The organism is Shewanella sp. (assembly GCF_013214165.1).
Lineage (GTDB): Bacteria > Pseudomonadota > Gammaproteobacteria > Enterobacterales > Shewanellaceae > Shewanella.
The window spans coordinates 1-53,290 of sequence record NZ_JABSSM010000032.1; the positions used below are offsets into that span (position 1 = coordinate 1).

Annotated in this window: 44 protein-coding genes and 2 pseudogenes; 18 read left to right on the top strand and 28 right to left on the bottom strand. The window is 47.4% G+C overall.

Going from position 1 to position 53,290, the window contains the following annotated elements:
* The first annotated feature begins 284 nt into the window (after positions 1 to 284).
* From pyrC to HRU42_RS11135, 3 genes and pseudogenes are all read left to right on the top strand, one after another.
* Positions 285 to 1,319 carry a dihydroorotase gene (gene pyrC, locus HRU42_RS11125; RefSeq protein WP_295031134.1) on the top strand — a complete coding sequence of 345 codons (1,035 nt, stop codon included), beginning with the start codon at positions 285 to 287 and terminating at the stop codon, positions 1,317 to 1,319.
* A 142-nt stretch (positions 1,320 to 1,461) separates the two neighbouring features.
* Positions 1,462 to 1,740, top strand: coding sequence for a peptidylprolyl isomerase PpiC (gene ppiC, locus HRU42_RS11130; protein ID WP_295031136.1), 279 nt, complete (start codon positions 1,462 to 1,464; stop codon positions 1,738 to 1,740).
* Positions 1,741 to 1,759: 19 nt separating this feature from the next.
* Positions 1,760 to 1,882: pseudogene (locus HRU42_RS11135) on the top strand (peptidyl-prolyl cis-trans isomerase); the annotation flags it as partial.
* A gap of 225 nt (positions 1,883 to 2,107) precedes the next feature.
* Here the strand turns inward: HRU42_RS11135 and HRU42_RS11140 are convergent.
* Both HRU42_RS11140 and HRU42_RS11145 read right to left on the bottom strand, forming a co-directional pair.
* The gene (locus tag HRU42_RS11140) at positions 2,108 to 3,595 is read right to left on the bottom strand and encodes a carbon starvation protein A (RefSeq protein ID WP_295031138.1); all 1,488 of its coding nucleotides are present in this window, start codon (positions 3,593 to 3,595) and stop codon (positions 2,108 to 2,110) included.
* A 1,046-nt stretch (positions 3,596 to 4,641) separates the two neighbouring features.
* Positions 4,642 to 5,145 (bottom strand): VF530 family DNA-binding protein, encoded by a 504-nt coding sequence (locus tag HRU42_RS11145; RefSeq protein ID WP_295031140.1) that lies wholly within the window; start codon positions 5,143 to 5,145, stop codon positions 4,642 to 4,644.
* A gap of 261 nt (positions 5,146 to 5,406) precedes the next feature.
* On the opposite strand from HRU42_RS11145, the gene HRU42_RS11150 reads away from it, so the two are divergent.
* Together HRU42_RS11150 and yghU are read left to right on the top strand one after the other, a co-directional pair.
* Positions 5,407 to 7,479, top strand: a complete 2,073-nt coding sequence (locus HRU42_RS11150) for a M13 family metallopeptidase (RefSeq protein WP_295031141.1) — start codon at positions 5,407 to 5,409, stop codon at positions 7,477 to 7,479.
* 210 nt (positions 7,480 to 7,689) lie between these two features.
* Positions 7,690 to 8,547: a glutathione-dependent disulfide-bond oxidoreductase gene (yghU, locus tag HRU42_RS11155; RefSeq protein WP_295031142.1), complete on the top strand. Its 858-nt coding sequence runs from the start codon at positions 7,690 to 7,692 to the stop codon at positions 8,545 to 8,547.
* Positions 8,548 to 8,835: 288 nt separating this feature from the next.
* Here yghU and HRU42_RS11160 read toward each other — a convergent pair whose 3' ends face one another.
* A complete protein-coding gene (locus HRU42_RS11160; RefSeq protein ID WP_295031213.1) occupies positions 8,836 to 9,783 on the bottom strand; it encodes a phospholipase A in 948 nt (315 codons plus the stop codon).
* Positions 9,784 to 10,131: 348 nt separating this feature from the next.
* Between HRU42_RS11160 and HRU42_RS11165 the strand changes: the two genes are divergently transcribed.
* Positions 10,132 to 11,475, top strand: a complete 1,344-nt coding sequence (locus HRU42_RS11165; protein WP_295031143.1) for an aspartate aminotransferase family protein — start codon at positions 10,132 to 10,134, stop codon at positions 11,473 to 11,475.
* A 264-nt stretch (positions 11,476 to 11,739) separates the two neighbouring features.
* Here the strand turns inward: HRU42_RS11165 and HRU42_RS11170 are convergent, their stop codons facing one another.
* The 6 genes from HRU42_RS11170 to HRU42_RS11195 all read right to left on the bottom strand — a co-directional run bounded on the left by HRU42_RS11170 (position 11,740) and on the right by HRU42_RS11195 (position 18,074).
* Positions 11,740 to 12,678, bottom strand: coding sequence for a Dyp-type peroxidase (locus tag HRU42_RS11170; protein WP_295031145.1), 939 nt, complete (start codon positions 12,676 to 12,678; stop codon positions 11,740 to 11,742).
* Between the two features lie 134 nt (positions 12,679 to 12,812).
* Complete coding sequence (locus HRU42_RS11175; protein ID WP_295031147.1) at positions 12,813 to 13,841, bottom strand: ABC transporter ATP-binding protein; 1,029 nt, start codon at positions 13,839 to 13,841, stop codon at positions 12,813 to 12,815.
* A gap of 65 nt (positions 13,842 to 13,906) precedes the next feature.
* Positions 13,907 to 15,538, bottom strand: coding sequence for an iron ABC transporter permease (locus tag HRU42_RS11180; RefSeq protein ID WP_295031148.1), 1,632 nt, complete (start codon positions 15,536 to 15,538; stop codon positions 13,907 to 13,909).
* A gap of 152 nt (positions 15,539 to 15,690) precedes the next feature.
* On the bottom strand, positions 15,691 to 16,698 hold the full coding sequence (locus HRU42_RS11185) for an extracellular solute-binding protein (RefSeq protein ID WP_295031150.1): 1,008 nt from the start codon (positions 16,696 to 16,698) through the stop codon (positions 15,691 to 15,693).
* Positions 16,699 to 17,062: 364 nt separating this feature from the next.
* Positions 17,063 to 17,812: a ferredoxin--NADP reductase gene (locus tag HRU42_RS11190; protein ID WP_295031151.1), complete on the bottom strand. Its 750-nt coding sequence runs from the start codon at positions 17,810 to 17,812 to the stop codon at positions 17,063 to 17,065.
* Between the two features lie 58 nt (positions 17,813 to 17,870).
* Positions 17,871 to 18,074, bottom strand: coding sequence for a hypothetical protein (locus HRU42_RS11195; RefSeq protein WP_295031153.1), 204 nt, complete (start codon positions 18,072 to 18,074; stop codon positions 17,871 to 17,873).
* Between the two features lie 163 nt (positions 18,075 to 18,237).
* On the opposite strand from HRU42_RS11195, the gene HRU42_RS11200 reads away from it, so the two are divergent.
* The gene (locus tag HRU42_RS11200) at positions 18,238 to 18,768 is read left to right on the top strand and encodes a histidine phosphatase family protein (protein WP_295031155.1); all 531 of its coding nucleotides are present in this window, start codon (positions 18,238 to 18,240) and stop codon (positions 18,766 to 18,768) included.
* Between the two features lie 172 nt (positions 18,769 to 18,940).
* Complete coding sequence (locus HRU42_RS11205; RefSeq protein WP_295031157.1) at positions 18,941 to 19,144, top strand: hypothetical protein; 204 nt, start codon at positions 18,941 to 18,943, stop codon at positions 19,142 to 19,144.
* A 49-nt stretch (positions 19,145 to 19,193) separates the two neighbouring features.
* On the opposite strand, the gene HRU42_RS11210 is transcribed toward HRU42_RS11205, so the two are convergent.
* Both HRU42_RS11210 and HRU42_RS11215 read right to left on the bottom strand, forming a co-directional pair.
* On the bottom strand, positions 19,194 to 19,457 hold the full coding sequence (locus HRU42_RS11210) for a hypothetical protein (protein ID WP_295031158.1): 264 nt from the start codon (positions 19,455 to 19,457) through the stop codon (positions 19,194 to 19,196).
* A gap of 174 nt (positions 19,458 to 19,631) precedes the next feature.
* Positions 19,632 to 21,401, bottom strand: coding sequence for an ABC transporter ATP-binding protein/permease (locus HRU42_RS11215; protein ID WP_295031160.1), 1,770 nt, complete (start codon positions 21,399 to 21,401; stop codon positions 19,632 to 19,634).
* A gap of 414 nt (positions 21,402 to 21,815) precedes the next feature.
* Between HRU42_RS11215 and HRU42_RS11220 the strand changes: the two genes are divergently transcribed.
* Complete coding sequence (locus HRU42_RS11220; RefSeq protein ID WP_295031161.1) at positions 21,816 to 21,992, top strand: hypothetical protein; 177 nt, start codon at positions 21,816 to 21,818, stop codon at positions 21,990 to 21,992.
* 144 nt (positions 21,993 to 22,136) lie between these two features.
* Here HRU42_RS11220 and aroG read toward each other — a convergent pair whose 3' ends face one another.
* Complete coding sequence (gene aroG / locus HRU42_RS11225; protein WP_295031163.1) at positions 22,137 to 23,195, bottom strand: 3-deoxy-7-phosphoheptulonate synthase AroG; 1,059 nt, start codon at positions 23,193 to 23,195, stop codon at positions 22,137 to 22,139.
* A 624-nt stretch (positions 23,196 to 23,819) separates the two neighbouring features.
* Here aroG and HRU42_RS11230 point away from each other — a divergent pair.
* Complete coding sequence (locus tag HRU42_RS11230) at positions 23,820 to 24,692, top strand: hypothetical protein (protein ID WP_295031164.1); 873 nt, start codon at positions 23,820 to 23,822, stop codon at positions 24,690 to 24,692.
* 9 nt (positions 24,693 to 24,701) lie between these two features.
* Positions 24,702 to 25,994, top strand: coding sequence for a DUF4785 domain-containing protein (locus tag HRU42_RS11235; RefSeq protein WP_295031166.1), 1,293 nt, complete (start codon positions 24,702 to 24,704; stop codon positions 25,992 to 25,994).
* Between the two features lie 85 nt (positions 25,995 to 26,079).
* Here HRU42_RS11235 and HRU42_RS11240 read toward each other — a convergent pair.
* The 6 genes and pseudogenes from HRU42_RS11240 to lptF all read right to left on the bottom strand — a co-directional run.
* Positions 26,080 to 26,279: pseudogene (locus HRU42_RS11240) on the bottom strand (hypothetical protein); the annotation flags it as partial.
* Positions 26,280 to 26,434: 155 nt separating this feature from the next.
* Complete coding sequence (locus HRU42_RS11245) at positions 26,435 to 26,791, bottom strand: hypothetical protein (protein WP_295031167.1); 357 nt, start codon at positions 26,789 to 26,791, stop codon at positions 26,435 to 26,437.
* 117 nt (positions 26,792 to 26,908) lie between these two features.
* Entirely contained in the window at positions 26,909 to 28,159 is a 1,251-nt protein-coding gene (locus tag HRU42_RS11250) for an ammonium transporter (protein ID WP_295031169.1), read from the bottom strand.
* Between the two features lie 13 nt (positions 28,160 to 28,172).
* Positions 28,173 to 28,511, bottom strand: a complete 339-nt coding sequence (gene glnK / locus HRU42_RS11255) for a P-II family nitrogen regulator (protein ID WP_295031172.1) — start codon at positions 28,509 to 28,511, stop codon at positions 28,173 to 28,175.
* 429 nt (positions 28,512 to 28,940) lie between these two features.
* On the bottom strand, positions 28,941 to 29,999 hold the full coding sequence (gene lptG / locus HRU42_RS11260; protein WP_295031174.1) for an LPS export ABC transporter permease LptG: 1,059 nt from the start codon (positions 29,997 to 29,999) through the stop codon (positions 28,941 to 28,943).
* Positions 29,996 to 31,108 (bottom strand): LPS export ABC transporter permease LptF, encoded by a 1,113-nt coding sequence (lptF, locus tag HRU42_RS11265; protein ID WP_295031176.1) that lies wholly within the window; start codon positions 31,106 to 31,108, stop codon positions 29,996 to 29,998. Before lptF ends, lptG begins: the two co-directional genes overlap by 4 nt.
* Positions 31,109 to 31,329: 221 nt before the next feature.
* On the opposite strand from lptF, the gene pepA reads away from it, so the two are divergent.
* Positions 31,330 to 32,838 (top strand): leucyl aminopeptidase, encoded by a 1,509-nt coding sequence (gene pepA, locus HRU42_RS11270; RefSeq protein WP_295031178.1) that lies wholly within the window; start codon positions 31,330 to 31,332, stop codon positions 32,836 to 32,838.
* A gap of 155 nt (positions 32,839 to 32,993) precedes the next feature.
* Complete coding sequence (locus HRU42_RS11275; RefSeq protein WP_295031180.1) at positions 32,994 to 33,638, top strand: LysE family translocator; 645 nt, start codon at positions 32,994 to 32,996, stop codon at positions 33,636 to 33,638.
* A gap of 26 nt (positions 33,639 to 33,664) precedes the next feature.
* Here the strand turns inward: HRU42_RS11275 and HRU42_RS11280 are convergent, their stop codons facing one another.
* Both HRU42_RS11280 and HRU42_RS11285 read right to left on the bottom strand, forming a co-directional pair.
* The gene (locus HRU42_RS11280) at positions 33,665 to 34,192 is read right to left on the bottom strand and encodes a VOC family protein (protein WP_295031182.1); all 528 of its coding nucleotides are present in this window, start codon (positions 34,190 to 34,192) and stop codon (positions 33,665 to 33,667) included.
* Positions 34,193 to 34,411: 219 nt separating this feature from the next.
* Entirely contained in the window at positions 34,412 to 34,801 is a 390-nt protein-coding gene (locus HRU42_RS11285) for a DCC1-like thiol-disulfide oxidoreductase family protein (protein WP_295031184.1), read from the bottom strand.
* 133 nt (positions 34,802 to 34,934) lie between these two features.
* Between HRU42_RS11285 and HRU42_RS11290 the strand changes: the two genes are divergently transcribed.
* Complete coding sequence (locus tag HRU42_RS11290; RefSeq protein WP_295031186.1) at positions 34,935 to 37,061, top strand: winged helix-turn-helix domain-containing protein; 2,127 nt, start codon at positions 34,935 to 34,937, stop codon at positions 37,059 to 37,061.
* Here HRU42_RS11290 and HRU42_RS11295 read toward each other — a convergent pair.
* Complete coding sequence (locus tag HRU42_RS11295; protein ID WP_295031188.1) at positions 37,058 to 37,639, bottom strand: beta galactosidase jelly roll domain-containing protein; 582 nt, start codon at positions 37,637 to 37,639, stop codon at positions 37,058 to 37,060. The two genes, HRU42_RS11290 and HRU42_RS11295, sit on opposite strands and share 4 nt — an antisense overlap.
* A 352-nt stretch (positions 37,640 to 37,991) precedes the next feature.
* On the opposite strand from HRU42_RS11295, the gene HRU42_RS11300 reads away from it, so the two are divergent.
* Positions 37,992 to 40,550, top strand: a complete 2,559-nt coding sequence (locus tag HRU42_RS11300; protein ID WP_295031190.1) for a PKD domain-containing protein — start codon at positions 37,992 to 37,994, stop codon at positions 40,548 to 40,550.
* A 116-nt stretch (positions 40,551 to 40,666) separates the two neighbouring features.
* Here the strand turns inward: HRU42_RS11300 and HRU42_RS11305 are convergent, their stop codons facing one another.
* The 6 genes from HRU42_RS11305 to HRU42_RS11330 form a co-directional block, all read right to left on the bottom strand.
* Entirely contained in the window at positions 40,667 to 41,986 is a 1,320-nt protein-coding gene (locus HRU42_RS11305) for a short-chain fatty acid transporter (protein ID WP_295031193.1), read from the bottom strand.
* Between the two features lie 179 nt (positions 41,987 to 42,165).
* Positions 42,166 to 42,879 carry a TorF family putative porin gene (locus tag HRU42_RS11310; protein ID WP_295031195.1) on the bottom strand — a complete coding sequence of 238 codons (714 nt, stop codon included), beginning with the start codon at positions 42,877 to 42,879 and terminating at the stop codon, positions 42,166 to 42,168.
* 61 nt (positions 42,880 to 42,940) lie between these two features.
* Positions 42,941 to 44,629 (bottom strand): choline dehydrogenase, encoded by a 1,689-nt coding sequence (betA, locus tag HRU42_RS11315; RefSeq protein WP_295031197.1) that lies wholly within the window; start codon positions 44,627 to 44,629, stop codon positions 42,941 to 42,943.
* A 4-nt stretch (positions 44,630 to 44,633) separates the two neighbouring features.
* Positions 44,634 to 46,127: a cytosine permease gene (locus HRU42_RS11320; RefSeq protein ID WP_295031199.1), complete on the bottom strand. Its 1,494-nt coding sequence runs from the start codon at positions 46,125 to 46,127 to the stop codon at positions 44,634 to 44,636.
* Positions 46,128 to 46,129: 2 nt separating this feature from the next.
* Positions 46,130 to 46,303 (bottom strand): hypothetical protein, encoded by a 174-nt coding sequence (locus tag HRU42_RS11325; RefSeq protein ID WP_295031201.1) that lies wholly within the window; start codon positions 46,301 to 46,303, stop codon positions 46,130 to 46,132.
* A 124-nt stretch (positions 46,304 to 46,427) separates the two neighbouring features.
* Complete coding sequence (locus HRU42_RS11330) at positions 46,428 to 47,951, bottom strand: aldehyde dehydrogenase family protein (RefSeq protein ID WP_295031203.1); 1,524 nt, start codon at positions 47,949 to 47,951, stop codon at positions 46,428 to 46,430.
* A 228-nt stretch (positions 47,952 to 48,179) separates the two neighbouring features.
* On the opposite strand from HRU42_RS11330, the gene HRU42_RS11335 reads away from it, so the two are divergent.
* Positions 48,180 to 49,097: a LysR family transcriptional regulator gene (locus HRU42_RS11335; protein ID WP_295031205.1), complete on the top strand. Its 918-nt coding sequence runs from the start codon at positions 48,180 to 48,182 to the stop codon at positions 49,095 to 49,097.
* A gap of 51 nt (positions 49,098 to 49,148) precedes the next feature.
* Here the strand turns inward: HRU42_RS11335 and HRU42_RS11340 are convergent, their stop codons facing one another.
* Positions 49,149 to 50,570, bottom strand: a complete 1,422-nt coding sequence (locus HRU42_RS11340; RefSeq protein WP_295031207.1) for a PLP-dependent aminotransferase family protein — start codon at positions 50,568 to 50,570, stop codon at positions 49,149 to 49,151.
* Positions 50,571 to 50,793: 223 nt separating this feature from the next.
* Here HRU42_RS11340 and speB point away from each other — a divergent pair, with 223 nt between their 5' ends.
* Complete coding sequence (gene speB, locus HRU42_RS11345) at positions 50,794 to 51,774, top strand: agmatinase (protein WP_295031209.1); 981 nt, start codon at positions 50,794 to 50,796, stop codon at positions 51,772 to 51,774.
* 423 nt (positions 51,775 to 52,197) lie between these two features.
* Positions 52,198 to 52,401: a hypothetical protein gene (locus HRU42_RS11350; RefSeq protein WP_295031211.1), complete on the top strand. Its 204-nt coding sequence runs from the start codon at positions 52,198 to 52,200 to the stop codon at positions 52,399 to 52,401.
* The last annotated feature ends 889 nt before the right edge of the window (positions 52,402 to 53,290 follow it).

Here is a 53,290-nt window from a genome sequence, read left to right on the forward strand (position 1 = left end):
GCCGATAAACACTTCGTCAGTTTCTGCTCCGGACTCGTCGGTAAGGCTAGAGCCGATTCCTAAACACACTCATTACAGCTTCTAGTTACAGGTCAGCTCATCGACCTTTGATGGGCATCTAAATTTACGGCCATGACCATAGGGCTAGTCATCATGGTAAAGGTTGGAAAAATTGCCGATAAACACTGCGTCAGTTTCTGCTCCGGACTCAACTGTAAATAACGGTCAAAATATGACATAATATTGCGCAGAAAATGCTTGTCGTAACGCTTAGGAACCCCATAATGACGCAGATCACCCTACTTACTCCCGATGATTGGCACCTTCACTTCCGTGACGGTGATATGTTGCAAGAAACTGTCCCGGCTACAGCCAGACTTTTCCAACGTGCCATCGTCATGCCAAACCTGCTACCGCCGGTAACAGATGCCAAGATGGTCAATGCCTACCGTGAACGCATCTTGGCGGCGCGCCCACAAGGTTCAAGTTTCGAGCCCTTGATGACGCTTTTCCTGACTAACGACACCACGAAGCAAGACATCATAGATGCAAAGTCGGCTGGCGTTGTGGCGGCTAAGTTATACCCAGCAGGTGCTACCACTAACTCAGATGCAGCGGTAAAGGCACTCGATAGCCTCTTCCCTATCTTCGAGGAAATGGCTGAAATAGGCATGTTACTGCTGGTTCACGGTGAAGTGACCGAGTCCCATATCGATATCTTCGACCGTGAGGCGATATTTATCGAGCGCAACCTGACTCGCATCGTCGACGCTTTCCCAAGTCTTAAAGTGGTATTCGAGCATATCACCACTAAAGAAGCCGCCGAGTTTGTCGCAAGCACCTCTGACAATGTAGCCGCAACCATCACCCCGCAGCACTTACTGCTAAACCGTAACGACCTGCTAGTCGGCGGCATACGTCCACACAATTTCTGTCTGCCCGTGCTTAAACGCAACATTCATCAAGCAGCCTTACGCGCAGCGGTTGCTACTGGTTCTAATAAATTTTTCTTGGGCACTGACTCTGCGCCACACGAGAAACATCGCAAAGAATCGGCTTGTGGTTGCGCCGGCTGTTACAGCGCCTGGAGTGCACTCGAACTGTACGCTCAGGTCTTTGATGACTTAGGTGTTATCGACAAGCTTGAAGGTTTCGCCAGCACTCACGGCCCGGATTTTTACGGCCTACCGAGAAACACCAGCACAGTGACACTCGTGAAAGAGACCTGGACGGTACCGAGCGAGATAATCCTACCAAATGGCAACCCAATCGTGCCTTTCTTCGCCGGTGAAGAAGTGAATTGGAAGGTTAAGGGGTAAACGTCCCCGAGCCAGTGCAAGCAAGCCCCACGAGAATAAGTAATATCGGCTCAGACTTAGGTCGGTGCCGATATTCACGATATAATCCCTGCTAAAGTTAATATCCAGCTTAATCAATACATACCTTTTGAGAGTGAACAAAATGGCAAGAACCGCTGCTGCACTGCACATATTAGTCAAACATAAAGAGCAAGCCGAAGACATCATCAAGCAATTGAAAAAAGGCGTTAAATTCGATGTGTTAGCCAAGAAACACTCGACTTGTCCATCGGGTAAGAAAGGCGGCAGCCTGGGCGAATTTAAGAAAGGCCAGATGGTGCCTCAATTCGATAAGGTCTGTTTTAGCGCTGAGCTTATCACCCCTCATTTAGTAAAGACTAAGTTCGGCTGGCATGTGATAAAAATCCTCTACCGGACTTAATTAAACGAAGTAAACAGATAAAGGCCAGATGGGTTCATACCTGCCATTCGATAAGGTCTGTTTTAGCGCTGAGCTTATCACCCCGCATTTAGTTAAAACAAAGTTCGGCTGGCATGTGATAAAAATCCTCTACCGGACTTAAAGGATAGAACGTCGCTGCGCGACTGCGAGAACGACCTGCGGTCTGCGAGTCCGTGACTTCGTCACTACGAGTACGGCCTGCGGCCTCCGAGAACAAGCTTTTCTCTTCTCTAGCAGCCAACTTGTTGGCGTTCTCGATGTGAGCTTGCGAACGTTCTAGCTCTTGTCCTCGATAAAAAAGGGCGACACATTGGCCGCCCTAGTCTTATCAGATTAACCCGTTAAATTAAGACTCGGTCTCAGCCTCTGCTTTAACTCCAGGCTTACGCTTCAGATGCACTAAGATGAGTGCTATCAGAGATACGGCGCCTACTGCTATGCCCACTGGCTGACTGATCGATTGAGGTAAGCCCAGTCCTATACCTGCAGTCATGATGTAAGACACAGTGACACTGGTTCCACCGATCGCAGGTAGGCTCACTATCCAATGGAAAGCACCTCTGTCGAACAAATACTTGGTGGCGAGCCAAAGCACACTGGTCGACAGCAACATGTTCGAGAAGGCGAAGTATCGCCAGATAAGGGTGAAATCTATCTTAGTCATAAAGTAGGCGATAACCAAAATAGGCACGGCAACGAGGAGACGATTACGAACGTTCTGAGGAATTTTGAAGGCATCAATTATGGTCAATCGCAGCGATCTAAACGCCGTATCCCCAGAAGTGATTGGGAAGACTGCCACGGCAATAATCGCCATTACGCCGCCCGCGACACCAAGGTAGGTGGTCGCCACTTGATTAATCACCATTCCAGGGCCACCCGCATCTAATAATGATTTAAGCTCCATGTAACCACCAGGGAATGCAGCCATACCCGCCAGTGCCCATACACAAGCCACTACGCCTTCGCAGGTCATGGCGCCATAGTAGACAGGACGGACATATTTTTCATTGGTTAGACAGCGGGCCATGATTGGTGCCTGGGTCGAGTGAAAACCACTGATGGCTCCACAAGTAATGGTCACAAATAGCAGCGGCCACACCGGCAATCCATCTGGATTAGGTGCCAATAAGTCATTGTTATAATGGCTATGATCAAAATAGGCGAACAGACTGCCCATCTCAGGCAACTGAGGGGCACTGATCAATAAGGCAACACCAATAGATACCGTCATGACTATCATCAAGAGACCAAATATCGGGTAGAGCTTAGTGATGATCTTATCTATGGGTAACATGGTCGCCAGGAAGTAATAAGCCAAGATCACCAACACCCAGAAGGTATTGTTAGCGAGAATAGTCCCTTCGAAGTAATCTAAGCTACTCAATAACCCTGCCGGGCTCATGATGAACACCACGCCGACGAAGAACAAGAGCATGGCGGTAAAGAGGAGCATCATGCCTTTAGCGTACACATTGAAATAGCGTCCGGCTATCTCGGGTAGGCTCTTACCATCTTCCTTGATGCTGAGCACACCGGAGAAGTAATCATGAACCGCGCCGCCGATGATGTTACCTAACACTATCCATACCAGGGCTATGGGGCCATAAATGGCACCTAAGATGGGGCCAAAAATCGGGCCAACACCGGCAATGTTGAGAAACTGAATTAAGAAAGCTTTTACCGGATGGACTTCGACATAATCGACTCCATCGGCAAAGCGAGTTTGAGGGGTCTTCGCACTTTTGTCGATCCCCGCCTGACGTTCTATAAACGGACTGTAGAACTTATAAGCAAGCGCCAAGGCAGCAAGGCAGATAATGAATAGAAGCATTTTTTGATCATCCATACTTTGTGGGGTTGAGAGTGTCTGCCAGTTGAGACATCAGGTCAAGTAACAAGATGTTATACTAAGGTCTAACTTGATCAGCCTCAAAGCTTGATGTACGGGGGGGAGGGAGGGGACTCGGACAGAAAATTGGCGATGCAAATCAAATGATATAAGCCTCAGTCCTTTAGCTTACTTTTTCATATCTACTCGCTACCTCTATACTCGCTTACTACTCCAGTATTTGTGGATATTTCATCGTTTCCTAGGTTAATTAAATTCACAGGGAATTGATATTCCCTGGAGTCGTTAAACGCGATACCTAGATACAGTCAAACTCCTGAGCCCAAAAAGCAATGAGATGACCCGCTGCGGATTATAAAGCCAGATGGTCAGCATGACCAATTGCGCCTTTAGCGCCGCATTAGACTTTTCTAGCAGTCAGCTTATCTATTGAGGTATTAGCTATTGAAATAAGTCCTATCCGCGTAGTCGTAAAGCCATTGAGGTCGATAGACCACCAGCAAGGTAACAGCCATGCCGTTGAGTAAGACTTCAGGGAAGCCAAGCAAGGGGATCGGTAACAGGTAGTTATCACTGAGAAAATCCCAGTCAATCTCGCTAATGGTCTATATCAAAAAATCCTGCATCGACACGCCCCCTTAAAGCCTATAGGCATAAGAAATCAATTATCTAGTGGCATAGGGTCACTCGCTGCTAGCCAATATATGCCAGCTGAATTTTTATACCCATAATTGAATGCAGATTCAGCTGGTATTCAACTCGTATTGTTATCATAGCAATCGGTATCATTCAGCCGGATATTTTCTTTATTGAGCAGGTATGAGTAAGCAATGGAAACATTTTTAGTGGTTTTTTTGATGATGTATTTCGGCGAGCACAAGCTCAATGAGGAAGAAGTCACGCTCGAACCTGAAACGGTTCAGGTTGAGCAAATTCCAGCAGCCCATTGAGATAGCGCTAACATCTCAGCCAACAACCACAAATGATGACTCTAGTGAATCATCATTTCGGTCACGGCTCACCTTAGGTTACTTCCCCCAAGGGTTGCTTGGGTCTTGAGAAGGCGCGGGCCTATCCGTTTTAGACTGCCTATTTTGCGCGTAGCCCTCTTGAGCCCTAGGCTTATCCTTGCCATAGCGAGGACGCCCCTGCCCCTCGTTACGCTTCATATCCTCATAATCTGCAGTCGCCTTGGCGCGCATCTCGGCAATGAGTTCGATGGTTAACGCTTCAGGCTTACGAGGCACTATACCATCGGCAAAACCACGCTCACGTGGCTTGAGCTCGAATTGAGCCGAGCTTCCCTTAGGCATACGCTTGAAGCGATAAAGATAGAAGCTCTCTACCCGCTCCCTCGCCCACTCAGTCTTCTTAAGAAATTTAAGGCATGCCGCCATATTAGGATTAATATTGAAACACTCTAAACGCAGGGAGGCGTATAAAATCTTCCAATCGTAAAAATCCACTAACTCGCTAAGCATAGTTTCTAAGCCTAAGCCATGTAACGGGTTGTTCTGTTGCTGTTCAATCATGGGGTATCCATTACGCAATTTGGGTATCTAAAAATCCACTCTCAGAGATAGACAAGCATACCAAGAGCCATTCATAGCCTAATAATAACAAGAAACTCAGCCAGACACGCATAACTAAGTGCCTTTTATTATCTTTGATGCTGCGCCAATATATCGATGTCTTTTATTTTTGCTAACAATTTTTACATTGACATTTTTTTTCGATCCCAGAATATGGAGCTGTTTTTTACCCAATATCCCCTCTCGTAAGGAAGAATAACAATGAAAAAATCCTTAATCGCTATCGCATTGGCCAGCACTTTTTTAGCAGGCTGTGGCACATCGACCCTCGATAGCAAAGAAGACACTAGCCAGATCAGCGCAGCTGCTAGCACAACAGCCGAACTCGGTAGCTTCGGTGTCGACCTAACGGCTCGCAATGAAGCGGTCACTCCCGGTGACGACTTCTTTATGTATGCCAGTGGCACCTGGTATGACAACTACATCATGCCTGCCGATAAGACCCGCTATGGTGCATTTACCGGCTTGGCCGAACGCAGCGAAAAGCAGGTAAAAGAGATCATCGATGATATCGCCAGCCGCAGTGACCTAAATACTGAAGAGCAATTGATTGCCGATTTTTATCAGGCATATATGGACACCGATACCATCAACAAACTCGGGCTCAGCCCAATTCAGTCCAGCTTAGATTTAATACGTAACATAGAGTCTATCGACGACTTAACCAGGGTCTTTGGTCATGCCTGGCTCACAGGCACGAGTTCACCGATTTCGGCTGGCATGTGGTTTAATCGCATGGACCCTAATCAGTATGAGATGTCTATCGGCGCCAGCGGCTTAGGTCTGCCCGATCGCGCTTACTACCTCGAAGATAGCGAGCGCTTCGTCAACATCCGCAGCGCCTATGTTGAACATATCGCCCAGATGCTAGCCTTTACCGGTCTAAAAGACGGTAAAGAAAAAGCCGAAGCGATCTTAGCGCTTGAGACTAAGATTGCCGAGGGCCAATGGCCTAGAGAGAAACGTCGTAACCGCGACCTGACCTTAAACCAGGTCAAGCGCGCCGACTTAGCCAAACAGTACCCTGGCTTTAATTGGGATATCTACTTCAGTGAAAAGGGCTACCAGGTTCCTCAGCTCAATATCTCTCAGCCAGAGCCGGTTAACGCCATGATAGCCTTGATCAATAATGAATCTCTGCAGGTATGGCAGGATTACCTGACCTTCCACACCATCAGTCATAATTCGGATTTCTTATCTGAAGATATCAATGCTGCCGACTTTGAGTTTTACGGTAAAACCCTCAATGGACAGCAAGAGCCTCGTCCTCGCTGGAAACGCGCAGTGGCAGAGATGTCGGGCACTCAGTCTCTCGGTTTTGCCATAGGTAAGGTCTATGTGGCTCGCTACTTCCCAGAGTCATCAAAGCAACAGATGGCCGAGTTAGTCGAAAACCTGCGCACCGCACTGGGTCAACGTATCGATGGTCTGGACTGGATGGGCGATGAGACTAAGGTCAACGCTCATAAGAAACTTGCCGCGTTTAACCCTAAAATTGGTTATCCCGACGTATGGCAGGCGTTCGATGGCCTGACAATGACCGACACTGACTTGGTCGGTAACATTCATCACTTACGCCAATTCTTTAATGCTGACAGTGTTGCCAAAGAGCTTAAGAAAACCGACCGCAACCGTTGGGGCATGACACCGCAGCGCGTTAACGCCTACTACAATAGCTCGTTTAACGAGATTGTGTTCCCGGCGGCTATCTTGCAGCCTCCCTTCTTCGACCCCAATGCCGATCCAGCCGTCAACTACGGTGGTATTGGCGCGGTGATCGGTCACGAGATGGGTCATGGATTCGATGACCAAGGTTCAAAGTCAGATGCGAATGGTATTCAGCGTAACTGGTGGACAGATGCAGACCGCGCGGCCTTCGATGCCAAAGCCGATCAACTCGCCGAACAATACAGCAAGTATGAGCCAATCCCCGATAACTTCGTCAATGGCCGTAATAGCCTGGGCGAGAACATAGGTGACGTAGGCGGTTTGTCCATGGCTTATCATGCCTACCAACTCAGCCTCAATGGTAAAGAAGCCCCTGTGATTGACGGTGTTACCGGCGATCAACGCTTCTTCCTTGCCTGGGCACAGGTATGGAAGGAAAAACGTACCGAGCAGAGCATGCTCAACCAACTTCGCGGCGGCACTCATGCACCGGGCCGATACCGTGCTCAGGCACCACGTAACCACGATGCCTGGTATAAGGCCTTCGACGTAAAACCCGGTGATGCACTTTATCTAGCTGAAGAAGATCGTGTGCGGATCTGGTGATAATTTCGAGCCAGACAGTGTCAAGTTGTAAGTAAAAATAATGCCAGTCAGCTCTCTGATTGGCATTTTTTATTTCTTATAAGGCAAGCCAACAAAAAAGTGTTATATCGAGATAATGTTTTTGGGGTTTTAAATAGCGAAATAGCCCAGATATCTATACTAATACTATTAAACAGATAGGTAACAGATAGGAAACAGATAGGAAACAGTATGATTAACGAATATACGCCAGCCAAAGTTTGGGCCATGGATAATGAAAACGGCGGCCAATGGGCCAGCATCAATCGTCCCGATTCAGGCGCCCGACATGAGCAGGCACTGCCTGTTGGTAAACAGCCAATACAGCTGCACTCATTGGCAACACCTAATGGCCAAAAAATCACCATAATGCTGGAAGAATTACTCGCTAAAGGTGTATCAGCAGCCGAGTACGATGCTTATCTGATCAATATCGGTGAAGGCGAGCAGTTCTCCTCAGGCTTTGTCGATATCAACCCCAACTCTAAGATCCCAGCACTCACAGATAACTCAACAGCCGAGTCTATAAGAGTGTTTGAATCGGGCAATATTTTATTGTATCTCGCCGAAAAGTTTGGTTATTTTTTACCGAAAGATATCGCTGCACGTACTGAGGTGATGAATTGGCTTTTCTGGCTACAAGGCTCAGCACCTTATCTTGGTGGTGGATTTGGTCATTTCTATGCTTACGCACCAGAAAAATTCGAATATCCCATCAACCGCTTCGCGATGGAAGCCAAACGCCAACTCGATGTACTTAATAAGCAGCTGGCAAGCAATGAGTTTATCGGCGGAGACACCTACAGTATTGCCGATATAGCAATTTGGCCTTGGTACGGTAATTTAGTACTGGGTAACATCTATGAGGCCGCTGAGTTTCTTGATGTGGCAAGCTATAGCCACCTGCAACGCTGGGCAAAACAGATAGACGAACGCAGCGCGGTTAGGCGCGGCAAAATCGTCAACCGTACCTGGGGCGAAGAGTGGGAGCAGCTGTATGAACGTCATAGCGCATCAGACATAGATGCGGTGCTAAAGAAACAACCTTAACAACGGGCTGTCGACATAGGTTAATATCGGAACAAAGCTTAATGCTTGGCTTTTACACCATTACGAACCATATCTTTGCCCGTGTCGAAGACTTCTTGGGTGATCCAGCGGGCATGAAGCAGTTCGTTATTCATCTGTTTATACTCTTAATTCTGTGTACGAGCGCACACTGTATATGCTGGCTAGTGTAGGACGACTAACTAGCAGTGAAGCCTAGGCTTAATATGTGACATATTTTACCACAATACAAGATTGACGCTCACAGTTAGAGACTGTGAGCACTAAGATTTAAAACATGTTATTGAGCGCGATCCCCAAACCAAAGCGAGTTTGGCTGTGATTATAATCGATCAGGCTATCACCATAACCGTTAAAGAAGGTCACATAGCCTTTCAACTTGCCATATAATGGGGTGGTGAGGTTAACCTGCACCGCACCATTACTGGTTGAAAAATTTTGACGTAATTTTACACTCAGCTCATAATCGCCGAAATCGTAACCCATGCCGTATTCGGCATGTCCCATGTGATCAGCAATATCAGGGTTATCATCGCCGCCGGGGTCTAGTGGGTCAGTTTTAGCATCCTCAGACAAGCGATACCAAGGTCTGATGTACCATACCCAATTCTCTTTCTCAAAAATTAATTCAGCGAAAACCCGATTCCAGGAACGAGATAATGGTACTGAGCGACCATTCGATTGGTGCTCGATACCAAACATGAGGCCAGTATTGCCTTCATAGGGGTGCCAATCTAACGGCATCACATAAAACAGCTCTGGATTGTAATTGGTTTCTCTAAATGGACTGGAAATATCGTCCGCATAAACCTGCCACCAGGCCTCAATGGTAAATGCGCCATAGATCCTATCCCCTTCTACAAATAAAGAATTGTAAGTGAGCGGGAATTTAAGGCTCAACTGAAATTTGGCCTCAACATCCTGTAAGCCATTATCAAAAGCTTGCTCGCTACGGTATGCATCAGGATTAATTTCGTTAGTGGTGTAAACCGGTAAGATATAATTCATTCTATGGGGTGTGAGCACAAACTCAGACTGTTCACTCTGCCTTTCCTGAATAATCCGCTTAGTGAGCACACCAGCTTTGCTTTCCTTACCAAATAACGTGATAGTGTCATCGCGCGCTATAGATACTTGCGCCTCACAAATCCCCCTGATCTCACCGAGCGTCATCTCATCGGTACCGATTTCAACTTGATGAGCAATGCAGTCACTCATTGAAGAAGCTTGGACCTGACTGATGCAGCCTAGTAATAGAGAGGCTATACCTAAAGACTTATAATTAAAACGTGCCAAAATAAATTCCATATCATTGTTGATGGCCGCACTGAATGAATGCACCGCCCACCGAGCAAGGGCTTCAAAAGCGCCTTGTTTCATCCTAGAATTAAGGCGTTAAAAGATAATGAAAACGTTATCGCCATAGTGTACATAGTAAATTAAGTTGCAATACATTCCAACAAATCAACAAATTTTCATCCTTCAGCCCGCTAAATTAAACCCGATTTTTTTATCTATATGGCAAAGCCCCACCTTGCCCTGTATCATACGCGGCAGACTTTTAAGATGAAGACCAACAAGATGAGCAATGCCAACAAACCAGCCACCAATGCGCTGCTAAAACAGGCCCACAACAACATGCCTATGGGTGTGGCCGACAGTTACCGTTACTGGGGTGAAGAAAACACAGTATTCGTTAAAAGCAGCCTGGGCTGCACCATTACCGATGCAGACGATCAAGAATTTATCGATTTTCGCCTCGCTTACGGGCCTATTATCCTGGGCTATCGCGACACCAGAGTCGACCAAGAAGTCATTGCTGCCATCACAGAGCGCGGCACCATCTCAGGCTTCTCAACCGATCTTGATTCTCAGGTGGTCGAACTGATTAAGCAAATGTGTCCCAACATTGAGAAAATGCGTTTTGCCAACTCGGGCACAGAAGCCGTGATTGGTGCGGTACGTACCGCCCGTGGTTTTACCGGACGCAATAAAATTGTGGTGGTTGAAGGCGGTTTTCATGGTTTATACGACGAGATGATGTGGAAATCAGATGTCGATAATTGGGACAGCGAAACCGACGTGGCGCCTAAGATTACCGCCTTCGGTGGCGGTATTCCCGAAGCGAGTCGTGAGCATCTGGAAACTGTGCCTCTCAATGATTTCACGGCCATAGATGACGTCTTTGCTCGTGTCGGCGATGATATCGCGGCCATAGTGATAGAGCCGATTTTAGGCAACTGTGGCAGCATAGCATCGACCCAAGAATACATGCAAAAATTGCGTGATATCTGTGATGCCAATGGCACCTTGCTTATCATGGATGAAGTTAAAACCGGTTTTCGCGTGGCTAAAGGTGGCGCCCAGGAACTCTATGGTATTCACGCCGATCTAACCACATATGCTAAGGCCATGGGCAATGGTTATCCGGTAGCCGCCTTCGGGGGTCGCAAGGAAGTCATGGACGTGATCGGCTGCGGCAAAAATGGCGTCACTCACGGCGGTACTTATACCGCCAACATGATCGCCCTAAGTGCCGCCAAAGCGACGCTGACGATCTTGAATGAAACCAATGCCTACGAGACCATCAATAAAGCCGGCGCCGATATTCAACAAGTATTGTCACGAGTATTTACTAAACACGGTATCGAGCATAAGTTCGCCGGACCGGATGCCATGTTCGGCATTCATTTTGGCAGCCAGGTACCGCATAACTATCGTGACTGGAAGAAAACCGACAGCCAGCTGTATACCGAGTTTGCCCATAACTTGATCAAGAGCGGCATCATGCTGGAGCCTGATTCTCGCGAGCCTTGGTTTATCTGTGAATCCCATCAGGACATAGATCTAGCCAAGCTAGAAGAGATTGCCGATGCCGCCATGGAAAAAGCCATCGCCGATCGCAACTAGGCCTTTAGCTTACAGCAAGCTCAAGGGTGCGAGCCAAGACTAAATATGGCCCGCACCCTCATTCATCATGTCTAATATGAGTCGCGTTATTGGATGGGTATAATTAGCCGACAAGGCATGGTGGATACGTTTGGCCCTCTGGCGTTATCGGCGAGAGACAGCTTCTTTATGAGCATAAAAATGCCGCTAAATTTAACTTAGCGGCATTCTAGTTGAGAGTGATTTTTTCGATTTCGTTATTGCGATTCAGCTGAGTCGCGGACCTTAAATTCCGGCCTTAGTCTGCATAAAATCCAATGATGGTGCGAAGAATGAAGATCCTGTCAGCGCCTGAGTGAAATGCAATAGGTGATCATGATTGCCATTGCCATCACCATGAACCATGCTCTCAAGCATCTTCTCAAAATTACTCGAGTTACGACAGTTTGAGATAAACATCAAACCTTGCTCTTTAACCGAGCCATAGGGCATGCTTTGCCTGAGGATCTCCATTGACTTACCCTCACTGTCTTTTAGATTGACGCGCTTGATATGGCTGGTGAGTGGCTTATCAGCTGATTCATATTCGATATTATCGAGTTTAGTTCTGCCGAAAATATCTTCCTGTTTTTTCTGCGGCAGACGATTCCATTTACTCAGGTTATGAGCAAATTTCTGTACATGAATATAGCTGCCCGATTTAAAAGCAGCATCTTCATCGCCGATCAGGGCGACTTCTTGACGACTACGTCCCTTGGGGTTTTCAGTGCCATCGACGAAACCTGTGAGGTCTCGGCTGTCCATGAAGCGAAAGCCTCGCTCTTCATCGACCAGGTCGATTAAACCTTCGAACATCTGCGAGACTTCATTCGCCACCAGATGCAAGATATCGAAACGATCACAGCGGATATGAACGAAAAGATCATACTCGAGAGCCGGAGCATCCCGATTATCGGCATTCATGGCTGGAAACGGCTTGAGTTGAGCCGGACGGGCAGAAGGATACAGACTATCCCAATAGTTGGCTCCCACAGCCAGAAAACCGTTGAATGCACTATCGGTATATTGATCGGTTAACTCATAAATATATTGCGCCACATTAGCGATACAAGGACGCAGATCTGTTTCTACCCCCTCATTGGCATTAAACATCAAATATATACTGTGCAAATTTCCTTCCGCACACACACCTAACTGTTCACGAGGCATAACCTGATTATCCATCTATCAATTACCTTCTACACTAATTCAATTTCGGCATTAATATCCATAACTTTAGATAATAATGACATTAACTAACGCACACTTAATCACTTTAACGATCACAATTAAGTTAACACAGCTGTCAGCCGGGATCTTCAGAATACGACTAAAGAGTGGGCCTGGGCCTGAAGATGTACCTTCTGACCGGGCATAAGCTGACTCAGCTGACTCTTCACCTCATAAAAATGCTGCGCCACCTGAACCTGATAATGACAAATGTTACCCAGGAAGCGACGTTCTATGATCACCCCAACACCTTGCTCATCGGCGGTGATTTCCAGCTGCTGAGGCCTGATAAGTATCTCACCTCGATAACTCACCGGATGGGATAGTCGCGTGGTACTGGTGAGTAAGCCAATGGGGGTTTCGACGACAAAATCATCTTTAACCGATGCGGAAATATAATTGCCACTGCCTAAAAAGTCCGCGACATATCTATCCTTTGGTGCAGTGTACAGTTCCTCGGCCGTGCCATACTGGACGATATAGCCATCCTTGAACAAGGCTAGTTTGTCGGCGAACACGAAGGCTTCGTCTTTGCTGTGGGTGACAAACACGGCACTGACATTCCTCTGTTTGAGAATATTGCGGATCTCTAACATCATCTCGCCGCGAACCTTGGCATCGATATTAGAGAAAGGCTCATCGAGGAGTAATAGCTCGGGCTCATAGGCTAGGGCTCTGGCGATCGAGACCCTCTGCTGTTGGCCACCTGAGAGCTCATGGGGATAACGCTTAGCCAGCCCCTCGAGCTTAACGAGTTCGAGCATCTCATCGAGCCTGGCGACTCTTGCAGCCTTATCTAAATCTTTAACCCCGAACAAAATATTATCGGCAACGTTAAGATGTGGAAACAATGCATAATCCTGAAAGATCATCCCCACACCTCTTTGTTCACTCGGGGTGAACACATTCGCTCCGGTCAAGATCTCACCATTGATGCTAATTTCACCTTGGCTCACGGCTTGTAATCCGGCGATGGCCCTTAACAAGGTCGTCTTACCACAGCCACTGGGACCCAGAAGCGCAGCGATCTCGCCTTTTTCTAGGGTTAAATCTAACCCTTTCAATACCTGCTGACCTTGATAGTCACTGTGCACGCCTCGAATACTTAATGTCGACATCTTTTCTTTGCTCCAGCAGAAGTTAAATTCATTAAACCCAAGAGGAATAACAATGAGATCAATCGTTAGCTTTCTTGCTCTAAAGAGCGATTTAAATAAATAAGCGGCACCAAGCCAACCAGCACGATAACAATAGCCGCGAGTGCACCATGCTCGAGTTGCTCGTCGGAGACGAACTGAAATACATAGGTCGCTAAGTTTTCAAAACCCACGGGACGGAGTAATAAGGCCGCGGGTAACTCCTTCATACACTCGATAAACACCAGCAATAACCCAGCGAAGATCCCCTTGCGCAATAACGGCATATGAACTCGCCACAGCAAGGCTTTAGGCTTGAGCCCCATAGTGATCGCCGCCATGTCCAGTGACGGTGAGATGCGTTTGTAACTATTCTCAACACTGCCGATGGCGATGGCCGAAAAGCGAATGCAGAAGGCAAAAATAATGATAAACACACTACCAGTAAAGACGAGTCCCGGTCCTGCTTGACCAAAATATTCATAGAGATCATTGACGGCAAAATCCAGCATGGTGAATGGCACCAAAATACCTATGGCCAGCACAGTCCCCGGAAGTGCATAACCCGTCGATGCGAGCCGAGAAGGTAAGATATCTGACACTCTAGGGCTAATTCTTCGAATGAATATCAAGAGTACGCCGATAAATACCGTGATAACACTGACAATCGCGGCGATATAGAGGCTGTTGAAGCTGTATTGCCAAAAAGCAGCATGCCAACTTTCATCGAAATAATCCCAGGCATATTGCAATAAAATAACAAATGGCAGCAGGAACGAAAACAAGAGTAGCAGGCTACAATAAGTCGTGGCCAAGCCGGATTTGAAGCCCTTAAGCTTAGATACTGAGCTTTCATTGGGTCCCGATTGTTTCTGAAATAACTGCTGTCTCCTGCGGGCAAACCGTTCGAAACCTATCATGGAAAAGACCACTAATAGCATGATCGCAGACAGCTTGGCCGCAGCCGACAAGCTGCCATAACCCAGCCAGGTATCGTACACTGCCGTCGTTAGCGTAGGTACGGCAAAATAACTCACGGTAGCAAAATCAGCCGCCGTCTCCATCGCCACCAACGATGCGCCTACCGCCAAGGCAGGCCTCGCCATTGGCAGACTCAGGCGCCAGAAACTCTGCCAAGGACCACAGCCCATGACTCTCGAAGCATGTTGCAGACTAGATGATTGCTCCATAAAGGCCGTTCTGGCTAGGAGGTAAATATAGGGAAATAGCACTAGGGCAAGCACCAGGGAGGCGCCCCCTAAGCTTCTGATCTCGGGGAAGTAATAATCGCTCGGGGATTGCCAATCAAACCACAGACGCAGAATCTTTTGCACCGGACCGGCATAATCCAATAGATCCGTATAGACATACGCCACCACATAGGCCGGCATAGCTAAGGGGAGCAGCAAAGCCCACTGAAACATTTTCCGCCCGGGGAATTGACACTTAGCCACCAGCCAGGCGGCAGGCGTCGCAATCAGCAAGGCACAGATACAGACACCGAGCATGAGTAAAATAGTATTGCTGATATAAGTAGGCAGCACGGTATTAAAAAGATGGCTAAACACATCCTCATCGGGAACGAAGGCCTGGGCTATGATAGCCAGCAGTGGCAGTATGATTATCGCCGCGATGAGGTAGCCGGCGAAAGACCAAGTTCTGGATAAACCTAAAATCATTGATGGGTCCACTTTGTTTGACGGGCTATTATTCCCGACCAAGCTAAATTTAAGCTTAAATGAGCAGGATTATAACTGACTAACAAGGCTAAGCATGACGCAAAACAAAAATAGCCTTCAATTGAAGGCTATTTCATATTCAAGCATATTCGTTATAGATCGAATTTAACTTCGTCCAATAATCTGACAGCCGCGTTGTGATACTCGGCAAGCTTAAATATAGGCAGCTCATCGGCCTTAAACTCGCCCCATGATGCCACTAAGTCAGACGGCTTAACATCGGCTTTCACCGGATATTCCATATTGATCTCGGCGTAGTTCTTCTGCGCGGCAGTACCCGATAGGTACTCCATCAATTTAATCGCATTATCCTTATGCTTAGTATGCTTAGCCAGCGCCATCCCGGAGACATTGATATGTGCACCACGATTATCTTGATTCGGGAAGTTAATCTCAACCGCCTCGGCCCAAGGTGCTTGCTTAGGATCCTGAAGCATCTTGCCTAGATAATAACTATTGCCTATGGCGATATCACACAAGCCCTCTTTAACCGCCTTGACCTGACTTCTATCATTACCTTGAGGCTTACGTGCAAGGTTGGCCTTCCAGCCCTCAAGCCAGGTCTTGGCTTGAGCCTCACCATGCTGAGCGATCATAGAGGCCACCAGCGAGATATTGTAAGGGTGCTTACCACTACGGGTACAGATCTTGCCTTTGTACTTAGGATCGGCAAGATCTTCATAATCGATATCCAGTTTACCCAGTCTATCTTTCGATGAGTAAATGTTACGCACTCTCATGGTCAAGGCATACCAATTATCTTCCTGGGAGCGATACTTAGCAGGAATGTTCGCCTTCAGCAGCTCACTATTCACTGGGATAAGCAGATTCTTGTCGGCAAGTTCCATCAAACGAGAGAAGTCAGAAGTCAGTACCACATCGGCAGGAGATAAACGGCCTTCACGCATCATGCGCTCGGCTATCCCCTTCTCGGAGAAAACCACATCCACCTCGATGCCAGTTTCTTTAGTGAAGTTAGCTAAGATAGGCTCAACCAGAAATGCCTGACGGTATGAGTAAACAGTCAACTTCTCAGCCGCATTCGCTGCCGAAGCGACACAAACCAAGCCTAAAATGGCCATACTTCTTGCTATTTTCATCTAAAAACATCCCTCTACAACACGTCGATGTGAACACTATAATGATAATTATTATCAATCGCAGTAAGGGTAATAAATCCTGACACTTTCGGCAAGTCATATAAGGGGGAATGTGTCTAAAATGAGATGTTTATCAACTTATTATGCCTGCTGCCCACAAGCTTAAAATTAACTTAAAATTAGCTTAACCTAAGATGAATGCTTGTTCGAGGCGCCCAGTCCATCTATGTTGTCGGCTAGCGTATAGCTGGCCTTCACCTAACTCGCTGTCTAAGAAACATAAAATGACCTCGCTACCGAATGGAAGAGTTTCATTTGATTGCCATTTCTGCTATTTAGAAATGCACTAAAATACACGGGGCTATCACCAATATTTTTCTACCGTTATCTGGCCCGGCGCACGTCTCAGGTTCTTGGCCAAGCCCATATCGAGCAAGATTTTATTGGTATCAGATATCATATCCGGATTACCGCAAAGCATGACTTGTGAATCCTGCGCCGAGATCTCGACTCCAACTATTTTTTGTATCTCAGCACTTTGAATCCCAGTCGAAATACGGCTCTGTATTGCGCCGGGCATGGTTTCCCGTGTAACCGAAAAGACGAGTTTAAATTGATTAGGATAACGTCGTTCAAGCCGTAACAGCTGCTCCTTGTAAGCCAGATCTTCCGCCAACCTCACCCCATAAACAAGGACCACAGTTTCAAACCGATTCCAAGGCTCATCCGTTTCCAGCATAGAGATAAAGGGGCCCACGGCCGTCCCCGTTGCGAGTAACCACAACTGCTTACCTTCGAACGCACTTGTGGGGATCTCCTCTAAGGTCATAAAACCAGAGGCTTTAGGTGAGACATCGAGTTTATCACCCACCTTGAGTTGCTGCAGGTTAGGAGAGAGTTGACCGTCTTCGACCGACACTGCCAATACCTCTATGATGTCGCCGCCTGGCGGGTTAACAATTGAATAGGCCCTGCCCACACGCTTATCGCCTATGGCCTGACTAAGTTTGATAAATTGACCGGCAATAAAAGGCTGAATATCGGCTCTTATCTGCAATGAAAATAGTTTGTCATTCCAATCGATGCGCCCTACTACTTCACCTTTAATCCACATGCATAGCTCCAGCTAAAAATTCAACTAATTGATCTGTAGCATAAAGCTACACGCTTATCTAATAATTAAACATAATATCGCGATACACTAATATCAGAGACTCATCACCGGACTTAAGATTAACCTCCTGCTGCGCCGAGATGATCGCCGTATTCATCGAGTGTTTACTGACGGCATATGCCGAGTTATTGCTAGCGACTCTAGATACGTTTTTACCATGATTATCTGTCGGATCAGATTTATCGCGGGCGACTCGGGACACCTAGGTCCCATGGGTGTGTATTTCCATGACGGCCTCTTAAGATGATATCTCTACTTAACCACTACCGGCTAAAATTCGACCAGCTTTAGTATTAATCTATCCATTACTGTTTTATTGTTATACATTTCGCTAATGTAACGGCAAATCTTCAATAAATAACATCATGATGAGATTGATAACCCTAATTTTGGCCCTTAGCCTGACATTATCCCTTAGCGCCAATGCCACAGAGCTCCATAGCCAAGAGCTATTAGGAGTGAGTAAAACCTTGGTATTAGTCAGGCATGCGGAAAAATCGGCCGGCGAAGATAACGATCCTAGCCTTAGCCAGGCGGGGAAAATAAGAGCCGAGGGACTCGTGCATAAACTGAAAAACTACCGCTTCAGTCAATTACTGGCCTCGCCCTTCAAACGGACTCAGGCAACCTTACAGCCCATTAGTGAAGCCCTTGGCATTCCAATCACGGTGATTGAGGTAAAATCTGGTCTAGAGGCCCATATAACCGCGACGATTAACACCGTCGAGGCACGAGCTGGCGATGTGCTAATTGCTGGACACTCTAACACCCTACCTAGGATAATCGCAGCTTTTGGCGGGCCCAAGATTGATGACCTAGATGAGCATCAATACTCGAATATCTATGAGCTTAAGATATACAGCTCAGGACGAGTTGAGTTTACACAGCTAGAATAGAATCAAAATCAGAGGAATTTCGTGAGGAAGCTAAGCCTTTGCAAGGCTAGCCATAGGTCGAATAGCCTTATTTCGTGATTTATATAACAATCTACACTGGATATTTATTGGTTCTTACGGCAGAATTCCGCTCTCTAAGAGACCAACAACGCAAATCACAGGGAGACTTAAGTTGAACTCAGAATATGAGAGCCAAAAACCATCGACCAAGGAACGTGCACTCAATTGCAATAACTGTGATCGTTTGACTGTAATCGAAGGCGAGTCTGTCTGTTTTCGTCAGGGAGAGGTTATCAGCCTGAGCCTATTCGATCCTCTCAATAAAGCGAATCAAAACTTGCCTCATATTGCTTGCGATGGCTGGAAAGCGGGTTAAACTGACACGCTCTCCCATTATCTGAGTCGACAAATAAGCATCAAATAAGTTACCCGGCCATCATACCTGCATAATCATTAGCAGAGAATTTAGTCTCTCTAATCAAGCCGTGAACTTCCATACTAGGATTCAATTTAGCAAGACTCAGACCACGAGTCGTGACTCTCATTCCTGATGTCAGCTCAAGGTAGAGATTAAACAGCTCATCTTGTTCTAGGCCACGCTTCTTAAGCGTCGCCATTATCGCTAACCAATCGGTATCGACAACACTGTCCTGACTTTCAATGTTTACCTGTAAAGGAATATTCTTCATCGTTATCATCTCACCCTAATTGTTTCCAGTTTATATGCCAATTATACAAACTAAACCTGAACTAACACTGAACTATTAACCAAGTATATGCATTTATATTAACTAATATTGAATATTCTACAGCATGTCCCGTCAGACTGTAGATTTATATTCACCATATTCATTCCAATAACATCAATTTTGAATGTTCCATAACTTGGCATATAGACCATCATTGGCTAACAGTGACTCATGGTTACCCGTTTCGACAATTTGCCCTTGGCTCAACACCAGAATTTGGTCCGCATCGACAACGGTAGAGAGTCTATGGGCGATCACTAAGCTGGTGTGCCCTTTAGCCACCTCTTTGAGTGCATTTAATATCGCCTGTTCCGATTGGCTATCTAGTGAAGATGTCGCTTCATCGAACACCAAAATAGGCGAGCCCTTTAGAATAGCCCTGGCGATAGCAACCCTCTGTTTCTCCCCACCTGATAACTTCAAGCCTCTCTCGCCCACTGGGGTATTCCAACCTTCGGGCAAGGTATCAATGAAATGAGACAGGTGTGCCATGTTAATGACCTGGAGGATCTCCTCGTCAGTGGCATCGGGACGACCATAGCGAATATTCTCTAGCAGTGAGTCGTTAAACAACACGGTATCTTGTGGGACTATGGCGATAGCCTGACGAAGTGCATCTTGAGTCAAGTTGTTAATATTGACGCCATCTAAGCTAATACAGCCGGTTTCGACATCATAGAAACGAAACAGCAATTTAACGATAGTAGACTTACCCGCCCCACTATCCCCTACGATAGCGACTTTCTGTCCGGGAAGAATGGTGAAATTCACATCTTTCAGAATTTGACGGGTATTATAGCTGAAGCTAACAGACTCGAACTTCAACTCACCTAATCCCAAACAGACCTCTTGGGCACCTTTTTTATCCTGAATGAGAGGAACCCGTTTCAGCAGGCCGAACATTCTCTCTATATTGGCTAGGGCGCCACGTATCTCCCGATACACGAAGCCCAAGAAATTGAGTGGGATAAAAAGCTGCATCATAAAGGCATTAACCAGCACAAAATCACCTATGGTCATCACGCCTTGCACCACATTATAGGCGGCGAGTGCCAGCATCATAGTCATCGCCACCGAAATAATCAGCGCTTGACCTATATTGAGGGCAAACAGTGACAGACGATTTTTCCGTTTTGCATACTCCCACTCTTCTAATGCTTCATCGTAACGTCGCGCCTCAAAGGCTTCATTATTAAAATACTTAACCGTTTCATAATTAAGCAGGCTATCGATGGCACGAGTATTAGAGTGTGAATCCGCCTTAGCGGCTTCACGCACATACTCGGTACGCCATTCAGTTGCGAGTACAGAAAACAGCCCATAAGCCAAGACTGACCCCAAGGTGATTGCCGCAAATTCGATACCATAATTATAAAAAAAGATGCCGACGACTAAGGCTATTTCTAATAGCGTAGGCACGATATTAAACACCATGAAACGCATCAGAAAGTTGATGCCACTGGTGCCTCTTTCTATGTCCCGGGACAAACCTCCGGTTTTTCGCTGCAGATGAAATTCTAAGTCCAGACGATGGAGATGCTCAAAAACATTGAGCCCTAGCCTTCTGATGGCCCGCTCGGTCACACGACCGAATAAGGTGTCTCTGACCTCTGAAATCAAGGTATTAAGCAGCCTGAGTCCACCATAGGCAACGACCAAGGCGATAGGTACACTGAGCAACTGCTCAGGTGATGCCGTACTTAACCCGTCCACCAGAGACTTTAATATGAAGGGAAGAGAGACGCTGGCTAACTTTGCAATAACCAAACATAATAAGGCCAGAATCACCCTCTGTTTAAACTCTAACAGGTAGGGCCAAATTAGCTTTAATACATGGAGATTTAATTTATCAATCGGTCCATCGAAATAAACAGAGGGTCGCATTTATTATCAATCCTAATACAAGTTAAGCATCGCAGGAGTCCTAGGCTATTTGCCAATAACTAAAGACCTTATTTTTAGCCATGTAAACGTTAGCTTACAGCATAAGCTGCTAAAACTTGTTCGCTCTACACATAAGTATCGTCTTTTATTCCGCAGAGTAACGGCTAATTTCTGAGTTTGCAGCCAAATAAACCTTCAATCGGCTGACTCCCGCCCGCAAGAAGTAACGCTTTCGACTTACATTTCGCCACACTTAATAGTACAAAGGAACTAGGCGGTACAATTATTTTAAAAAAATCGTTAAATAACGGTACTTCTTGTTAAACACGATAAAGTAATTTGATATTCTTTTTTAACGCAGACCAAGTAAGGGAAGCGACCAGCCCTTAATAAGCGATTTTAAAGGAAATACACATGCAGGGTTCACCCAAAGTTCAATATCCGCCGTTGCCACTCATCCAGACCTGGATATGGATGATGACCCGATCCGGAGACTCAGACATTCAACAACAAGGCCAAAATAATCTTATCGCTTCATTCGGAAGCCTAGCAAAAGCCAATGAATATCTGCTCAATCAAAATCAAGGTTAATCCATTCTAGGTTAAGATTAACGGTGTTAACGTCCTACTGAACACACAAATCCCCTCTTTCGCTATCCCTGCGATCACGGATAAATACTTCCATGGACAAAAAAGGAGACCTAGGTCTCCTTTTTTGTCGCTGTATCTATCAAGCTAACAAGCCGAGCGGCGAGCAATAATGCTCTGATTTAGCGTCGCTAAAATTGACTCTGTATCATCCCAGCCAATGCAAGCATCGGTAATACTCTGGCCATAACACAGAGCTTGACCTGCAACATAATCTTGACGGCCTTCGATGAGGTTACTCTCGATCATGACACCAAATATCCCATAATTACCTTTAGAGACTTGAGCTGCCACATCTTCTCCTACCAGCAATTGGCGCTTAAACTGCTTGGAGCTATTGGCATGGCTGAAATCGACCATGATATTAATGTCTAATCCGGCCTTCTCTAGTTGCTCACCGATGGCACTCACATGCTCCTTGCTATAATTAGGCTCCTTACCACCTCGTAGGATGATGTGGCAGTCCGAATTACCCTTGGTCTCGACGATGGCCGAGTGACCGAACTTGGTCACAGATAAGAAGTGATGAGGCGCACTCGCCGCACCTATGGCGTCGATGGCAACTTTAATGGTGCCATCGGTACCATTCTTAAAACCTACCGGAGATGAGAGACCCGAAGCCAGTTCACGATGTACTTGTGATTCTGTGGTTCTCGCGCCAATCGCTCCCCAACACATAAGATCGGCAACATATTGTGGGGTGATCATATCGAGAAACTCACCCGCCGTAGGTATGCCAAGATCGTTGAGATCCAGCAGTAATTTACGTGCGGTTCTCAGCCCATCGTTTAGCCTGAAGCTATTGTCCATAAATGGATCGTTAATCAGCCCCTTCCAACCCACTGTGGTGCGGGGCTTTTCGAAGTAGACTCGCATCACTATTTCTAACTGATCCTTGTATTGCTCACGCAGTTTCACTAAACGCTCACCATACTCTAGCGCAGCCTTAGGATCATGGATTGAACAGGGACCTATGACAACCAATAGGCGGTCATCATTTTTCTTCAAGATCTGATGGATGTTTTCGCGTGCATTAAAAACGGTAGCCGATGCATTCTCAGTCGCCGGAAATCGCTCAAATATTGCAATTGGTGGCAGTAATTCTTTGATCTTGTTAATTCGAACGTCATCATTTTTGTAATACATGTAATAAACTCACTCCGGCTATCGTTAAAACAGACTTATCTCAATTGCGCTACTAAGTTCAATTTATCCAGTATTGCCCCGTAATGCAACAAGATATAGTAACGAACAAAAAATAATAACCAACATATTGTTATATAAAGATAAAAATCAAACTCATTTAAAATTAAAGATAAGGGTAGCCGCCATTAAACCCCAAAACAAATACAATAAAACCCTGTATTTTATTGTATTTAAGAATCATTCAGGGGCAAGTAAGCATATCTGTGAGCTAACGTAGTGAAAGCTAAGCTACAGGTAGAAATGTGTTGCAGTAAAAATTTATATTGGCTGGAATTCAACCTTAGCTTTAGTCAAGCTGGACAAATTGGGCAATAACCACGACTAAAACTCTTTTCGCTATTCATTGAAATAATTTCAAACACCTGTCAGTTGAATTCACCTAGCCAAGCCGTTCAATGGCTAGCATGCAATAAATGTTTAAAACAAAGTACCCAAGCTGTTACATTGACTAGTACTAATGTACTAGCCCTACTCCTTGATTGTTTGATTATCAACCACTAGGTTAACTAAGAGGTCGGACATCAGACCTCATACCTGATTAACATACTAAAAAGAGATAACCCAATGAAAATCTATTACAAGCTAATACTCTTGGGCCTGTTTATATCCAGCCCACTAATATTCAGCCCACTCAGCTATGGCGCCAGCGGCATAGTATTTATCCATGGCACAGGTAATCAAACCGATGCCGAAACTGATTATTGGTCCCGGGAATTTATCGACTCCGTTAGACAAGGCCTACCCGAGCCCGCTAACTATCAAGTGATCAACTGTGATTTCGATCAATACATGTGGGACGAAGCCGCCGCCGGTTGTTTGGTCAGTCAGCTGCACACATTTATTCAGCATAAGGATATCGATGATCTAGTCATGCTCACCCACTCTCATGGTGGCAATATTGTCAGGTGGGTTTTATCTAATCCCACCTGGGATGGCCGCTATATCGACATAGTCAATGCCACCAGCCGAGTCATTGCCCTGGCTCCCTCTAGTGGCGGTACCCCATTAGCCGATGCGGTGAATCAAGGCAGTGTGTTTGAAGCGACGTTAGGCTGGCTCTTAGGCTATGGCAGTGACGCAGTCAAGCAACAACAAGTCAGTTGGATGAGCTACTACAACAGCACCTGGCTTAACGGGACTCAGGATCGTCCGACTCTGGGCAAGCCATTCGAAGTGGTGGTGGGCTCGGATGTTGATTCGGCGATCTGGGACGCTGACAGCTACTGTGCGGGCTACCAATATCAAGTCGCGCTCGAAACCACACAGAACTGGTTAGATGATTGCTCCGACGGATTCTTAGAGTGCAGTTCACAGAGTGCTGCCGGCACTGTTTGGTTTACCGATAAGCAGAAAACGGCTGGAAGTGAACCCCTGAGTCACCAGCAAAGCAGGCGAGCCTGCTTCAATCTAGACATCTTGATCCGCAACTATATATAGGAGTCAAACATGAAAATTTTCCCATTAGTCTTGGTGACATTATCGATAATGCCCCTCCTGACAGCCTGTCAGGATGAAACAGCTACACCGGCTGCCGATACTCAAGCTCAGAGCTTCACGCAGGCATCATTATCTGCGCCTCAGCAGGGGGACTTCAGTGTCACTGACGTCACCGAGCCACAACTGCCGCCGATTAACACTAGCAGAGATTCCTTGAGCTTTATCAGTGTGCCTGCTAATACATTTATCATAAGCCCACCAGCAGAATCACACTCAAGTAGCAGTGATGAATATTGGACCACAGTCACAGGCACCGAGTTAAATAGAGGCGTGAGTCTATCCATCAGTCAAGCCTCCAGCGTTATTCGCATCTCACCCAGAGCGGACACGAGTTCAGGCACCTTGATGCATAGCCAGGCTATCTCACCCGATAAGATCCAACTGATAAACCTGGATAACAAATCGAGTGCCAGCAAGTCTTCATCCAATATTCATTCTCTGGCGGATCCTCAAGCCTTAGCGACAGCCGGCCTCACCGATGATTCCAGCGCCCTTACCATGTCTTCCAGCGCTAAGCCTGGTAAATACTTACTCAAGGTGTCAGTCCCCTTAGCCGCTAAGTCCAGTTATCTGGTGAATGTGAAGGAGAAGCACTCACCCTACCAACTCAAACTCACCAGTAAATTCAGGGTATCGAGCCAAGCCCGCAGTCTGGATTTTAATGTTTCACTGACCAATAGCGATCAAGCACTCAGGCCCACGGCGAGCTTAAAGCACGCAGACGCTAGTTATCAGACTCTCAAGCTTGTGTCTAATAATGGCCAGTGGCAGGCACAACTAGCCGACACCTTAGCCATGCCGAGCAGCAATCAGGGCTTGAGTGAAATTCAAATTGACATAAAGGCTCGCGTTAACGGCATCGAGGTCATCAGAACCGTTAAAACCGCCTTCAAACAATTCGTGCCCTCGGCTAAAATCCAGCAGCAAGTGAACACTCGTTGGCGCGAAGGCATTCCGCTTCGCATAGATTTCACCTTAGATATCGCCGAGGAGGGGCGCTTCGCCCTCTCGGGTTACCTGACAGGTAGGGATGCCTCAGGTCAAGATAAGATGATATTAAAAACCGAGTCGGCCAATTGGCTTACCTTAGATGATTCAGCCATGTCACTGAAATTAGATCCGCAATTAATCCAGGAGTCTGGGCTGAGCGCGCCCTTCAAGTTAATGGGCTTGGAGCTTAAAGATCAGGGACAGATGGCCAGGCTGAGTTATCAGCAAGAGGCCCTGATACTCCAACAATAGTCACTGGGGCGATAATGACTGGATAACGCATTCATTATCTATAAAAAGCACTCATAGGAGTGCTTTTCTGTCTCAACCGATGAAATTAGTGGTTTTTCATCGCGTGTAACTTAGCTTGATAGCGAATTTGGTTATTCTCATCTTGAGTAAGACTCAGGGCTTTCTCCATATTCTTCTTTGCCAGACGTTCATCCCAGTGGCCCAATAAGCCCGAGACAGGCCAAAGTAAAATTCGTGACGATAATCAGCCTTATCTACCGCTCTCTTGTACCAGAGTAATGCATCTTGAAGTAGTAACACAGCAATTGCGCACGGGACTTTCACCATAGGTCTCTAGCCTTAAGTTTCGATATCCTTGGTGTAGCTTATGTCATGATGACACATTACGCATAAACAAAAGTTACAAGCAGTTAACCAGGCCCTTGTTTTTAACAGCGAGATCACTTAATAACTTGGTCAGCCTGTTCGCCAACCGCATCCACCTGAATGTAGACATCGCGATCTTGATACTGATAAGGCCGATAAAATAAGCCTTGGCAGGCATAATAAGTGTAGGGTCTAGCCAGCAAGATACATCCAGTGGGCAGCGCTTGTAAGATCTGGATCTGTTGCTGCATTCTCAGGGCTTGTTGCCATTGATGATCCCGTAAGACCTGATCTCTCACGGCAAAGGCATCGAATGGCTCGCTGGACTTACGGACCACGACTTGTCCACCATGGCTTAGCGCCGACAAGCATAGTGCCCCTAAGGTGAAAAACGCTAGACTCGCCTTAGTAAGACACTTGAAAAATATCATCTCTGGCCTCCATTCATGATTGCACATCTGCCCTAATAAACATGATACAAAAAAACAGGGCATTATGCCCTGTTTGATTTATTACCAGTCACGCTTGCAAGTTAAGACTCTTGCCTGTTAACGAGCACTCTTGACTGACACGAACTCAGGGTAGGCATCTATGCCACAATCTGCCGCATCCATCCCCTTATATTCATCCTCTTCGCTAACACGGATCCCCATGGTCAACTTAAGTAGATACCAGACCACAAAAGAGGCTGAGAATACCCAGATGAAGATGACGCCGGCCCCATAGAGTTGACCTAACACGGTCGCATCGGCATTAGACAATGGCACCAACATGAGACCGAAGAAACCTGCCACACCGTGAACCGAAATAGCCCCCACGGGATCATCGATCTTTAGCCTATCTAACGCCACAATGGAGAAGATGACTAGGCCACCGGCAATCAGGCCTATCACGGCCGCAAAGGCGATAGAAGGTGATAAGGGATCGGCAGTGATAGCCACTAGTCCGGCTAACGCGCCATTGAGTATCATGGTCAGATCTGCCTTTCCCCACACCAGCTTACAGACGACGAGTGCCGACACTGCGCCAAATGCCGCCGCTGAGTTGGTATTAAGGAAAATTTTAGCCACCGCGGTGGCGTTTTCAACATCGGATACCAGTAACTGCGAGCCACCGTTAAAGCCAAACCACCCCATCCACAGAATAAACATACCTAAGGTCGCCATAGGTAAGTTTGAACCCGGGATTGGGTTTACTTGGCCATTGGGACCATATTTCCCCTTACGAGCACCCAACAAGAGCACGCCGGCAATCGCGGCAGCCGCACCCGCCATATGAACGATACCACTACCGGCAAAATCGACAAATCCAGCCTCAGACAGGAAGCCGCCACCCCAGGTCCAATACCCCGCAACGGGATAAATAAAACCAGTCATCACCACAGAGAAAGCCAAGAAAGCCCAAAGTTTCATGCGCTCGGCCACCGCACCGGAAACGATGGACATGGCGGTAGCGACAAACACCACCTGGAAGAAGAAATCTGACTCGAGCGCATGATCTGCATCATCGGCCTGACTACCGATAAAGGTACCGAAAGAAGGTAGCCAGCCGCCTTCACCATTATCGACATACATGATGTTATATCCCAGGATCAGATACATCACGCAGGCAATCGAATACAGACACACATTCTTGGTGAGAATTTCTGTGGTGTTCTTGGAGCGTACGAGTCCAGCCTCCAGCATTGCAAAACCAGCCGCCATCCACATGACTAACGCACCTGAAATCAAGAAGTAAAAGGTATCCAGAGCGAACCTTAACTCAGACACTGTCACGCCTAATTTGGCTAAATCTTCCATCACGTTTCTCCCTTTATAATGCTTCGCTATCGGTCTCGCCCGTACGGATACGGATAACCTGCTCTAGGTCGGTGACAAATATTTTGCCATCTCCAATCTTGCCGGTACGGGCAGCATTGGTAATCGATTCAATTAACAAGTCCAGGTTTTCGGCCTTGGTCGCAATGTCTATTTTAACTTTAGGAAGGAAGTCCACCTGATACTCGGCGCCTCGATACAACTCGGTATGCCCTTTCTGACGACCGAAACCTTTCACTTCGGTGACGGTCATCCCCTCTATACCCACGCCAGCTATCGCTTCGCGGACATCGTCCAATTTGAACGGTTTAATGATAGCGCTGACCAGTTTCATGCTGACCTCCAAGGTATTTTGGTTATTTATTTCTAATGTTACCTATTCAATCATTAGGCCAAGTCAACAAACCATTAACTTTTAATGAGTTAATAAATAACAGGTAAATATCATCGAATACAAATGCACCAAACGAGTGCAAATATTCACCGCGCGCACAAATATAGCGCAGGCAAATACTCGGGCCGACCATGGCGCTAGCTAGCCTGCAACGTGAGTTGAATTTGATAAATCTAGGAGGTAATAAACATTAGATGACTAGGAGACGGATGTAATAGGGGGAGTTTTTGAGTTTAAAATAGGGATTTTGAAATAGGGATTTTGAAATAGAGGTTTTACATGACTTGATGCTAATGACACCTTACTGCTTACAGTAAGGCGTCCAATTTAGGGTCACATCAAGCTTATAGCCTAAGACTATTCTTAGATTTATTTTCTAATAAAATAAATCGCTACAGCACTGAATATCAGTGCCGGCATCACGGCACCGAGGATGGCGGGCAAGCCATAGACCAGAGTCAGAGGTCCGAAAATTTCACTGCTGATATAGAAGGTGAAACCAGCGATAACGCCCAACAATACACGAGCTCCCATGGTCACGGTTCTCAAGGGACCAAACACGAATGAGAGCGCCACCAGCATCATCACGGCAACGGTAACGGGCTGCATGACTTTACGCCATAGCGCCAACTCATAACGGCCAGAATTTTGGTTGTTCGCCTCGAGATAGTCCAGATAGCCCAGCAAGCCTTGAATAGAGAGAGATTCGGGCTTAACCGAGACAACGCTCAACTTATCTGGTGTCAGCGTCGAATCCCAGCGATACAGGGTCAGGTCGGTCAGTGTCACCTTGTCCTTGGTCAAATCTGTTTGCCTGACATCGATAAGACGCCAGTGATCATTTGAGTAGACGCCGCGCTCGGCATGGATAGTCTTCACTAAGGTCAAGGTGCTATCAAACTCATACAAGGTAATATTACGCAGGCTGTTGATGTTTTCCACTTCGCCAATATTGACGAACAGATCGCCATCTTTTGCCCAGATCCCACGACTCGATTTGATCAGACTGCCACCGGACACCTTGAATGCTTGCAGTTCATTAGCACGCCTTTCTGCGGCGGGTGCTCCCCACTCACCGAGCACCATGATCATCAGCATGAGTGGCACGGCAGTCTTCATCGCCGACAGAGTGATTTGAAAACGAGACAAGCCAGAAGATTGCATCACCACGAGTTCCGATCCCGATGCCAGCATGCCCATGCCGATCAAGGCGCCGAGCAATACCGCCATAGGGAAGAACATCTCGATATCTCGAGGAATAAGAAACAGTACATAGATGCCTGCATCTAGCATGGTATAGTCGCCACGGCCAACGACGCGGAGCTGATCCACCCACTTGATGATGCCGGATAGACCGGTGAGAATAAGCAAACACAGAGCCGAGCTACTGACTAAGGTTCTGGCAATATATAAGTCTAATATTTTCACGCTTTGGCCCTCTTGCGCTTAAATATCCCGCTCAATTTCGCACCGGAAGGACGCTCTTTACCTAAGAGCAGTATCCCCATGCAGAGGGCGGATGCATGTATCCACCACATCCCTAGGTACTCAGGTACCACCCCGTCTTCCAAGGCTTTTCGCCCAGCAATCATCAGACCAAAATAACCCAGATAGAGTAAAATAGCCGGGAACATCTTGGCGAACTTACCCTGACGCACATTAACCCTGGCCATAGGCACGGCAATAAGGGTCATTAAGGGGATCGCCAGAGGAATGGCCAGGCGCCAATGAAATTCAGCCGTTGCCGCGGGGCCCTCTATCGCCATCAACTCATTGATAGGCATGGCGGAGAGCTTACGGCGGCGTTCATCCACCGCTTGCTCCTTGATCTGCATCTGGTAGCTACCGAACTCGATGATCTGAAAATCCACTTGCTTAGGCGTCGATTTATATTGCACACCATCACTCAGTTGCAAGCGCTGGCCACCGGTTTCATCCTCGATGACCTTACCCCCTTCGGCAACCACGATATTACTGATACCGGATTCATCATCAGGATCTGGTAGTTGTGCTACGAACACCTTGTTCAGCTCGTTATTTCGGCCAATACGTTCGACAAAAAGCACGGCTCTGCCGTTGGGGCTGGTCTGAAAGCGTCCCTGAGTGATGGCTGCCAGCCCGGCTTCTGACTGTGCATGCTCGAGTACCTGGTTCTGCTTCTCTTCGGCCCAAGGTGTCACATAAACCGACAGCATAGCGGTAAAAATCATATTGCCTACGGCCAACAACAGGGTCACACGGGTGATATACCATTCACTCACCCCCACGCCGTGAAGAATCACCATTTCACTGTCGGCATACATTCGGCCATGAGCCATCAAAATACCGAGAAATAAACTCAGCGGAATCACCAAAACAGCCAGATAAGGTAAATTAAGACCCAATAGGGTGAAGACTAACGAAGCAGGAAATTCTCCGTCAGATGCATCAGCAAGTACACGAACGAAATGCTGGCTTATAAAAATAGCTAAAAGTACTGCAAGAACGGCTATTTGTGCCTTGAAAACTTCTCTAATCAAATATCTAAATACAATCACAGGCTGGATCCGGTCCCTAAACTTATAATTATGCTGGTATCAGGTTAACTTTCATGTAAACTGTCTACTTTTGGTAGTTTTGTAACCAGCCGTTAACTAAATATGGTATAAAAACACCTAAAAAAAAACACTTTGATGTACCAAATTTAGGCCCGTTTGGGACACAAGCAGACATTATCTAATAAATAATAAAATTTGTCTTTAAGAATCTAGGAGAGCTCATGGAGTTTAGCGTTAAGAGCGGCAGTCCAGAAAAGCAACGTTCGGCCTGCATAGTGGTTGGCGTATATGAACCAAGACGCCTATCGGGTATTGCTGAGCAGCTCGATAAAATTAGTGAAGGCTACATAAGTAACTTACTTCGTCGTGGCGATCTCGAAGGCAAGCCAGGGCAGATGCTTCTTTTGCATCATGTGCCTAATGTTCTCAGTGAACGTGTGCTTTTGGTTGGTTGTGGTAAAGAGCGCGAGCTCGATGAGCGTCAATACAAGCAGATCATCGACAAAACCATCAAAACCCTTAACGAAACTGGTTCAATGGAAGCCGTTTGTTTCCTGACTGAACTGCACGTGAAGGGCCGTGACACTTACTGGAAAGTTCGTGAAGCCGTTGAAACGACGCAGAACAGCCTATACAACTTCGATGTATTGAAGACCAATAAGGGTGAGACTCGCCGTCCCCTACGCAAGCTAGTCTTCAATGTACCAACACGCCGTGAACTGGCCGTGGGAGAGCGCGCAATCGAACACGGTATGGCCGTGTCTGCCGGTATGCATCTTTGTCGTGATGTTGCCAACATGCCGCCTAACATCTGTAATCCAGCCTATCTGGCATCACAAGCTCGCCAGATGGGTGAAGTCTGTGAAGAATTAACTGTGACCACCTTAGGTGAAGAGCAGATGGCCAAGTTGGGCATGAACTCGTACCTTGCTGTGGGCCGTGGCAGTGTCAACGAATCCATCATGACTGTGATGGAGTACAAGGGCGCAGTCGACAGTACTCAGAAGCCGATTGTGCTTATTGGTAAGGGGCTGACATTCGACTCTGGCGGTATTTCACTCAAGCCTGGCGAAGCCATGGATGAGATGAAGTACGACATGGGCGGAGCCGCAGGTGTTATCGGTGCGATGAAAGCCCTGTGTGATCTCAATCTTAAGATCAATGTGATCGGTATTCTTGCTGGCTGTGAAAACATGCCATCGAGCAATGCTTACCGCCCAGGTGATATTCTCACCACTATGTCGGGCCAAACTGTCGAAGTGTTAAACACAGATGCAGAAGGCCGCCTGGTATTGTGTGATGTATTGACCTACGTTGAGCGTTTCGACCCTGAGCTGGTTGTCGATACTGCGACGCTGACGGGTGCCTGTGTTATCGCACTGGGTAAACACGCTTCGGGTCTGTTCTCTGGTCATAATCCACTGGCACACGAGCTATTAAATGCCGGTGAGCAGAGTGGTGATCGTGCATGGCGCTTGCCATTGTGGGATGTGTATCAAGAGCATCTTGAAAGCCCATTTGCCGATATGACTAACCTTGGCGGTCGTCCCGCCGGTGCTATCACGGCAGCTTGCTTCCTGTCACGCTTCACCAAGAAGTACAACTGGGCACACCTAGATGTTGCCGGTACCGCTTGGAACAGTGGCGCGAACAAGGGCTCTACCGGACGTCCGGTACCGCTATTGACTCAGTTCCTGATCAACCGCGCGGGTGTTCCTCAAGGGGAATAACACATATCTTGCTTAGTTAGGCCGAAAGAGCGAAGAGTTATCTCTTCGCTCTTTTTATTTGCTTCGAATTTGAAAATATATATACACGCATTAACCATGCTGGTAAAAAATGCAAATCTAATATGGGTTACGTTTAGGTAATTCAAGGAGTACATATGGAATTAAGCACTATCTTAATGTTTGTTATTGCATCGCTATCGATCAACCTAATCCCCGGGCCAGATGTGGTGTACATAGTCTCTAATACCATGAAGGGTAAATTAAAGTCCGGTATAGCGGCTTCTCTGGGGCTAGGTGCTGGCTATCTGGTACATACTTTAGCCGCGGTATTTGGCTTATCGGCATTAATACTAAGCTCAGCCTTTGTGTTCAGTGTCGTTAAATATTTAGGCGCAGCCTACCTGCTATATTTGGGGATCACCTCTCTAATAAACTGTTACAAGGGGCAATCGAAACTGGTTGCCAATACTGATGATACTGAGACTCGAATGACTAGTGTGAGGAATGTGTTTACACAAGGTGTCGTGGTGAGTGTGCTAAACCCCAAAGTTGCCATGTTCTATCTGGCTTTCTTACCACAATTCATCGATATATCTTCTCCGTCAGCGACTAAAGAGCTAATGATTTTAGGTCTCTTGTTCAGCGTTCTGGCGACTGGCTGCAATTTAGTCTATTCCTTCTTGGGCAGCATACTCTTTAGTAGCCCCAAGGCTGCGAAGTATTCAAGAGGAATTGAGGGAGGTTCAGGCCTCATATTAGTGGGATTAAGTGCAAAAATAGCACTGACTGACACTCAATAAGTCTATAAAATGCAAAGAGAGCCAACTTAAGGCGGCTCTCCCTCGATGAGCTCTGGTGCTCCAGGGCCCAGAGGCTGACCATAACTGAACTCGATGAAGTTACCGTCGGGATCTCTGACACCACAATAGTAACCCGCAGGATAACTATCCTCCCGCACGCCCCAGACTAATATGCCCTCTTCCTCGGCACGCATCGCTACCCTATCTACAGCGGCTTTACTCTCCAGCGCAAAACCTAGGTGGGAAAAGTCATTCATCTGCTGTTTATGGCCGTCCCCTCCAGGGAGAATCACAATGATAAATTGTGATCCCTGTCCCGGCTCACTGAGCCAAACAATACGCTTTTCTCCACTTGGCCGTTGATGGCTGTTATCACTTGGCCGTTGATGACTGTTATCACTTGGCCGTTGATGACTGTTATCACTTGGCCGTTGATGGCTGTTACCCCAGGGACGTTCATGAATGACACGCATGCCAGCATAGGAGCAGTAAAAGTCGACACAGGCTTCAAGGTCCATCACGTGCAAAGCAATATGAGTCAGCGCAATCGCCATTTGGTTAACCTCCAACTAAACGATGCCGCTCGATGACGTGCAAGCAGACATTATGAGTCAGTACTACCGCCATTTGGTTAACCTCCAACTAAACGATGCAGCTCGATGACGTGCAAGCAGGCATTATGAGTCAGTGCAATCGCCATTTGGTTAACCTCCAACTAAACGATGCCGCTCGATGACGTGCAAGCAGACATTATGAGTCAGTGCAATCGCCATCTATAACCTGCCTGCACATTTGAGTCGCCTATAGACAGCCTTACGATACAGGTTCGATAATAGCGGACGCATTAACTTTAGCCCCATCAACCAGGCCAATGGTTTAAGTATCGGCACCCGCTGCATCAAGACTATGTAGGCATCAAGCTCAGATACGACGCTCGATTGCTCTATATTGTCACATTCGCCAATGATCACATGCAATTGGGTTAGCGCCTTAAACGGCTCAATCCCCCAAGTCTTTAACTTCTCGTCCTGATCTGTGATATCGAACCAGACCACTCCGAGGGCATGGCGTCCCGCAATACGTGAATACCGTTCTCTATCCTTGATGCATCGAGGACAGGCACCATCGTAGAGGACATATAAATTTGGCTGACTGTCATTCATCTATAGAGTTTAGTCGATGTCTAATCAGATAAGTTTACGCTGACTCTTTTTCGAACATGACTATTGCTTCGCGGTGAGGACTAATGATTTAATGAGACTTTATAAATAGATAATAACTTAAGCCAACCAGCAGATGCAGAGTCAGATAGCAGAACTTTTTTTTATTGGTGACTGGAAGATAGATTGTAATAAAAACCTCGCCTTTCATGGAGAGCGAGAAGTTCGTATAGAACCCAAATCCATGATGATTTTACAATACCTGGTGAGTCAGCAAGGAAAAGTGGTCACCAGAGACAAATTATTTGAGCTATTTTGGCCAAACCAGGTAGTGACTGATGATGCTTTAAATCGAGTCATGTCTAATCTTCGACGTCTGCTAAACGATAATTCAAGCCAACCACAGTTTATCGTGACGATTCGAAAAGTGGGATATAAGCTCGTTGCCCAAGTGACAGTCATCGCCACGCCGACCACCACCACTGACGAGGCATTAAATACATCTTATCCACGTTTTTCAAAAGCAACGCGACAAGATAACAAGCGTAAATTTAGTTTATCTTTCAACATGAGTAAGCGACAAGATGGTTTCATCATTTTTCTTGTGACTGTCTTGATTGGACTCGCCATTGTCATAGTGTCTCCCCAGTTCCTGCTCCAAGGACAAACCCCCAACAATTATTTTACACGAATAACCTATGACAAAGCAGACAACTTAATGCCTGATATGTCTAATGATGGCACTCGCATTCTTTATGTAAGCCAGTTAGATCAAGGGGAAGAAAAGTTAATGCTGCGATCCTTAGATAACACCTACGCGACCAATATCGGCGCAAGTGATACTAGGTATTTTTATCCTTCTTTTTCAAAAAACAATAATCAAATCGCAGTAATATCCAAGCACAAACAGACTGACCAAATAACCATAGCACTGATAAATTTAGACAAGATCACTCCCAATAAAGCGCTTAAGCTTGACTCTATGAGCTTTGGTCTCGACTGGCACCCTGACAAGAATACACTCGTTTACACCCAAAGGCATATCGAACAAAACAATCATGGGATCTATATTTGGCAACCAGAGTTGGACAGACAAACATTGGTAACCACCTCGATAACGGGTGTCGATGATAGATTTCCAGTATTTTCTCCAGATGGACAACATATCGCATTCATCCGTTGTTTAGCCCCCACCGAAAAAGCCGTATTTATTACCGACTTGAAGGGAAATACCCAGCAAGTGTCTTCATTTGAAAGCGAAATATATAGCTTAGATTGGTTTGATTCAGACCATTTACTTATTTCTACAAGGGATGGAATTAGCAAATATGACAAAAAAGGCAAGGGCATATTGTTGGAATCAAGCCTAAGATTTTCGGCATATTACGGTCTGAGATACAATCAAGAAACCGGTTTACTGTTATTTAATCAAAAGTTTATTCGATATGAAGGACATCAGGTAGATTTAACAACATCTAAACGGAGCCGTTCATTAACAGTTTCACAATCCTCAGACACTGAAATGTCGATCAGTCCCAACGGCCACAGCTTTGTGTTTGTATCGAACCGAACTGGGAAAAAGCAATTATGGCATCGTTCAGGAAACGACATTAATCCTATTGCACAAACCGAATATCAGGATATTTACGATTTAAACTGGTCGCCAGATAGCACGCAAGTCGCCGCCGTCATTAAAAATAATCATACCTATGGTCTTATGCATTATTCGTTAGCATCACAAACAGTGACTGTGCATTGGCAATCGAGTCGCCCGATCCACTTTATTGGTTGGAATACTGATCAGACACTACTTTTTTCTCAACTCACAGAACAGCCCTTCAAACGATTATGGCAACTCAAGCAATTAACCCTAACGGACAGTCGGGTAGCCGACATATCCAACTTTGATATGTATCAAGCCAGATTGGTCGATGAGTCTCAACACATTGTCTTTATGAACTCATCGAAAAGTGGACTTTGGTTATGGAACTGGCAAGAAAAACCCGAGAAAGTGTTGCACTCTAGCCAACTTTCACTCGAGCGTAATTGGGATATCTCGGCGGATGCGGTATGGGGAGTGGACCTAGAGGGTGATATTTTCCGGCACGATTTCAAGAGTGGCGAAACAGAAATAAAACAACAGGGAACAAAATTCGCTCACCAATTTCGCCCTCAAAAGCGAATTTACGGGCTATCAGCCACTAAGAATGTCCATTCGAGTAGCGATCTTTGGTTTCTTCACTTAGCGGAAAATAACCACTAGTTAGCGGGTGTATCTGTCGAGACACTCAAATTCACCAGTGCTAAATCGAAACTAAGATCTGAACTAGTAGGACTGAGTTGATGTACCGACACCGCCAAGGTATTTTCGCCCTGAATTAGGTTAACGTTTTCCAAAGGCACCTCGATCCAAACATGTTCAATCAGTGAGTTAGTCGCGAATTGACTGGCTCCACCGGCAGAGGAGAGGTTTACCTGATAGATTTTCACCCCATTTAGATAAACCCGCGCCCCATCATCGACTAACAGACGCAGTACCAGGTGACTCTTTATCGGTGCTTCGAGTTGAACAAACCTGGTTCTGAAGTATTGCACCGGATATTTGTTGTCTTTATCCGCTCCATAATTCGTGACCGTATTCTCATCTTCTTCTCCATAGCCAAATTGAGCACGATTCATTGACCATTGGCTATCATCAAACTCAGCAAGATACCAAGACTTTGGCAACGCAGGCTCTCTATCATAGTAGCGCCATTGGCTACCGGGAGCGATAAGTTCAAATCCATGAGTTTGGGGACAAATAGCGAGATAAAATATTATAAAAAGTAATTTTTTAATCACACTTATTCGTTTTAACTTGAATTTAGCTATATCGGTTCACCTATTCAACCACATGATTAAAATGCAGTTTAAACATCATTTTAGTGTCTGAAACATTACTACCAATACAATTGACGGTCAACAAGAGCCGAACATCAGCTAACATCAGCCAATATCAGCTAACATCAGCCAATTTGACTGTTATTCACGACTTAAAAGTAGGTTAATGAGTGTCGAGTGCTTCGCGGAATATCGATTAAGTTGTGCGTTATCCCTACGTAACGAAAGGCATAAAAAAAGTGTTGAGATGTCATTCACACTTTTTTAACAGCAAGAAATAAAATGCATGCCTTAATAAATCAGGAGGATTATCGTGATACGTAATAATTTAGTAAAAGTGATGAGCTTATTAATATTGGGCTTAAGTTCCATTTCAAGCCAGGCTAGCGAAATAATTCGGGGGCCTTACATTCAACTCGGCACAGAATCAAGCATGATCATTCGTTGGAATACGGATACCCCCACCAATAGCCGGATAAAATATGGCACCCAATTAAATGAATTGGACCAAATACACGACAACTCGGCGTTAACCCACTCTCATGAAATTAGGTTAACTAATTTATCCCCATTAACCCGATATTATTATTCAGTGGGCAGTAGCACTGCCACCTTAGCAGGCAATGATGCGGACACGTTTTTTGAAACCTCACCGAAAACTGGCACAGCAACACCGACGCGAATATGGATCTTAGGTGATCCTGGAAGAGCGGGGGTCGATCCGACACTCGTCGGCCAAAAAATAGTACGAGATGGCTATTATCAATTCAGTAAAGGGGCATACACAGATTTTTGGTTGATGCTGGGTGATAATGCGTATAGCGACGGCACTATCGAAGAGTACCAGAATGCGGTATTTAACCAGTACCCCAAACTACTCAAGCAGTCGCCTTTTTGGCCTGTGATGGGAAATCATGACAATCGTACCGCCAAAGTAGAAACCGGCACTGGAGGCTATTACGATCTCTTCAGTATGCCCAAGAATGGCGAAGCTGGGGGAGTCCCATCGACTCAAGAAGCGTATTTCTCTTTTGATTATGGCAACATTCATGTCGTCGTCCTTAATTCCAGTGACGAAGAACATTACGAACTATCCGGCGCCATGGATGAATGGTTAAAAGACGACTTAGACACCAGTGACGCAGAGTGGCTGATTGCCGTTTTTCATCATCCGGTCTACGGCAAGAGCGGCCATGATTCCGACACCGAAACTAATATGATCAGGATGAGGCAGAATTTTGTGCCCATTCTAGAGGATTACGGAGTCGATTTGGTGATGACCGGCCACAATCACTTCTATACCCGTTCAACCTTGATCGACGGTCATTACGGCATGTCCGATACGTTCGAATCGGATAAGCATCATATCAATATGGGTGACGGACGCTTAGATGGTGACGGCGCTTATACCAAAACGGGTGCCACAGCCAATTCAGGGACTGTCTATATTACCCATGGTGCAGGTGAAGGCGCTGGTACAGGTTACGCCAGACGGGTCACCGATGAAGAGATTGCCTCAGGTAAGCGTCATCCAACCGACTTTATGTATGGCGGGAGAGGGTCTATGGTGTTGGAGATCAACGGTAAAAGCCTCACCATGAACGTGATTGGCCCTATGGGGGCTCTGGTTGATTACTTCAGCATCAATCACACCGGCGATGATGATCAACAAAACAAAAAGCCTAACGCGCATGCTAATGGCCCTTATGCGGCCGAGGTGGGTGAGGACATCATTTTTAACAGTACAGGTTCAAATGATCCAGACGGCAATATTGCCAGCTATAGCTGGTACTTTGGCGAAGGTGACTCCAGTAACTTACCCAATCCAAGTCACAGTTACACGACTGCTGGCGAGTATACGGCCACGCTGACGGTCACCGACAACAAGGGTGCTACAGACTCTATTCAAGTCGCGGTATCGATTGTCGGCGGCGAGGACTTTGTCCTCGAGAAAGGCGTTCAAAAATCGACTTCTGGTCAACAAAAAGAAGAGCTTCAGTTTATTTTCGAGGTCCCCGTAGACGCTATGTCTGTGACTGTCACTATCGCCAATGGCACTGGGGATGCGGATCTCTATGTGCGTTTTGGTGAGCAAGCTAGCGTAACTGACTATGATTGTCGCCCCTACAAAGGCGGTAACAATGAGCAGTGTAAATTTACGCCGGCGAAAACGGGCAGCTATTACGTCATGCTAAGAGGCTATAACGATTTTAGCGAGGTGCAATTGACGGCGGATTATCTACTTGATGGTAATGAATCTCCATCGGCCGACGCCAATGGCCCTTATCACGCCACAGTCGACAGTGACATTATCTTTAGCAGTGATGGTTCCTTTGACCCCGATGGCAGCCTAAGTGCTTATTCATGGGATTTTGGTGACGGCAATCGAAGTCAACAAGCCAACCCGGCTCATTCCTATGGCTCAGAAGGAGATTATACCGCCTCATTAACCGTGACTGATGCACAAGGAAAAACCAGTCAGGATTCTGCTAATGTAACAATATCCAATGTTGTCGACGCGTGTGCCAATGGCGATGTGGCGTTCAATGGCGGCAGAGTGTTTGCTGGCGCTGCTTACTGCTTACAAACCACGTCAAGCGATAAGCAAATTCAATTGGCTCACTTTGTCAACGACGAAGATGCTGGCAAGGTACTTGAAATAAGGCTGAAATACGGCTCCGGTAATGCGGATCTATTGCATCGTTTCGAGCAAAGGCCTAAAGAGAGCACTTGGGATCATCGCTCACAGGGAGACACCAATGAGGAGTTAATCTTAGTGCCATCAGTGTCGGAGGGCTGGCACTATATACATGTGAAGGCCAAAACTGAATTCTCAGGTGCGACGCTTTCACTTGGCTATCGGGAAGACTAGCGCTCAACACTGTGATGTCGCCCAAGGCAGTACTGGCGAGTATCAAGATATGAGGCATGGATTTCAAGGAGACAGCTAGTGTTCAGTCTCCTTGAAATCTCGTCGTTCAACACTTTCTAAAACCAGCTCAAGCCGATGCTGATGATAACCCCTGTGATGATCAGCTGCACTAGGCAGAAGCCCATGATGTCACGGGCTTTCAGACCTGCGATGGCCAATACCGGCAGGGCCCAGAATGGTTGAATAAGGTTAGTCCAGGCATCTCCCCAAGCCACAGCCATCGCGACTCTGGCGACATCAGCCCCCAAGGCTTCGGCTGCGGGTAACATAATCGGTGCCTGCACCGCCCATTGACCTCCGCCAGAGGGGACGAAGATATTGACGATCCCGGCGCTGATAAAGCTAAGGAAAGGCAAACTCTCAGCACTGGCGATGGAGACAAAACCCTCGGAGATACTCTGCGCCAAGCCAGATTGCATCATCACGGCCATGATCCCCGCATAGAATGGGAACTGGATAACGATACCGGCTCCCCCCTTGATGGCTTCGTTCAGGCTGTTGAGCAAGCTACGTGGGGTTTGGTGCAATATAATCGCCACAAATAGGAATAAAAAATTGACTAAATTGAGGTTTAAGCTACCTGTGTTAACCAAGAAGTAATAGGCCAAATACGCGAGCCCGGCACCGCCTATACTCCAGGCAAGCAAACGGCTGTTTTCTAATTTGTCGGCGGGACGATCTTGTGATTGCTTGTCGGCCACTCGCGCTTCGCTATCATCTAACTGATGCGGTTCGACATAGACGCTGTCTTTTTCTTCGGGCAGCATAAACCGGTTGACCAGGGGCATCACCAGCAACAAGATTGCCAGTATGGTTAAGTTAAATCCGGCGAAGATGGTCTCACTGGTGGCAATTATCCCGATCTCTGCTTCGGAAAAATGGCCAGGGGTGGCTATGGTTAGCGGAATGGAACCTGCGAGTCCCCCATGCCAGACCACGAAGCCTGAATAAGCGCTGGCGACGAGTAAGCGATAATCGACTCTTATTTTACGGGCCAAGGCTTTAGCAAATAACGCGCCGACCACGAGACCAAAGCCCCAGTTTATCCAGCTGGCAACGAGTGAGACGACTGTGATTAAAACGATAGCCTGGGGGGCAGACTTGGCGAATCCGGCCAGGCGATCGAGTAACTTTTTCACCGGAGGAGAGCTGGCTAGCATAAAACCAGTGACGAGAACCAACAGCATCTGCATCGAAAAACTCAACAATGACCAGAAGCCAGCGCCCCAGTAATTGATGACCTCGAGTGGGGTTTGTTGCTCGACTATCACAGCCGCTAACAATACCACTAAGGAGAGCAGTAATACGAAAATATACGGATCGGGTAAGTAACGGTCGACGAGTTTTACTAGTGGTTTAGCGGCTTTAGCTAGCATAGGTTTCCCTAGTGTGTTTTTTGCCAGACTAGCAGATTTCTACCGCAAGAGTACACCAGCAAGCCGCATATGAACGCGCCAACCTAGCCAAATATGCCTGATAAAAAAACCACCGAGATGGCGGTTTTTAGCTTATAGAGCCGGACGATAACCCGGCCTGACGTCTGTGATTATACTAATTAGAAGCCATAGCTGGCGGTGAACAATAGCGTGCCATCACTTTGCCATGGCCCATCCTTGATGATATTGATATCACTCAAGTTGGTATCTAGCCAAGCAAGGGATAATCCAACACCGGCTAGCTCTGTCGAGACGCCGATAGAGTAATCTAGGTAGTCTTCCCCCCAGTCCAGTTCGGACCCATCACCATAGTTATAGCCAAGGTGAGCATCTAGACTCCAATTTTCGGCAATCTCATAGGAGTAGTTAAGCTCCGAGTAGTGCTGTGACACATCAAAATTAGCGTAGTCGTTGGTGTACCATTGTGCGAGGTGAAAACCAGCAAAGTAGAGGCCGACATTCGCCTCTAAGAAACGAGAACTCTCATCTTGTCCTGGATAGGTGTAGTAACTCAGTGCGACATCGTACTCAAGCTCGTCACTTAGCGCCCCGAAATAGCCAACATAGAGGTCTATCTCTACATCTGAGTCATAGCTTTCTCTATCAACGTTACTGCCCCAGATACCGGCAAAGAATCCATTATCGGCACTGTAATTGAGCCCAGCCTGAACCGCGACCTCCCCCGCCGTTTGCGATATTCCGCGCAGACGATAGTCGTTGGTCACGCTGACCTCACCGGTGATTTCGGCTTGGACCAGAGGCGTGATGAGTGCACCAGCTAAGCTGAGGCCGAGAAGTTGCGCAATTCGTTTATTGGTTAATTTTTTATGCACGGGTGTTTCTCCGTTATATTTATTGATAAAATATTGCTATTCAAACAACTTTTATTCGCCATCAATCCAGGTTTACCTGACGTAGAGGAGCCGAGGTACGTTGCTGCGTTTCCCAATCTTCAGCCAGACCGATAGCGACACTCAGGGGCGACAACAAGGGCTTATCTCTAACGAGATCCGCGGCGCGTTCCGCCAACATAATGGTTGGGGCGTTGAGGTTGCCATTAGGCTCGGTAGGAAATACCGAAGAATCTATGACCCTCAGGCCGTCGATGCCATGCACCCTAAGCACTGAATCGACCACTGCCATCGCATCCTCACCCATCTTGCAACTACCACAGGGGTGATAGGTACTCTCAAGGTTTTCACGCACAAACGCATCGATTTCCTCATCGGTACGCACATCGGCACCGGGAGAAATCTCCCCATCGACGTAATCATCCATAGCCGGCTGGGCAATGATCTCTCGAGTTAAACGCACACACTTACGAAACCCTTCTCGATCGTCTTCATGCTGAAGGTAATTGAACTGGATCGACGGGTGGGTTTCTGGATCCGTAGAAACCGCACGCACCCAACCACGGCTTTTGGGCTTGTTGGGCCCGGTCAGGATCATAAAACCGTGTCCTTTCACCGGTGAATGCCCGTCGTAACGTACAGCAGCAGGCAAGAAGTGATACTGGATATCAGGCCACTTGAGTCCAGCTTTAGAACGAATAAAGCCACATGACTCAAAATGGTTAGTCGCGCCTAATCCGTCTTTAAACAACAACCAGCGCGCCCCAATCAGCCCCTTACTGACCAGATCCATCTTACTATTTAAGGTGATCGGCTGTTTGCAGTGGAATTGAATATACACCTCGGCATGATCCTGTAGGTTTTCGCCTACACCGGCCAGCGGATGCAAGACCTCAATGCCCGCCTTCTCTAGCACCTCGACCGGGCCTATGCCCGATAGCTGCAAGAGGTGAGGCGAGCCAATCGGTCCAGCCGACAACAACACCTCTTTATTACAATGCACAGTCCGGGTCTTACCTCCACGAGAGAAAACCACACCGATAGCACGCTTCCCCTCAAGAATGACTCTTCGTGTCATCGCCTTGGTGACAACTTCAAGATTAGGACGCTGCATCGCCGGACGCAGATAAGCATTCGCCGTTGACCAGCGCACCCCATCTTTCACTGTCATATGCATAGGACCAAAACCTTCCTGCATATAGCCATTACAATCCTTGGTCCTCATGTAACCCGCCTGCTCACCGGCATCGACGAAGGCGCCATACAAGGGATTGGCCATCTGATTACCATTATTGGTCGCCAGAGGGCCTGAATCACCACGGTAATCATCACCGCCATATTGATAGGTTTCGGCTTTTTTAAAATAGGGCAGGCAATGCTTATAGCCCCAGTTGTTCGCACCTAGACCTTGCCATTCATCGAAATCACATGCATGACCTCGAATATAGACCAGACCGTTGATGGATGAAGAACCACCCAATACCTTGCCTCGAGGACAATGTATTCGTCTGCCATCTAGACCCGGCTCCGGGTCGGTCTCATATCTCCAATTGTACTTCTTGGTATTCATGGGGATCGAGAAGGCCGAAGGCATCTGGATAATCACACTTCGATCGCTGCCGCCGCATTCGAGTAACAGCACAGAGACCTCGGGGTCTTCGGTTAGTCGGTTCGCTAGCACGCAGCCAGCAGACCCTGCCCCGACGATGATGTAGTCGTAGGTTTGATTCATTATTTTATTCCTTGGTGCGACTTTGAGCTTGAGCAGTCATGCCCGCAGCCTTGCGGTCATACATATCGCTATCAGCTGTGGGGTAATCGCCCCATCCCATCTTGGCGGCGAACATGCGTGTCAGCGTGAAATGGACCAATCCAGCCAGTAGACACGAAGGCAGCGATGCCGAGATGAACTGGAAGATGGATATATTGTCGAGAGTCTGCGGGTTAAACAGCACGACGTAGATGATAAAACCAACCAGCAAGGCGATGAGTGCGATGGGATTAAATCCCTTCCAGAAACGCAGTGCTGGGTCATCTTCCGGCGCAAACACGTTACGCAAATTGACTCGCTGACGTCGTAATACGAAGAAGTCGGCGATACAGATCCCGGCCAGCGAGCTATTCAATGCAGATGTCCAGACTAGGAAGATGAAGAAACCGTCGTAAATCCCCGGCGCGACAAATACGATAACGGCAGGCACGATGCAGAACAATATCACCAAGACTTCCCACCTCATCTGCCGCAGCTGCTTACCAACAACCTGTCGCAGACCGACGATGGAGGTATAGAGGATATTGATCATGCTAGTGACGTTGGCAAATGAAACGAATAACAAGGCCACCACACCAAACACTAGGCCGCCTATATGTGGCATCCACACGGTAGGGTCGCTGTCGCCATAGGTGGCAGCAGCCAGTAATCCAACCACCTCGCCCAAGACTGCCGCGCCAAATACGCCGATGACATTAGGCCAAAACGCGGTGCGTTGGTTTTTACTCAGACGTGCCAGGTTACCTATGTATGGCCACCAAGAAAATCCCGCCGCCATATTAATTTCTATGGCGATCATAAAGTTAACTCGTTTGTCATCGAAAGGGGCATCAAGTGCAGGCAGGACCATCAACTCGGCGAAGCTATAGTTGTCGAAGATCAGGTACAACATGGCACACATGACCAACAAGAGCGCAGGTGCAACTATGGTATTGAAGATCTTTATCGAGGTTGGGCCCCGCGCAACCACCCAGGCGGTCAACAAGATGGACGCAAACGCCGCCACATAGACCAACAGCTCCTGGGGATCAGGTTTCTGCTCGGTGATCAGTACCATGACGCCACTGATGGAGCGACCGAACATCAAGCCAAGTACGGCCAACCAGCCCATGGTGAGTCCCACCACGGCTAACAGGTAAACCAGACGACTGCCGTTCTTGCCAAACATGCTACGCAGGAAGGTGAACTGCTCGATCCCGTACTTACCACAAGCCACACAGGTCGATAATGCCATGATGACCACACCGAGAATGTTACCTATGACGATGGCGGCGATCCCCTCTTTGGGCCCGACGAACAAGGCCGTCGCACCACCGATAAGAAATGCCCAGGTCGCAATCGCGAGTGCCGAGTTGGCGTAGGTAAACTCCCAAAAGCCCCATATACGTTCTTTAGGCAACAAAGGAATATCGCCGCGTTCCGCCTCGAGTTTAGTATTATCTAGGTTATTTGAAGACATATTCAGAACCCCCATAGATAAAATGTGACAACCAGACCCAGAGTGAGCAAGGTAATGATGGTGTAGTCAATCGCCTGCAGCGCACCCGGCCAATCAGGGTCCTGATCCATTTTTTCGTAGATTCGTATTCGTTGTTCCAGATCTGCAGTTGGTTGCGTAAGATGTTGATCGGTCATGAAACTCTCCTCGATTGATGTTTGTCATCACGTTATTGTTTTACATTAGGTAGGTATCATCAGATACGTACCGTGATATCAGGTCTAGGCATCTTTCCAGCACGCGTTCGATGCCATGTTTGGATCAGCTTAGGGTGATCCAAACCGCCTTGGTTTCTAAAAAATACTCAAGCTGTTCGGAGCCGAGATCTTTACCTATGCCAGATTGCTTATAACCACCAAATGGCATGGCAGGGTCGATAGTGCTATGGGCATTAACATAAACCGATCCGACTTTGAGCTTGGGGATCAGCTTATGCACCCGGTTCAAATCATTGGAATAGATCGCCGCCGCTAGGCCGTAGATTGAATCATTAGCCAGTGCTATTGCCTCTTCGTCGGTATCGAAAGGGGCGGTAGTCAACACTGGACCGAAAATTTCCTCCTGAACGATGCGCATATCGTTACGGCAGTTACCGAACACGGTAGGCTCGACAAAATAACCCGGGCCGTCGGGAGCACCGCCGCCAAACACCAGTTTCGCCCCTTCAGCCTTGCCGATTTCTATGTAGTTAAGCACTGATTGCTGCTGTTTTTTCGATACCATAGGGCTGATAAAACAGTCGGGGTTGAGGCCAGAAGCCATCTTCAAACCTCGAGTATAGGTCTCAAGTTCAGTCAAGAATTCGTCGTAAATAGTGCTATGAATATAGGCACGGGAACCGGCATCACAGACCTGACCAGAGTTGAAGAAGATACCTTGGGCCACCGCGGCAGCCGCCTTAGGAATATCGACATCATCGAAAACCAACACCGGCGACTTGCCACCGAGCTCCAGGGTCACATGTTTCATATCGGCCAATGCGGCGCGCCCGACCTTCAAGCCTACGGGTGTGGAACCGGTAAAGGTGATCTTATCTATATCCGGATGACCCGAAATCGCGACACCGACCACATTGCCACAGCCGGTCACGATATTGACCACGCCATCGGGGATCCCCGCCTGCTGCACGAGTTCGGCAAAACGCAGACTCGACAATGATGTCAGCTCAGACGGTTTCACCACTACGGTGCAGCCTACGGCCAACGCGGCGCCGAGTTTCCAGGCCATTGTCTGTAGGGGAAAGTTCCACGGGATGATAGAGCCAACCACGCCGACGGCTTCCTTGCGGGTATAGGCCAGATACTCACCTGGGAGTGAAGGTTCACAGGTGCGGCCACCGATCTTCGATGCCCATCCGGCAAAGTAGCGGAAGGTATCTATGGTGCCCTGAATATCAACATCGAGTGCATCGCTGACGGATTTCCCCATGTCGATCGATTCGATCTGAGCCAGTTCTTGCTTATTTTCTTCGATAAGATCGGCCAACTTATTCAGTAAGCCTTCTCGCTCGAGTGGCTTGAGTCGACTCCATGTGCCGTTATCAAATTGTTCACGCGCCGCGGCGACAGCACGATTCACATCTTCTGCGCTGCCTTCGGGAATACGGGTCAGCAAGGCACCGGTAGAAGGTTCCAGCACTTCAGCGTATTTACCGCTGCTGCTCTCCAGCCACTGGCCACCGATAAACATTTTTTGCGGCTTCTGCAGAAACTTCCATGTTGCGGGTAAAATATTAAATTGCTCTAAATAGCCAGCAACCGCTGCATCCATATTATTGTGACCCATTGAATATCTCTCCTGTGGCTTGTTCACTGTTTCGTTATTGTTTATTTTGTAAACGGACTGTTAATATAGCGGTTGAACTTGTTTGATAAATAGCTAAGTACCAACCTATACTTTGGTATGATCATATGTATTGCGGAGTTCTTTTTATTCATAAGTGGTTAGATCCCCCTCAAAACGCTTAACAGCAGCACCTGAGGACATAATGAGCCAGCACAACAAGGTGAAAACATGACAGCACGCCACCACAGCCTCCCTAATTTGACTGACTTTGACCTGCGTCTGCTGAGGGTCTTCGTTGCGGTCGCCCATAACAAAGGCTTTGCCGCGTCACAGGATGAACTGGGGATCACTCAATCGACCATCAGCATCCAGATCCGTCAGCTCGAAGAGCGCTTAAAGGTGCGTCTATGTGACAGGGGAAGGAAGGGATTTAACCTGACAGAAGAGGGCCTGATGGTACTCGAGGCCGCTCACAGTTTGTTTCGCGCAGTCGATAGTTTCCGCGGCATAATGGGTAATGCGCGTGGATTTCTGGTGGGTGAAGTACACTTTGGCACCGTCGATGCGATTGCCTGTAATGCACAATTAGGCCTGGAGCAGGCGATGCGGGAATTTTCTAAGCTCGCTCCAGAAGTGGTGATACACATAGATATCTCCTCGCCTCAGGAGCTGAGGCAAGGCCTGATAGAAGAACGCTATCATGCGGTGTTATCACCGATATTGAGCCCCCACAACTCGGTGCAGTTCGTGCCCGCTTTCATCGAGCAACAGGGGCTTTTTTGCGGCAATAAGCACACCCTATTCCATCAGGCTGAAACACAGATCACCATGGAGTCACTCCAGGACTGTGCCTATGTCGGACGGTCCTATATGCGAGACTGGATCCCGCCCTGTGGGATCAATTTTAGGCATAGTGCCATCGCCTCTCACATGGAAAGCATCGCCCTGTTGATCCTTTCCGGTGAGCTGGTCGGTTACCTGCCAAAAATTTTTGCCGCACCTTGGATAGAAGCCGGTAGGATGCGGCTATTGTTAGATGAACAGCTGTCTTACGATGAGTCCTTCTCTCTGGGTTATCGGGTGCAAGAGAGCAATCGAGCGGCGTTAGCCTTTATCGAATGCCTCAAGAAACAGCTTTGTCATTAGCTCATAATACCCTTCCAGATACTTACTCGGAATGGTATAAACTGCCACACCTTATAAAATCTGATCGACCCTGAACTCCGCCTTCGGGGTGTCTGTGAGCAGGTCCAACAAGATAGTTAACCCCTGTTTTAGCTGGTCGATGGACTCGGCCGAGGCCACACTGATCCTCACCGCGTTCGGCGTGGCTTGATGCCCGATCACGAAGGGTTCGGCCGCAGTGATCGCGAGGTTTCTAGCCTTGGCTGCTGTGATAAAGGCGTCGGCGCGCCACGTCTCTGGCAATGACAGCCACAGCATGGGCCCCTCTGGGTGAGCCTTAATATTCATTCCTTCGAGTATCTTTGCCGCCAACACTTGCCGCTCTCTCAACTTGTGCCTCTGAATATGCAAGAGCCGCTCTGCTACCCCCTGCTCTATCCAACGGCTCGCCACTTCCACCGTCATGGGGCTGGCCATCCAGCTACTCGCCCGCACCCGAGCCACAATCTGTGACACCGCATGTTTAGGAGGAACCAGATAACCGACCCGCAGCCCCGACGCCACCGCCTTGGTAAAACTGGTGAGATAATAACTGTTGTCGGGTAAATAACTGGAGATAGGTGCCAGTGGCTTATCGAGCAGCTGACCGAATACATCGTCCTCCACCAAGGGTAATTGGTAGCGCTCGGCTATCGCGGCGATGGCCCTACGTCGCGAATCGCTCATGGTGGCTGTCGTGGGATTATGCAGACTTGGTGTGACACACAGGGCATCGATCTGCTTCTGCTGGCAACACAACTCCAGTGCCTCGGGGATCATGCCTTCGTCATCGATGGCAATCCCTTCTAATTTGAAACCGAGTGTTCTCGACAACGAGATCAGGCCATGATCCGCTAACGCCTCACAGGCAACTGTGCCCCCGGGTTTAACCAGGCTACTCAAGGCAACCAGCAGACCATGGGTCACACCGTTGCAGATACAGATCTGCTCCAGCGGTACCTCGATACCACACCGAGCCAACCAGTGCCGGGCTGCATCCCTGTGGGAGGCTAAGCCGGCAAAAGGTTTAATGGTGTTGATCCTCTCGAGTCCATCCGAGCTGGTGGCAATCTCAATGAGGGTCTTGGAAAACGCCTCCTGCTGCTCGACACCGGCAATGGCACGAGCGATGGAAAGGTCGATCAGTGGCGTCGCCTCATTCACCTCATGGTTGAGAAAATTGGTCTCGTTTTCCACCTTGTAGTGGCTCACGTAAGTGCCACTGCCCACCTTGCCATATACATAACCCAGCTTCTCCGCATGGGCGTAGCCAAAACTGATGGTTTGAACACTAAATTTCAATGCCTCGGCCAAGGATCTGTGGGTGGGAAGCTTATCACCGGCCTGAAGCTCACCGGCATCCACCGCGGCAGAAATGGCCAGGGCGATGCGTCGGTAACGGGGACCCGTCTGATGCTGTAAGTGCTGTTTGATCTTATTTAATATAATTGTCATGATTTAATATTTATATTGACATGATTATTTCAGTGAGTAATCTAATTGTAATGATAAAGATGCGGTAATGTACTGACACTAGGTGGGCTTTATTCATCTAGGCATCCTTTAACAGGCAATATATCACTCAATACAATTAAATTGTACTGATTAAATTCAAATAAATGCCTCCTGGTGTGATCAGCAAAAGATCCAGAGGCTCATAAAAATAAGGGCTATCTCCATGAGCAACAACTCCTATGAAAACGGACGCCTGAACCTGCCATTTGTGGGTTTCTGTACCTTCGCTAAAAGCCGAATCCATGAAGACTGGGATACTATCGATGCCGACGTGGCCTTCATGGGAGCACCCTTCGACTGCGGCACCCAATGGCGTTCCGGCGCTCGCATGGGGCCCCGCTCAATCCGCGAAGCCTCGACCTTGTTCTCCTTCGGTCATGGCGGTGCCTACGACCACGAAGATGATGTGATGTACCTAGATGGGGTCGACATTACCGATATCGGCGACGCCGACATGGTGCACACCAATTCTGAGAAGTGCCACGAAAATATCGAATATGGGGTGCGTAAAATTCTAGAATCTGGCGCACTGCCGGTCATCGTCGGTGGCGATCACTCAGTCAACGCGCCCTGTATACGCGCCTTCCATGACCAAGGGCCGCTGCATATTATCCAGATCGATGCCCATCTGGATTTTGTTGATGAACGTCACGGGGTCCGCTTCGGCCACGGTAATCCGCTCCGTCGTGCTTCCGAGCAAACCCATATTACCGGGATGACCCAACTGGGCATTCGCAATGTGTCATCGTCCAACCGTACCGATCACAAAGCCGCCGAAGATGCAGGCTCTACAGTGCTGTCGGTACGTGATGTACGCCGCTTAGGACCTGAAGGCGTGTTGGCATTGATCCCCGAAGGCGTCAATTTTTACATCACCATAGATATCGATGGCTTCGACCCTTCCATCGCCCCTGGAACCGGAACCCCCAGTCATGGCGGCTTCACCTACTACGAGGTCATGGAAATCCTACAAGGCGTGGCCAACAAGGGTGAAGTCGTTGGCATAGATTTATGCGAAGTAGCCCCGGATTACGATCTTTCTGGCACCACTAGCATTCTGGCCGCCCAAGTATTGTTGAACCTGATAGGTTACGTGTTCCATGCACGCGAAAAACGTAAGGCAGCGTTGACCAATAACGCCTAGGCTCGAGCCATACGTGCTAGTACTTGATATACCGTTAAACGAATAATTCCACTTGACCTGCGTCACCAGTGTGACATGGACGTCACAAATCTGGGCTGCAATGGATCTGCTTGCAAGGAATCACGGACAAAACTCAGCCAAAGGACAGCTATTATCCCACTTTAACTAAAACACTTAGGGTAAAATGACGAATATGTCCTATCTTTAAATTCTAGCTTCATCAAAATATCAGCATTTAACCGACTCATTTTCACTCGACCACAACAGACTCACAATAGTGAACCTTAATCATTAATCCTTAATGTTAACCCTCTCAAGGTTATAAGTGTTCATGGCTCCAGTTCAAGATTGTTATGCATTCATTTACTGTAACAAGGCCCTTGATACGGCCCTTGGTAAGCAAGGGTAAATAGGAGAAGTCTTATGGAAAAACTTAGAAAAGGTCCATTGACCATAGAATTAGGCGGCAAGAAGTATCCAGAATGGGTTAAAAATGCAGAAGGCTACTGGGACTTCCACCGTGCTTTTAGCCACGACAGATACAGCGACTCGCTCCAGAGTCAACTGAGGCAAGACGAGTGCGTCCTCTGTGAAGCTGGGATTTATCGATTAAGGATAATCCACTAAACCCTTGTTACATAAAGGCGGTGTCTTAGCTTGGAATGAAGCTTGATTACATTGTCTGGTGTAGCTTCTGGCGATATGGGTAGTTAGGGAGTGTGTTCATCATTTTTAGCTTCATGGTTACTTATAGCCTGCGAATGAAGCCTGCTCACATTGTTTACCTCATTAGGCTATTTTGATATTTGGCAGGGTGTTTGAAGGTCGACCCTTTATTGTAACCTAACGCCTAGCCGGCGAGGCATGTGCACTCTTTACTTCGAGAAAGTTCTACGAGACGGTGAATATGGCGTAGCCATGTGCTTATGAACGAGAGGCAAGGTGAATATGGTAAAGCCATGAGCCTATGAACGAGAAGCATGGATGCTGAACTGGCCTTTTTATAGGGACATAATTGGCCGAACTGGCCCTTGATAGGATATCATTCAAGCACTTCCCTGTGGGCTCTGCCAAAATATCTGACCGCCACGGGTCTGTGATATTCCCGACATCACTATGGATCATGGTGGAAATGCCGAAAATGTAGGGAACATTTTCGGCCATGTCATCGAAGCTCGCAGCCGCATCTACACTTGTTCTTACAAGCAAAGAGTAAACAGTGGGTCTCTTGGATTTAACTTTGCTAATTATCGAGAGTGGGTCTAGGGTTCGTCATTCTCGTAATATGAAATAGCAATTCAACACTCGTCTTTCCCGCAATGCTTGTGGGCGGGAATCCAGCCTTTTTACTAGCCTTGGAATGAAGGCTGGTTACATTTTTGGGTTAGTTTCTGGCTGAGTTTATATTGGGAAGTGTGTTTATAATTTTTGCTTCATGGTTATCTATCGCCTGCAGCGAGCTTATGTGTAGATACTTCTGCGAGACGCTGCAAGTCCATCCATGGAAGCTCTGCGG

Bases quoted from the DNA above. Each gene is read 5' to 3' on its own strand.
- pyrC (WP_295031134.1), top strand. From the start codon at position 285: ATGACGCAGATCACCCTACTTACTCCCGATGATTGGCACCTTCACTTC.
- ppiC (WP_295031136.1), top strand. From the start codon at position 1,462: ATGGCAAGAACCGCTGCTGCACTGCACATATTAGTCAAACATAAAGAG.
- HRU42_RS11140 (WP_295031138.1), bottom strand. From the start codon at position 3,595: ATGCTTCTATTCATTATCTGCCTTGCTGCCTTGGCGCTTGCTTATAAG.
- HRU42_RS11145 (WP_295031140.1), bottom strand. From the start codon at position 5,145: ATGATTGAACAGCAACAGAACAACCCGTTACATGGCTTAGGCTTAGAA.
- HRU42_RS11150 (WP_295031141.1), top strand. From the start codon at position 5,407: ATGAAAAAATCCTTAATCGCTATCGCATTGGCCAGCACTTTTTTAGCA.
- yghU (WP_295031142.1), top strand. From the start codon at position 7,690: ATGATTAACGAATATACGCCAGCCAAAGTTTGGGCCATGGATAATGAA.
- HRU42_RS11160 (WP_295031213.1), bottom strand. From the start codon at position 9,783: ATGAGTGACTGCATTGCTCATCAAGTTGAAATCGGTACCGATGAGATG.
- HRU42_RS11165 (WP_295031143.1), top strand. From the start codon at position 10,132: ATGAAGACCAACAAGATGAGCAATGCCAACAAACCAGCCACCAATGCG.
- HRU42_RS11170 (WP_295031145.1), bottom strand. From the start codon at position 12,678: ATGGATAATCAGGTTATGCCTCGTGAACAGTTAGGTGTGTGTGCGGAA.
- HRU42_RS11175 (WP_295031147.1), bottom strand. From the start codon at position 13,841: ATGTCGACATTAAGTATTCGAGGCGTGCACAGTGACTATCAAGGTCAG.
- HRU42_RS11180 (WP_295031148.1), bottom strand. From the start codon at position 15,538: ATGATTTTAGGTTTATCCAGAACTTGGTCTTTCGCCGGCTACCTCATC.
- HRU42_RS11185 (WP_295031150.1), bottom strand. From the start codon at position 16,698: ATGAAAATAGCAAGAAGTATGGCCATTTTAGGCTTGGTTTGTGTCGCT.
- HRU42_RS11190 (WP_295031151.1), bottom strand. From the start codon at position 17,812: ATGTGGATTAAAGGTGAAGTAGTAGGGCGCATCGATTGGAATGACAAA.
- HRU42_RS11200 (WP_295031155.1), top strand. From the start codon at position 18,238: ATGATGAGATTGATAACCCTAATTTTGGCCCTTAGCCTGACATTATCC.
- HRU42_RS11210 (WP_295031158.1), bottom strand. From the start codon at position 19,457: ATGAAGAATATTCCTTTACAGGTAAACATTGAAAGTCAGGACAGTGTT.
- HRU42_RS11215 (WP_295031160.1), bottom strand. From the start codon at position 21,401: ATGCGACCCTCTGTTTATTTCGATGGACCGATTGATAAATTAAATCTC.
- HRU42_RS11220 (WP_295031161.1), top strand. From the start codon at position 21,816: ATGCAGGGTTCACCCAAAGTTCAATATCCGCCGTTGCCACTCATCCAG.
- aroG (WP_295031163.1), bottom strand. From the start codon at position 23,195: ATGTATTACAAAAATGATGACGTTCGAATTAACAAGATCAAAGAATTA.
- HRU42_RS11230 (WP_295031164.1), top strand. From the start codon at position 23,820: ATGAAAATCTATTACAAGCTAATACTCTTGGGCCTGTTTATATCCAGC.
- HRU42_RS11235 (WP_295031166.1), top strand. From the start codon at position 24,702: ATGAAAATTTTCCCATTAGTCTTGGTGACATTATCGATAATGCCCCTC.
- HRU42_RS11245 (WP_295031167.1), bottom strand. From the start codon at position 26,791: ATGATATTTTTCAAGTGTCTTACTAAGGCGAGTCTAGCGTTTTTCACC.
- HRU42_RS11250 (WP_295031169.1), bottom strand. From the start codon at position 28,159: ATGGAAGATTTAGCCAAATTAGGCGTGACAGTGTCTGAGTTAAGGTTC.
- glnK (WP_295031172.1), bottom strand. From the start codon at position 28,511: ATGAAACTGGTCAGCGCTATCATTAAACCGTTCAAATTGGACGATGTC.
- pepA (WP_295031178.1), top strand. From the start codon at position 31,330: ATGGAGTTTAGCGTTAAGAGCGGCAGTCCAGAAAAGCAACGTTCGGCC.
- HRU42_RS11275 (WP_295031180.1), top strand. From the start codon at position 32,994: ATGGAATTAAGCACTATCTTAATGTTTGTTATTGCATCGCTATCGATC.
- HRU42_RS11280 (WP_295031182.1), bottom strand. From the start codon at position 34,192: ATGGCGATTGCGCTGACTCATATTGCTTTGCACGTGATGGACCTTGAA.
- HRU42_RS11285 (WP_295031184.1), bottom strand. From the start codon at position 34,801: ATGAATGACAGTCAGCCAAATTTATATGTCCTCTACGATGGTGCCTGT.
- HRU42_RS11290 (WP_295031186.1), top strand. From the start codon at position 34,935: ATGCAGAGTCAGATAGCAGAACTTTTTTTTATTGGTGACTGGAAGATA.
- HRU42_RS11305 (WP_295031193.1), bottom strand. From the start codon at position 41,986: ATGCTAGCTAAAGCCGCTAAACCACTAGTAAAACTCGTCGACCGTTAC.
- betA (WP_295031197.1), bottom strand. From the start codon at position 44,629: ATGAATCAAACCTACGACTACATCATCGTCGGGGCAGGGTCTGCTGGC.
- HRU42_RS11320 (WP_295031199.1), bottom strand. From the start codon at position 46,127: ATGTCTTCAAATAACCTAGATAATACTAAACTCGAGGCGGAACGCGGC.
- HRU42_RS11325 (WP_295031201.1), bottom strand. From the start codon at position 46,303: ATGACCGATCAACATCTTACGCAACCAACTGCAGATCTGGAACAACGA.
- HRU42_RS11330 (WP_295031203.1), bottom strand. From the start codon at position 47,951: ATGGGTCACAATAATATGGATGCAGCGGTTGCTGGCTATTTAGAGCAA.
- HRU42_RS11335 (WP_295031205.1), top strand. From the start codon at position 48,180: ATGACAGCACGCCACCACAGCCTCCCTAATTTGACTGACTTTGACCTG.
- HRU42_RS11340 (WP_295031207.1), bottom strand. From the start codon at position 50,570: ATGACAATTATATTAAATAAGATCAAACAGCACTTACAGCATCAGACG.
- speB (WP_295031209.1), top strand. From the start codon at position 50,794: ATGAGCAACAACTCCTATGAAAACGGACGCCTGAACCTGCCATTTGTG.
- HRU42_RS11350 (WP_295031211.1), top strand. From the start codon at position 52,198: ATGGAAAAACTTAGAAAAGGTCCATTGACCATAGAATTAGGCGGCAAG.